55 protein-coding genes (1 of these 55 running past the window's edge) are annotated in these 57671 nt (G+C 40.7%); 33 read left to right on the plus strand and 22 right to left on the minus strand.

What is annotated here, in order from left to right:
* Positions 1-2205 precede the first annotated feature (2205 nt).
* On the plus strand, positions 2206-2436 hold the full coding sequence (locus Q4575_RS16205; RefSeq protein ID WP_303523522.1) for a hypothetical protein: 231 nt from the start codon (positions 2206-2208) through the stop codon (positions 2434-2436).
* On the opposite strand, the gene Q4575_RS16210 is transcribed toward Q4575_RS16205, so the two are convergent.
* Together Q4575_RS16210 and Q4575_RS16215 are read right to left on the minus strand one after the other, a co-directional pair.
* Positions 2391-3536, minus strand: coding sequence for an MFS transporter (locus tag Q4575_RS16210; RefSeq protein ID WP_303523564.1), 1146 nt, complete (start codon positions 3534-3536; stop codon positions 2391-2393). The two genes, Q4575_RS16205 and Q4575_RS16210, sit on opposite strands and share 46 nt — an antisense overlap.
* A gap of 158 nt (positions 3537-3694) precedes the next feature.
* Positions 3695-4618: a manganese-dependent inorganic pyrophosphatase gene (locus Q4575_RS16215; RefSeq protein WP_303523523.1), complete on the minus strand. Its 924-nt coding sequence runs from the start codon at positions 4616-4618 to the stop codon at positions 3695-3697.
* 179 nt (positions 4619-4797) lie between these two features.
* On the opposite strand from Q4575_RS16215, the gene Q4575_RS16220 reads away from it, so the two are divergent.
* The 3 genes from Q4575_RS16220 (at position 4798) to purU (ending at position 9179) form a co-directional block, all read left to right on the plus strand.
* On the plus strand, positions 4798-6150 hold the full coding sequence (locus tag Q4575_RS16220; protein ID WP_303523524.1) for a hypothetical protein: 1353 nt from the start codon (positions 4798-4800) through the stop codon (positions 6148-6150).
* Entirely contained in the window at positions 6147-8198 is a 2052-nt protein-coding gene (locus Q4575_RS16225) for a DUF3857 domain-containing protein (protein WP_303523525.1), read from the plus strand. The genes Q4575_RS16220 and Q4575_RS16225 overlap by 4 nt, the downstream gene beginning before the upstream one ends.
* A gap of 129 nt (positions 8199-8327) precedes the next feature.
* On the plus strand, positions 8328-9179 hold the full coding sequence (gene purU, locus Q4575_RS16230) for a formyltetrahydrofolate deformylase (RefSeq protein WP_303523526.1): 852 nt from the start codon (positions 8328-8330) through the stop codon (positions 9177-9179).
* A 57-nt stretch (positions 9180-9236) separates the two neighbouring features.
* Here purU and Q4575_RS16235 read toward each other — a convergent pair whose 3' ends face one another.
* Both Q4575_RS16235 and Q4575_RS16240 read right to left on the minus strand, forming a co-directional pair.
* A complete protein-coding gene (locus Q4575_RS16235) occupies positions 9237-9704 on the minus strand; it encodes a hotdog fold domain-containing protein (RefSeq protein ID WP_303523527.1) in 468 nt (155 codons plus the stop codon).
* A 218-nt stretch (positions 9705-9922) separates the two neighbouring features.
* Entirely contained in the window at positions 9923-10903 is a 981-nt protein-coding gene (locus Q4575_RS16240) for a class 1 fructose-bisphosphatase (RefSeq protein ID WP_215965220.1), read from the minus strand.
* A gap of 234 nt (positions 10904-11137) precedes the next feature.
* Between Q4575_RS16240 and Q4575_RS16245 the strand changes: the two genes are divergently transcribed.
* The 7 genes from Q4575_RS16245 to Q4575_RS16275 all read left to right on the plus strand — a co-directional run bounded on the left by Q4575_RS16245 (position 11138) and on the right by Q4575_RS16275 (position 20457).
* On the plus strand, positions 11138-13558 hold the full coding sequence (locus Q4575_RS16245) for a zinc-dependent metalloprotease (RefSeq protein WP_303523528.1): 2421 nt from the start codon (positions 11138-11140) through the stop codon (positions 13556-13558).
* A gap of 76 nt (positions 13559-13634) precedes the next feature.
* A complete protein-coding gene (mpl, locus tag Q4575_RS16250) occupies positions 13635-15011 on the plus strand; it encodes a UDP-N-acetylmuramate:L-alanyl-gamma-D-glutamyl-meso-diaminopimelate ligase (protein WP_303523529.1) in 1377 nt (458 codons plus the stop codon).
* Positions 15012-15027: 16 nt separating this feature from the next.
* The gene (locus Q4575_RS16255) at positions 15028-15672 is read left to right on the plus strand and encodes a flavin prenyltransferase UbiX (RefSeq protein ID WP_303523530.1); all 645 of its coding nucleotides are present in this window, start codon (positions 15028-15030) and stop codon (positions 15670-15672) included.
* 10 nt (positions 15673-15682) lie between these two features.
* Positions 15683-16633: an ABC transporter ATP-binding protein gene (locus Q4575_RS16260; protein ID WP_303523531.1), complete on the plus strand. Its 951-nt coding sequence runs from the start codon at positions 15683-15685 to the stop codon at positions 16631-16633.
* Entirely contained in the window at positions 16633-17400 is a 768-nt protein-coding gene (locus Q4575_RS16265; protein WP_215965500.1) for an ABC transporter permease, read from the plus strand. Before Q4575_RS16260 ends, Q4575_RS16265 begins: the two co-directional genes overlap by 1 nt.
* A gap of 221 nt (positions 17401-17621) precedes the next feature.
* The gene (locus Q4575_RS16270) at positions 17622-19244 is read left to right on the plus strand and encodes a methyl-accepting chemotaxis protein (protein WP_303523532.1); all 1623 of its coding nucleotides are present in this window, start codon (positions 17622-17624) and stop codon (positions 19242-19244) included.
* Between the two features lie 109 nt (positions 19245-19353).
* On the plus strand, positions 19354-20457 hold the full coding sequence (locus Q4575_RS16275; protein ID WP_303523533.1) for a phosphoribosylaminoimidazolesuccinocarboxamide synthase: 1104 nt from the start codon (positions 19354-19356) through the stop codon (positions 20455-20457).
* Positions 20458-20588: 131 nt separating this feature from the next.
* On the opposite strand, the gene Q4575_RS16280 is transcribed toward Q4575_RS16275, so the two are convergent.
* The 3 genes from Q4575_RS16280 to Q4575_RS16290 form a co-directional block, all read right to left on the minus strand.
* Entirely contained in the window at positions 20589-21206 is a 618-nt protein-coding gene (locus Q4575_RS16280; RefSeq protein ID WP_303523534.1) for a hypothetical protein, read from the minus strand.
* A 26-nt stretch (positions 21207-21232) separates the two neighbouring features.
* Complete coding sequence (locus Q4575_RS16285; protein ID WP_272181688.1) at positions 21233-22774, minus strand: diguanylate cyclase; 1542 nt, start codon at positions 22772-22774, stop codon at positions 21233-21235.
* 379 nt (positions 22775-23153) lie between these two features.
* Complete coding sequence (locus Q4575_RS16290) at positions 23154-23855, minus strand: SIMPL domain-containing protein (RefSeq protein ID WP_303523535.1); 702 nt, start codon at positions 23853-23855, stop codon at positions 23154-23156.
* A gap of 291 nt (positions 23856-24146) precedes the next feature.
* On the opposite strand from Q4575_RS16290, the gene Q4575_RS16295 reads away from it, so the two are divergent.
* The gene (locus Q4575_RS16295; RefSeq protein ID WP_215965210.1) at positions 24147-24665 is read left to right on the plus strand and encodes an NUDIX domain-containing protein; all 519 of its coding nucleotides are present in this window, start codon (positions 24147-24149) and stop codon (positions 24663-24665) included.
* Positions 24666-24728: 63 nt separating this feature from the next.
* Here the strand turns inward: Q4575_RS16295 and Q4575_RS16300 are convergent, their stop codons facing one another.
* From Q4575_RS16300 to zapE, 8 genes are all read right to left on the minus strand, one after another.
* The gene (locus Q4575_RS16300; protein WP_215965209.1) at positions 24729-25184 is read right to left on the minus strand and encodes a ClpXP protease specificity-enhancing factor; all 456 of its coding nucleotides are present in this window, start codon (positions 25182-25184) and stop codon (positions 24729-24731) included.
* A 15-nt stretch (positions 25185-25199) separates the two neighbouring features.
* The gene (gene sspA / locus Q4575_RS16305; protein ID WP_215965208.1) at positions 25200-25823 is read right to left on the minus strand and encodes a stringent starvation protein SspA; all 624 of its coding nucleotides are present in this window, start codon (positions 25821-25823) and stop codon (positions 25200-25202) included.
* A gap of 113 nt (positions 25824-25936) precedes the next feature.
* Positions 25937-26698: a cytochrome c1 gene (locus tag Q4575_RS16310; protein ID WP_215965207.1), complete on the minus strand. Its 762-nt coding sequence runs from the start codon at positions 26696-26698 to the stop codon at positions 25937-25939.
* Positions 26698-27966 carry a cytochrome bc complex cytochrome b subunit gene (locus Q4575_RS16315; protein ID WP_215965206.1) on the minus strand — a complete coding sequence of 423 codons (1269 nt, stop codon included), beginning with the start codon at positions 27964-27966 and terminating at the stop codon, positions 26698-26700. Before Q4575_RS16315 ends, Q4575_RS16310 begins: the two co-directional genes overlap by 1 nt.
* Positions 27966-28559, minus strand: coding sequence for a ubiquinol-cytochrome c reductase iron-sulfur subunit (gene petA, locus Q4575_RS16320; RefSeq protein ID WP_215961845.1), 594 nt, complete (start codon positions 28557-28559; stop codon positions 27966-27968). Before petA ends, Q4575_RS16315 begins: the two co-directional genes overlap by 1 nt.
* Positions 28560-29144: 585 nt before the next feature.
* The gene (gene rpsI, locus Q4575_RS16325; RefSeq protein WP_215965205.1) at positions 29145-29537 is read right to left on the minus strand and encodes a 30S ribosomal protein S9; all 393 of its coding nucleotides are present in this window, start codon (positions 29535-29537) and stop codon (positions 29145-29147) included.
* Positions 29538-29550: 13 nt separating this feature from the next.
* Positions 29551-29979 (minus strand): 50S ribosomal protein L13, encoded by a 429-nt coding sequence (rplM, locus tag Q4575_RS16330; protein WP_215965204.1) that lies wholly within the window; start codon positions 29977-29979, stop codon positions 29551-29553.
* Positions 29980-30241: 262 nt separating this feature from the next.
* Positions 30242-31336, minus strand: coding sequence for a cell division protein ZapE (gene zapE / locus Q4575_RS16335; protein WP_303523565.1), 1095 nt, complete (start codon positions 31334-31336; stop codon positions 30242-30244).
* A 147-nt stretch (positions 31337-31483) separates the two neighbouring features.
* Here zapE and Q4575_RS16340 point away from each other — a divergent pair, with 147 nt between their 5' ends.
* From Q4575_RS16340 to Q4575_RS16360, 5 genes are all read left to right on the plus strand, one after another.
* Complete coding sequence (locus Q4575_RS16340) at positions 31484-31915, plus strand: DUF1043 family protein (protein WP_215965203.1); 432 nt, start codon at positions 31484-31486, stop codon at positions 31913-31915.
* 99 nt (positions 31916-32014) lie between these two features.
* A complete protein-coding gene (locus Q4575_RS16345) occupies positions 32015-33397 on the plus strand; it encodes a DegQ family serine endoprotease (RefSeq protein WP_215965202.1) in 1383 nt (460 codons plus the stop codon).
* Between the two features lie 108 nt (positions 33398-33505).
* Complete coding sequence (locus Q4575_RS16350) at positions 33506-34582, plus strand: trypsin-like peptidase domain-containing protein (protein WP_303523536.1); 1077 nt, start codon at positions 33506-33508, stop codon at positions 34580-34582.
* Positions 34583-34699: 117 nt separating this feature from the next.
* A complete protein-coding gene (locus Q4575_RS16355) occupies positions 34700-36181 on the plus strand; it encodes a methyl-accepting chemotaxis protein (protein WP_303523537.1) in 1482 nt (493 codons plus the stop codon).
* A 2-nt stretch (positions 36182-36183) separates the two neighbouring features.
* A complete protein-coding gene (locus Q4575_RS16360; RefSeq protein WP_303523538.1) occupies positions 36184-36729 on the plus strand; it encodes a DUF6436 domain-containing protein in 546 nt (181 codons plus the stop codon).
* A 2-nt stretch (positions 36730-36731) separates the two neighbouring features.
* On the opposite strand, the gene murA is transcribed toward Q4575_RS16360, so the two are convergent.
* The 7 genes from murA to Q4575_RS16395 are packed head-to-tail and all read right to left on the minus strand — an operon-like array spanning position 36732 to position 41377.
* Entirely contained in the window at positions 36732-37994 is a 1263-nt protein-coding gene (gene murA / locus Q4575_RS16365) for a UDP-N-acetylglucosamine 1-carboxyvinyltransferase (protein ID WP_303523539.1), read from the minus strand.
* Positions 37995-38009: 15 nt separating this feature from the next.
* Complete coding sequence (locus tag Q4575_RS16370; protein ID WP_215965198.1) at positions 38010-38267, minus strand: BolA family protein; 258 nt, start codon at positions 38265-38267, stop codon at positions 38010-38012.
* A 27-nt stretch (positions 38268-38294) separates the two neighbouring features.
* On the minus strand, positions 38295-38588 hold the full coding sequence (locus Q4575_RS16375) for a lipid asymmetry maintenance protein MlaB (protein ID WP_215965197.1): 294 nt from the start codon (positions 38586-38588) through the stop codon (positions 38295-38297).
* A 3-nt stretch (positions 38589-38591) separates the two neighbouring features.
* Positions 38592-39257 (minus strand): phospholipid-binding protein MlaC, encoded by a 666-nt coding sequence (locus Q4575_RS16380; protein ID WP_215965196.1) that lies wholly within the window; start codon positions 39255-39257, stop codon positions 38592-38594.
* Positions 39250-39720 (minus strand): outer membrane lipid asymmetry maintenance protein MlaD, encoded by a 471-nt coding sequence (gene mlaD, locus Q4575_RS16385; protein ID WP_215965195.1) that lies wholly within the window; start codon positions 39718-39720, stop codon positions 39250-39252. Before mlaD ends, Q4575_RS16380 begins: the two co-directional genes overlap by 8 nt.
* Positions 39721-39735: 15 nt before the next feature.
* Complete coding sequence (gene mlaE, locus Q4575_RS16390; RefSeq protein WP_215965194.1) at positions 39736-40515, minus strand: lipid asymmetry maintenance ABC transporter permease subunit MlaE; 780 nt, start codon at positions 40513-40515, stop codon at positions 39736-39738.
* Position 40516: 1 nt separating this feature from the next.
* Positions 40517-41377, minus strand: coding sequence for an ATP-binding cassette domain-containing protein (locus Q4575_RS16395; RefSeq protein WP_303523540.1), 861 nt, complete (start codon positions 41375-41377; stop codon positions 40517-40519).
* 206 nt (positions 41378-41583) lie between these two features.
* On the opposite strand from Q4575_RS16395, the gene Q4575_RS16400 reads away from it, so the two are divergent.
* The 16 genes from Q4575_RS16400 to Q4575_RS16475 form a co-directional block, all read left to right on the plus strand.
* Positions 41584-42543 carry a calcium/sodium antiporter gene (locus Q4575_RS16400; RefSeq protein WP_303523541.1) on the plus strand — a complete coding sequence of 320 codons (960 nt, stop codon included), beginning with the start codon at positions 41584-41586 and terminating at the stop codon, positions 42541-42543.
* A 14-nt stretch (positions 42544-42557) separates the two neighbouring features.
* Positions 42558-43523 (plus strand): KpsF/GutQ family sugar-phosphate isomerase, encoded by a 966-nt coding sequence (locus tag Q4575_RS16405; RefSeq protein ID WP_303523542.1) that lies wholly within the window; start codon positions 42558-42560, stop codon positions 43521-43523.
* Positions 43524-44090: a 3-deoxy-manno-octulosonate-8-phosphatase KdsC gene (gene kdsC, locus Q4575_RS16410; RefSeq protein WP_215965190.1), complete on the plus strand. Its 567-nt coding sequence runs from the start codon at positions 43524-43526 to the stop codon at positions 44088-44090.
* Positions 44090-44641: an LPS export ABC transporter periplasmic protein LptC gene (gene lptC, locus Q4575_RS16415; protein WP_215965189.1), complete on the plus strand. Its 552-nt coding sequence runs from the start codon at positions 44090-44092 to the stop codon at positions 44639-44641. Before kdsC ends, lptC begins: the two co-directional genes overlap by 1 nt.
* A complete protein-coding gene (gene lptA / locus Q4575_RS16420) occupies positions 44641-45132 on the plus strand; it encodes a lipopolysaccharide transport periplasmic protein LptA (RefSeq protein WP_215965188.1) in 492 nt (163 codons plus the stop codon). The genes lptC and lptA overlap by 1 nt, the downstream gene beginning before the upstream one ends.
* 19 nt (positions 45133-45151) lie before the next feature.
* A complete protein-coding gene (gene lptB, locus Q4575_RS16425; protein WP_215965187.1) occupies positions 45152-45877 on the plus strand; it encodes an LPS export ABC transporter ATP-binding protein in 726 nt (241 codons plus the stop codon).
* A 43-nt stretch (positions 45878-45920) separates the two neighbouring features.
* Positions 45921-47411, plus strand: a complete 1491-nt coding sequence (locus tag Q4575_RS16430) for an RNA polymerase factor sigma-54 (RefSeq protein ID WP_215965186.1) — start codon at positions 45921-45923, stop codon at positions 47409-47411.
* A gap of 32 nt (positions 47412-47443) precedes the next feature.
* Complete coding sequence (gene hpf, locus Q4575_RS16435; RefSeq protein WP_215965185.1) at positions 47444-47731, plus strand: ribosome hibernation promoting factor; 288 nt, start codon at positions 47444-47446, stop codon at positions 47729-47731.
* An 88-nt stretch (positions 47732-47819) separates the two neighbouring features.
* Positions 47820-48269 (plus strand): PTS IIA-like nitrogen regulatory protein PtsN, encoded by a 450-nt coding sequence (ptsN, locus tag Q4575_RS16440; protein WP_215965184.1) that lies wholly within the window; start codon positions 47820-47822, stop codon positions 48267-48269.
* 1 nt (position 48270) lies between these two features.
* A complete protein-coding gene (gene rapZ / locus Q4575_RS16445) occupies positions 48271-49131 on the plus strand; it encodes an RNase adapter RapZ (RefSeq protein ID WP_215965183.1) in 861 nt (286 codons plus the stop codon).
* Positions 49132-49133: 2 nt separating this feature from the next.
* The gene (locus tag Q4575_RS16450; RefSeq protein ID WP_215965182.1) at positions 49134-49406 is read left to right on the plus strand and encodes an HPr family phosphocarrier protein; all 273 of its coding nucleotides are present in this window, start codon (positions 49134-49136) and stop codon (positions 49404-49406) included.
* 177 nt (positions 49407-49583) lie between these two features.
* Complete coding sequence (gene mgtE, locus Q4575_RS16455) at positions 49584-50939, plus strand: magnesium transporter (RefSeq protein ID WP_215965181.1); 1356 nt, start codon at positions 49584-49586, stop codon at positions 50937-50939.
* Positions 50940-50996: 57 nt separating this feature from the next.
* A complete protein-coding gene (locus Q4575_RS16460; protein ID WP_303523543.1) occupies positions 50997-51833 on the plus strand; it encodes a S1 RNA-binding domain-containing protein in 837 nt (278 codons plus the stop codon).
* A 173-nt stretch (positions 51834-52006) separates the two neighbouring features.
* The gene (locus Q4575_RS16465) at positions 52007-54859 is read left to right on the plus strand and encodes a pitrilysin family protein (protein ID WP_303523544.1); all 2853 of its coding nucleotides are present in this window, start codon (positions 52007-52009) and stop codon (positions 54857-54859) included.
* A 424-nt stretch (positions 54860-55283) separates the two neighbouring features.
* On the plus strand, positions 55284-57083 hold the full coding sequence (gene dctP, locus Q4575_RS16470) for a TRAP transporter substrate-binding protein DctP (RefSeq protein WP_303523545.1): 1800 nt from the start codon (positions 55284-55286) through the stop codon (positions 57081-57083).
* Between the two features lie 109 nt (positions 57084-57192).
* Positions 57193-57671, plus strand: partial view of a serine hydrolase gene (locus Q4575_RS16475; RefSeq protein WP_303523546.1) — the 5' portion only. Its footprint extends 895 nt past the window's final position; the window shows 479 of its 1374 coding nt (coding positions 1-479); its start codon is at positions 57193-57195; its stop codon lies beyond the right edge, outside the window.

A 57671-nucleotide genomic window follows, 5' to 3' on the forward strand; every position in this document is an offset into this window, starting at 1 on the left:
TAAGGGCTCACCCCTTCTGAAATATGCGGTGGAAAGTGAGTATTAATACTTGCTGTCCACCTCAGGGCGTGTTGTTATGTTTCAGATACCACAAACCAAAACGTATACTGAAAAATAGTACACAAAAGTATTGGTAAATGAATCAAGTACTTGTTGTTTGCCAAAGTAAAATATAAAAACTTATAGTTTAACCTTGGGGCATTAAGCGAGTAATACAAAGAAAGAACTGCAAATACATAATAAAAAAGTGCAACTATTATAGCTGAGGTGGTCCACCAAAAGCCCTTTAAAATGACTATTTCAACTCCCGCATTAAATACGAAAGGAAATGAACTGAAAATAAAAGCAATAGCTACTGAAATTGATAAACCTTTTTCGAACACAACCATTCCCGATTGAAACATAACAGTTTAATCAGAGGAAACTTTCCTCTTTTTAACAATATTTATATTTGTATCAAATTACACAAACCTTTGCTACAAACTAATTTTACAAGCAAGGGATGACGTTTTTTGTTCTGAAATTATGAGCCAATTTAGGGCGAATTATATGATTCCTCTGCACTCGGTTGGAGATCCCTAATATCGCCGTGGCTCTTTTGGGATGACGTTTTTTGTTCTGAAATTATGAGCTAATTTAGGGCGAATTATGAAATTCCTCTGCGCCCGGTTGGAGGTCCCAAATATCGCCGTGGCTCGACTCATATTACAAGCTAAGGGATGACGTTTTTTGTTCTGAAATTATGAGCTAATTTGGGGCGAATTATGTGATTCCTCAGCACTCGGTTGGAGATCCCTAATATCGCCGTGGCTCTTTTGGGATGACGATTTTTTCTGTTGATTTTGAATGACGGTATTTCTAAAAAAGCACGTTTTCACACCTAAAGTTCAGGCGACTTTTTCCTTCGTCTAAATCCCCCTTAGTTGAGATTTATATCTCGAAGTGAACGGCAGGGACGCCGTTGCAAGGAATGTGTATAGGGATGTACGTACATTCCGTCTTCGACGATAATATAAATCTTAAATAAGGATTAGGGATTTGGCCGAAAGCGGCCTTTTTGCCTACTTTTGGGGCTGTTGCAAAAAGTATGGTCGACGCAGTCGAAATAGCCGCCCGCAGGGCAAAGAAAGGCGTAGCCTGCAAGGCGAATTATGTGATTCCTCTGCACTCGGTTGGAGGTCCCTAATATCGCTAAGGCTCGACTCATATTACAAGCTAAGGGATGACGTTTTTTGTTCTGATTACTTTGAGCCAATTGAAAGGTGAATTATGAAATTCCTCTGCACTCGGTTGGAGGTCCCAAATATCGCTAAGGCTCTTTTAGGATGACGTTTTTTGTTCTGATTACTTTGAGCCAATTGAAAGTGAATAATGAACTTCCTCTGCACTCGGTTGGAGATCCCAAATATCGCTAAGGCTCTTTTAGGATGACGTTTTTTGTTCTGAAATTATGAGCTAATTTAGGGCGGATTATGAAATTCCTCTGCGCCCGGTTGGAGGTCCCAAATATCGCTAAGGCTCGACTCATATTACTAGCTAGGGGATGACGTTTTTTCTGTTGATTTTGAATGACGGTTTTTCTTTAAAACAACGTGTTATTACACATAAAGTTCAGGCGACTTTTTCCTTCGTCTAAATCCCCCTTAGTTGAGATTTATATCTCGAAGTGAACGGCATGGACGCCGTTGCAAGGAATGTGCATAGGGATGTACGTACATTCCGTCTTCGACGATAATATAAATCTTAAATAAGGATTAGGGATTTGGCCGAAAGCGGCCTTTTTGCCTACTTTTTTGGCTGTTGAAAAAAGTAAGGTCGACGCAGTCGAAATAGCCGCCCGCAGGGCAAAGAAAGGCGCAGCCTGCAAAGCGAATTATGTGATTCCTCTGCACTCGGTTGGAGTTCCCTAATATCGCTAAGGCTCGACTCATATTACAAGCTAGGGGATGACGTTTTTTGTTCTGATTACTTTGAGCCAATTGAAAGTGAATTATGAAATTCCTCTGCACTCGGTTGGAGATCCCTAATATCGCCGTGGCTCTTTTGGGATGACGGTTTTTCCTGGTTATTTGGGAGGACATTTGTCTTTAAAACAACGCGTTATTGCACATAAAGTTCAGGCGACTTTTTTCCTCCATTCAATATTCCTGAAATTAAATCAGTTTTCAAAAGTATGAGACAGGACGTCGAGTAAGGGATGTTTTCATGGACGAAATTACATCCCGTCTTTTAGACAAAACTGAATTTAATGTAAGCCAAGAATATTGGCTGGATGCGGCCTTTTTGCCTACTTTTTTGGCTGTTGAAAAAAGTAAGGTCGACGCAGTCGAAATAGCCGCCTGCAAGGCAAAGAAAGGCGCAGCCTGCAAAGCGAATTATGAGCCAATTTGTTATCCAGTAACAACAGCTGGCGTTGTAATAAAACGAGTCACATGAGTCTGCGTCGGTCTATCTGGAATAAAATAAGCACAAACTAAACTGCACACAGCAAAGCCAGTTCCGACCAGGAAAACCGACGTTGGGGAATGTAACCATAACAAACCTAACAAAGCAGGAATAACAACTGCAGCAATATGATTAATCGTAAAGCTAACAGACGCTGTTGCGGCGAGATCTTTCTGGTCGGCAATTTTTTGTAAGTAGGTTTTTATCGCAATCGCTAAGGCAAAAAACATATGGTCAATGACATACAAACCAGCGGCAATTTCTGAAGACTCAACAAAAGCGTAACCGGTAAAGACTAAAATAAGTCCCACATACTCCAAGGTTAACGCTTTACGTTCACCAATTTTACCAACAAGTTTGCCAATCTTAGATGCAAACAACAGGTTAAAAACGTAATTAATACCAAACAGAATACTAATCTCACCAACACTATAACCAAACTTGTCGACCATCATAAAACCGGCAAACACCATAAATATTTGACGTCGTGCACCGCTTAAAAACGTCAAGGCGTAATACAACCAGTAGGTTTTTCGCAATATAATTTTTTTGTGTTGAGCATGTGGTTGTTCAAAAGTTGGAAAGCGCATCAACAACCAAATAACAATACAAGCACCAATGACCCCGGCACTCAAATAGGTCGACTCATAACTAACGGAAAAGTACTCCATCGCCAACCAAATACCACCAAATGCAAGTAGCGACGCAAATGACTTCATAGCTAATGCTTTACCCATAAAATGGGCCGCTTGATCTTTTGGTAGCCACTGTAACGTTAAACTTTGTTGCGTGGTTTCATAATAGTGAAAGCCAATCGACATAACTAACGTGGTTAAATAGAGACCAATTTCTGACGGAAAGTATCCAGTAATCGCAACACCAAAAGACAATAAACCTAACGACAAAATGGCAAATTTTTGTTCTTTAATAAATAGCAAAACGTATATCGCGGTGAAGGCTAAAAACCCCGGGATCTCTCTAATTGACTGTAACATGCCAATTTCTGCTCCGGTAAAAGCCGCTTTTTCAACAACAAAGTTATTTAGCAGTGTGACCCAAACAGAAAAGACAAAGGGCATAACAAAAGCCATTGCCAACAAAAAGACATGCTGCTGTGGTAAAGCAGTAAAAGGATTAGATAATTTCAAAATTGTTTCCCCATGAGCCAAAATGTTGATCAAGAGTAGTTGCGCAAAATTTAAGAGAAAAAAGGCCGCTATTTAGCGGCCTTTTTAGCAGGATGTTGCGATTAAGCGCCGAACGTTTCCTGCAACGGTGGTACAACTTGTTTCTTACGGCTTAATACACCGTCAAGCCATACTTTATTGTCGACCAATTTAACGCCGTAGGCGGATTCAACAATGCTCGCATCGTCGCTAGACACCAAAACTTCTGAGCCTTCTTTCATAATGTCTGTTAATAACAACATTACAGTATGACGACCGCCCTCTTCTTTTAGTGCCGCAATATCGGCTTCTAAATCCGCTTTCATGTCATCGAAAATCGCTAAGTCGATAACTTCCAGCTGACCGATACCTATCAACTGTCCGTTCATTTTAAAGTCTTTAAAATCACGTAATACTAAGTCTCGAACTGGCGTTCCTTCAACCGCTGATTTTACTTTGAACATATCCATACCAACTTCTTTTGGATCATCAATTCCAGCAATTTCGGCGAGTGCTTCTACACATTTAATGTCAGCCGTTGTGCACGTTGGGGATTTAAAAATAACTGTGTCACTTAATATTGCACACATCATCGCACCCGCAATATCTTTAGGAATTTCAACATCATGGAAGTCATACATCATTTTGATGATGGTATTCGTACAACCTACTGGACGGATCCAACATTCTAATGGGGCATTTGTCGTGATATCGCCAAGTTTATGATGATCAATAATCCCTAGGATTGTTGCCTCGTCAATGTCATCTGGACCCTGTACGCGGTCTGAATGGTCGACTATGTATAAGCTCTCGCCCGCATACGATAATTTTAGTTCAGGCTGTTCAAAGCCAAATTTGTCCAATATGTATAGCGTCTCAGGTGACAACTCACCCAATCTCGCTGGTACAGTTGGTTCACCCAACGTTGTTTTCAAATAAGACAATGCAATTGCAGAGCAGATAGAGTCTGAATCTGGGATTTTATGACCCACAACATAATTTGGCATGATAAACCTTCACAAAAGTAGTTTTGATATTGGCGCGAATTATAACCAAATTAGCGCAAAATTCGAGTAATTAACCTAAAAATATAACGCCTTAGTTAAATCGATTCAGTCTAAGATTGAAGTATCCTGTCTACGCGGGTTAGTATGGGGGAATACTTATCACAAATTCAGGGAATGAAATGTTCAGAATTTTAGCCGCAATCGCGATTGTGCTAACCCTAGCGTCTTGTTCAGCAACGAAACAACAAACCGTTGCAAAAATTGACAAAAACCTAATTCAAACATTAACACCTCAGCAGTGGCGATTAGCTTTAGAGCAATTTAATCAACTCGGTTCCATCCAAGTTTATGGAAATTACCTCGATATTATCAGGTCGTTTGACACAGTTGAACGAAATCAAATCTGCCTCCCTGAGAACCAGTCCAGACTCATTGATGCAATTCGACTCAATCGCACAAGTTTAGTGGCGACGTTGTCGTTATACCGATGCGCACTAGAAACCAAAGAATCGGCTAAAGCGGAGCAGTTATTGACAAATGTGAAAGCAATTGCAACGCAGCTTATTGGTGAAAATAATGGTCAAACGCCGCGCCATGCGGTTAAAGTTCGCGAAATTGATGAAGCATATGTCATCCTTGATACCGCTGGATTTGACCTTTTAGGGTCAGAAATCATCTTAGGCGAGGTCGGCTTTATTTACAAAATGCACACCTTCGACCGCTTGACTCAAAAATTCAGATACCAGTATTTTGATAACTCTGAGTTTATGTATGCAATCCATAAAAGTGCTATTAGCCAGCCCGTCTCGCGTCAGATGTCGACCAATTTAGCGTTGCAAACCTATCGCGAACAAAGCCATGCGCCAATTGTGCTCCTTGATGTAAAAAAACTGCTAAATGCCAAAAAAGTAGACGAAGCACAAAATGTCATCGACACCCTTGGAAAACCAGAACATCTAAGGCAACTGATTGCGGTCGCTCGGGCAGACATTGCATTACAACAACACGATTTAAATGCACTTCAACAACTCATCGAACCGCTAGTCTCTTATTCTGAAAGTGGCTCGCTTGAAGCCCACTTAACGCTGATAGACACCTTACTTAGATACGGCGAGACAGAAGAAGAATTTAAGCAGGTTGACCTAAGCCTTGAACAAATCATCAAACTAAGTGATCAAAGCACTGCTTACCAGCTTGTTTTAGACAATATTCTAAGCCACCCTTCACCGACTCAGGCAGTTTCAGGATGGTGGCAAGCCACTCAAAACATCAATATTATTCAAGCGGTTGGAAAACATTACCAACCTCCAGTAGAAGCTAGACAGGCAATTCCAGATAACGAAATTGACCTACTCAAGTTTGCGTCGTCTAAAAACGACTTAAACGCCATGTTTATATTAGGCAAATATTTTATTCAAACGGCAGATACCTCAAAACAGAATGAGCTAAAAGGACAAGAATTAGTCCAAAAAAGCGCTAACTTGGGATTCGAACCTGCAAAACTTTTTATTACTGAGCACCATAAATTATGATTAAAACCTCGATAATTCGCATTTTGTTTGTTGTGTTAATGGCCAATAGCGGAATTGCATTTGCCTCAGATGAACCTCTCACCTCGGGTGGATTTCAATACTCAATTACGCCAATACCAGATTGGGTATTAGAGCAAGCTGTTCCAGAGCCACAAAAGGAGCTTTCTCAGGGCAGTCAATACTTACTAAGTGACGAGCAACTTAATGTCTCCGAGGGTCGATACGACAGCTTCTCGCGAGTCGCACAAAAAGTCACAACCGAACAAAGCCTTGAACAGGCGTCTAAACTTTCTATGCAGTTTAATCCTGAATTCCAGACATTTGCTTTGCATAAAATTTTAGTTAAACGTGGCGCAACCACACTGGATCTTACTCGCACCAGTAAAATCGAACTATTCCAACGCGAAGAACAAGTTAATAACAACATTTACGACGGCAAAGTCACTGTTTTTATTGTTATTCCCGACATCCGAGTGGGCGATATTGTTGAGTACGCATCTACAACCTACGGTAAAAACCCAGTTTTTGGTGACAATAATTTTGCTTCGTTTTCGCTGGGATGGGGCGTGGCTGTGCAATCGAGCTTTATGCGCTTAGTTACCGACCTTGACCGACCTTTAGAATATCGAGTCCACAAACATTCGGGCGAGCCTGTGGTTAACAAAACCGCAACAACCATTGAATATTCCTGGGCTCAAAAAGATAACCTCGCAATCTTAGATGAACAAGGTTATCCGGCAGGCTTTACCCCTTACCCATTTATCGAATTTAGTGAATTTAACAGTTGGCAGTCAGTTATCGACTGGGCTTTGATCCATTACAAACAGCAAAATTCAGCTTCAAAAATTCTGCAACAATATGTCAATGAATTAAAAGCGACATCCAAGGATAAATTTGAGTACATTGAAGCTGCAATAAAATTTGTCCAAAACGATGTCCGCTACTTCGGAATTGAAACCGGCCAGAACAGCCATATCCCATCGAAACCAGGTGAAGTGTTTGAGCGTCGTTATGGTGACTGTAAAGACAAAACCATGTTGCTAAATTACCTATTAACCGAACAGGGAATTGAAGCGTACCCAGCGCTGATTTCAATGCAATCACGGGGAACCATTGCCGATAACTTACCAAGTCCAGGACATTTTGATCATGTTATTTCTTATTTCATCGTTGATGGCAAAGAATACTGGATTGACGGCACAAGAACATTTCAATTAGGCAAGTTGGATAACATAGGTGTTTCTAGCTTTGAGCAAGCGTTGGTTATCAGGCCTAATCAAAAGTCGTTAACTGAATTAAAAACACAATTTAAACATCGTTCACAAACCCATGTGCATGAGACTTTTGCAGCTACAGGTGGTTATGAAGATGACGTCAATCTAACGATGTCGATTAAATTCCACAGCCACGAAGCAGAATACTTAAGAGGCGCGTTAGCCGCCCAATCAATTACAGAGTTCACCAAGCATTATCTGGATTTTTACAGTAAACACTTCCACGGGATCAGCGTCGTTGACGACATAAAAGTGGTAGATGACACAGTCAACAACATTGTCGAATTGACAGGTAAATTCAAAATAGCTGAATTTTGGCATATCGAAAATAATCGAGTTACCACGCCATTATACGGTGAGTTTCTGTCGAGTTATGCCCAGTTACCTAGTACCATTCAACGTAAATTTCCACTGGGTTTATACCATCATTCAGAAGTCTCACAACAAGTAGATATTATTTTTCCAGAAACGGTGGAATGGACATTTGAAAACAACCCACTGACTATCGAAAATGAATCTATCAAATACGTTAGAGACATCAGTTTTGAGAAAGAAAGGTTAACGGTTAAACATCATTATGAAACGAAACAAAAATCCATGCCACCAGCTTCGGTTGCAGGTTATGTTCGAGATATAAAAAAGATTAGAGACGCGATTTATTTGTCTGTTTATAACGGAAAAAATGCGAGTACATCGATACGTTCTGTATTACGAAACTTACTTAATCGTAAGCTGTCTGAGCAGGCAAGTTCAGAACAAAATAATCCCGAGTAACCCTCGGGAGCTAACACTGACCAAAACAGTTAAGTTAGTGCAAGGGATCTAGTATATGTCGATGCATTCTTAAAACATTGGCATATTGGGCGTTATCATAGATAAATTGGAAACAAGCAGTATTAAACTATGAACAAATTAACATTAACTATTTCATGCCCGGACCAAATTGGGCTCGTCGCTGCAGTAAGTAACTTTTTAGCGAAACACCAAATTTCGATTATCGAAGCAAATCACCATACTGATGGCGAAACAAAATGGTTTTTCATGCGTCACGAAATCATTTTTGATCCCACAGTCACGACTAAAGACAAGTTACAGAATGACTTCAATGCAATAGCGACTCAATACGATATGAACTGGACATTGGCCGACAATGCCGTAAAAAATCGAGTTGTGCTCATGGCCAGTAAAGAATCTCATTGCATCACTGATATCTTACATCGTTGGCATGAAAACGAATTAAACTGTGAAATTGTTGCGGTTATTGCTAATCATAAAGAAATGGAAAAATACGCTCAATGGTATCAACTTCCATTCCACCATATCGATTTTAAGGCCGACAAAACCTCTGCATTTAGTCAAATGGAACAGTTCGTCTCTGACTACGAAGCCGATACCATAGTGCTTGCTAGGTTTATGCAAATTTTACCAGACACCTTATGTCAAAAGTTTGCTCACCAAGTCATCAATATTCACCACAGCTTTTTGCCCTCGTTTGTAGGTGCAAAACCTTATCATCAAGCCTATGAACGTGGTGTAAAACTGATTGGAGCAACCTGCCATTATGTCACAGCAGACTTAGATGCAGGGCCTATCATTGAGCAGGAAATAAGTAGAATAAGCCACAGTGACTCAGTACAAGACATGGTGCGTAAAGGTAAAGAATGTGAAAAGCAGGCACTAGCACGCGGGCTTAGATACCACCTAGAGCACCGCGTAATGGTTAAAGGCAACAAGACTGTCGTTTTTGCTGATTAGTGCCTCGCTTTATAAAAACAGAGGCCTATTTAAAACCGATTAAATACCGAGCATTGGTTATTTTTTCGGTTTTTCAGATACCCATAAGTGGATAATCCCTTTAACAACCACAACATCATTTTCATCAAACGCTGTAACTTCAACTGGCAGGTCGCCAACTTGCCATTGATTATTCTCTAGTAAAGCGACGCAACGAATATCACTACCGGCCTTGGCGGTGTATTGTAAATCCATGCCTTTAGGTATCCATCGTAAATGGGTTGGTATTGATGCTTCCGCCATAAAACCCATTGCCATTTCAAGACCATTTGCTATAGCAATGACATGTACAGTGCCAATATGATTTTCGACCTTTCTGCGCTTTTTGATTAGGCAGTGACATTCGCCAGGAACCACTTTTGTGATCAAAGGAGACACGGTCTTAAAATACGGGGCTTTATTGCTAGCAAATAAACTAAACAATTTTTTACCAAAAGGTAATTTACCCATTTTGTTATACAAGGACAGCACATAGTTTTTAGACATTACCCTTCACCTATCAACAAGATTTAAATAATTAATATGTTCGAAAAATACCGCTCAGTTAGCACGGCATGACCGAATTACATTAGTGGGGCAAAGTAACACATCCGACCAGATGAAGTCCAAATATTATTGCTCATCTATACCAGAAACAAATATGCCAGAAACAAAAAAGCATCCAATTAAGGATGCTTTTAGGTCAATATTTGAAACCAAATCAATTAATAATTATGGTAGTCCAAACAGGTTAATACTTCCTGTTTTGAACCCAAAATAACCGGCACTCGCTGATGCAATTCAGTTGGCTGTATATCAAGAATATTCTGGCTACCGGTTGATATTAATCCACCAGCTTGTTCGATCAATAATCCCATCGGATTGGCTTCATACAAAAGGCGAAGCTTAAATGGCTTATCTACTTCGTCAGTGTGAGCCGGGTAAGTGAAGATCCCACCACGGCATAAAATGCGATGCACATCGCCAACCATACAAGCGACCCATCGCATGTTAAAGTTTTTACCACGAATGCCCTGCTTACCATCTAAAATGTCCCGAATATAGCGCTGCATCGGAATTTCCCATTTATGCTGATTTGAACTATTAATTGCAAATTCCTGAGTTTCTTCTTCAATGGTGACGGCTTCTTGTGTCAGCAAAAATGACCCATGGGTTTTATCCAAGGTATAAAACTTCACACCTTTGCCCGTTGTAAGTGCCAAAATAGTTGAAGGTCCATACATTACATAGCCCGCAGCGACTTGATTACGACCCGGTTGCAAAAAGTCTTGCTCGGTAATAGGTTCATCTGTCGGTTTGTCAGCTGGTACCGGCATAATAGAAAATATGGTGCCAGTAAGACTGTTTACGTCGATATTTGAGCTGCCGTCTAAGGGATCAAATGCAACTAAAAAACGACCACCGTGGATCCCTTCTACTACAAAGTCCTCTTCTTCAGAGGCTATGGCACGAACAAACCCAGATTCCAACAGCATGTCTTTTAATAATTGGTTGGACAATATGTCTAATTTTTTCTGCGTTTCGCCTTGAATATTTTCGTCTAGCGTTGAACCTAAAACACCTGCTAAGTCAGCTTGCCCTACGCGAAACGAAATATCTTTACACGCTGCTAAAATGGTTCTTATTAATGAAATTAAATCTAGCTCTACGCCGTCTTCTCTTAAAACTGGTGCTAATCTACGCATATAAGTTTTGCCCTTTTAATTCCCTCTGCCGACGCAGAGACTACTAATATTCCGCCAAATTTTCCGAACATGATACATCAAAATGGTCGACTTTGCAGGTCAAAAGTTGCCTAACATGAAAGTTTACCAACACGATTACATAAGCTTTTTACTAAAAACGATTGTCTGGTTATTCCAATCACTCCCAACATAATGCACACTAAACATTAACCGATAAAAGATGGAAGTTAGCAAATGCGATTTTGGAAACACGGGTTACGTTATTTAAGTATAGCCACTTTATTTTTAACCTTTCAGTTATTTGCTGCCGTCAGCTCAGTCGGCGAATTCACGCGCGATATGTTGCATATCGAAGGTTATTATGACTTCTACTATGACAAGGATAGCGGCAAAATATTTCTTAACGTTGACAAAGAAAATAAACCTTTCCTATTTCAAAGTTCTCTTCCAAGCGGTTTAGGCTCTAACGACATAGGTTTAGACCGCGGTCAATTAGGTCGTACTCGCTTGGTTCAATTTGAACGCCATGGTAATAAAGTATTATTGGTGCAACTAAATACCGACTACCGAGCGTCATCGACAAATCGTGCAGAACAAAAAAGCGTTGAAGAAGCATTTGCCACTTCAATCATTCAAGGATTTGAAATAAAGGCTAAGACTCGCGGTTCCATTCTTATTGAATACACCGATTTTCTTTTAAGCGATATCCACCAAGTTTCCGCGACACTAACCGCTACAGAGCAGGGGTCCTTCAGTGTTGATAAATCCAGAAGTGCCGTCGATTTTGGCAGCAGTAAAGCGTTCCCTAAAAATACCGAACTCGAAGCTATAATTACATTTGTGGGCAGCAAAGCTGGCAAATATGTGAAACAAATAGCACCAGATCCTTCAGCGCTCAGTGTTCACATGCGTCATTCTTTAATTGAATTGCCTGACGATAAATACAAACCACGTAAATTTCACCCATTCAGTGGTTTTTGGAGCGTATCCCATAAAGATTACTCAGCCTCACTAGACCAATCTATGGACGTTAAATATATCCCTCGACATCGATTACAAAAACGTTTCCCAAATAAGGCAAAGAGCCAGGCCATAAAACCAATTGTTTATTATCTTGATCCAGGTACGCCAGAACCTGTTAAAACGGCATTATTAGACGGTGCAAAATGGTGGAATAAAGCGTTCGAAAGCGCCGGATACATTGATGCTTTTCAAATAAAAATGTTACCGCCCCATGCCGATCCAATGGACGTCCGCTACAATACGATTCAGTGGGTTCATCGCGCTACGCGAGGCTGGAGTTATGGTGCATCGGTTATAGATCCCAGAACCGGAGAAATTATTAAAGGCCATGTGACATTAGGTTCACTACGTGTGCGCCAAGACTATCTCATCGCACAGGGACTTACGGCACCATTTACTTCAGACAAGCCCGACACAAACGCGATAAAAAGCATGGCTTTGGACCGTATCAGACAGCTTTCTGCGCACGAGATTGGCCATACGTTAGGTATAGCGCATAACTTTTCGGCGTCGGTTAATAAGCGCGCCTCTGTGATGGACTACCCACATCCAAATGCAGTACTTATTGACGGAAAAATAGACCTTTCGCAAGCCTATACCCATGGTGTCGGTGACTGGGATCACTATGTCATCAAGTATGGTTATTCCGAGTTTGGTAAGGATGGCAACGAAACCGAAGCTCTTGCAAAACTTGTCGAACAAGCAAAAAATGCCGGCTTACGCTATATGTCGGACCCTGATGCACGGGCGATGAGTAGTGCTAATCCAGATGGGCATTTATGGGATAATGGTCAAGATCCTGCAATTGAACTACAACGTATGCTAGAAATAAGAAAGGTTGCCCTAGCTCAGTTTGGCCTTAACAATTTAGCGGCAAACCAACCATTAAGTGATTTACAAGAAATTTTAGTCCCTATTTACTTATTTCATCGATTCCAAGTCACTGCTGCAGCAAAACTCATTGGCGGCGTGGACTATCATTACGAAATTAAAGGCGCTAAAAACCACGGCATCAGCAATGTTACGTCTTTACGTCAACGTTTTGCTTTAGAGCAGCTCATGGCCACGTTAACTTTTGATAATCTAACCATACCTAAAACAGCCTTAACCCTAATTACACCTAAAGCCTATGGCAGCTATAAGAATAGGGAAAGTGCGCCATCAAAAATGGGTTTAGTTTTTGATCCAATAACATTAGCAAGCGCCAACGCGCAACATACGCTGCAGGCCATATTAGACCCTGCTCGTCTAAACCGAATTGCGTTTCAACATAGCCAAGATCAAAGCAACTGGTCGCTCACCGAATACTTGCAAACGATTGTTGATAGCACAGTAAAAACACTGCCAACGGATAGTAGCCAAGCTCCCGTTTATCAGAGATTATCGGCATTAACGGTTGAAAATCTAATGACCTTATTAACCAATGAATCATCAAGTATTGAAATAAAAGCGGCAACGCTGAAAGTCATAAAAGGTATGTCAAATTGGTTATCCGTGTCGATTGTCGAGAAAACAGCTCACAGTGACACGACACTTTATTTGTTGCAGCACCACATTGACTGGTATTTAGAACACCGTAAATGGCAGCCGTTAATTAAAGCACCTAAGTTGCCGCCAGGTTCGCCAATTTAGAAAAAAATGTAAACCAAGGCGACGAACAAGTCGCCTTTTTGTTATCCTGTTACAAACTCCATCATGTAATAAAATCATGCATATACATATTCTCGGGATCTGCGGTACCTTCATGGGCGGAATCGCGGCTATTGCCAAAGAGCTAGGTCATAAAGTGACGGGCTCTGATCAAAATGTTTACCCACCCATGTCGACTCAATTAGAGCAATTAGGCATTGAACTAACCCAAGGTTGGGACACGAGCCAATTTGACCCTCAACCTGATGTTGTCGTAATCGGCAATGCCCTTTCGCGGGGCAATCCAGCTGTAGAATATATCCTTGATAGAAACATACCTTATACATCTGGTCCAGAGTGGCTAAAACACCACCTTCTTAAAGACCGTTGGGTTATCGCTTCGAGTGGAACGCATGGCAAGACCACAACTTCAAGCATGATTGCCTGGCTGTTAGAAGACGCAGGACTAGAACCTGGCTACCTCATTGGCGGGGTGCCTGGCAATTTTTCGGTTTCGGCCCGTGCCGGAAAGTCTCCATTTTTTGTTATTGAAGCCGATGAATACGATACTGCATTTTTTGATAAACGCTCTAAGTTTGTGCATTACTTACCACGTACGGTCACGATCAATAATTTAGAATTTGACCACGCTGATATTTTTCCAGACATAAGCGCTATCCAAACCCAGTTTCATCACTTGGTTCGGACTGTGCCTTCAACCGGTAAAATCATTGCACCAAAACATGTAAATGCGATAACCGAAACACTTCAACTCGGTTGCTGGAGCGATGTTGAATTAGTCGGTGATCATGCCGACTGGCAGGCAAAGCTTATGCCTAATAGTGAAGGCCGAACTGACGGCAGTCGATTTGACGTTTATTACCAACAAACATTGGTAGGTCAAGTGGCGTGGACATTAACGGGTCAACATAATGTCGACAACGGGTTAATGGCTTTGGCAGCGTCTCACCATGCTGGGCTGACAACAGCGCAAGCGATAGCTTCACTTTCGAACTTCATCAGCCCCAAACGACGCATGGAACTAATTTACAATCAGCACAACATTGAAGTTTATGACGACTTTGCCCACCACCCAACAGCAATCAATACCACTCTCGCTGGACTTCGCCAAAAAGTAGGGACACGCAGGATCATTGCCATCATAGAACCTCGTTCAAATACAATGAAAATGGGTGTGCATAAAGATACATTAGCGGATTCGTGGCAAAACGCAGATCAGGTTTTTCTGTTTCTCGAAAAAGATTTAGACTGGGCAGAACATTTGTCTAACTCGACAACACCAACCACTATCGAAACGTCAATATCAAGTTTAGTTGCACGTGTGATTGAAATTTGCCAACCAAATGACCATATAGTGGTGATGAGTAATGGTGGGTTTTCGGGTATTCACCAGCTAATTACAAATCAATTAAATACAAAATTTGCGTCAAACTAACGCCATGGAGAATGAGATGACACAGCCTTATTCCGGTCCGAGCTTATTTGCAGGTGAAGTGACTATTGGTGTAACTGGTGCATCTGGCGCACCTTATACTTTAGAGCTAATTAAACAGTTAGTTGCCGCCAATCATCAAATCTATTTGTTGTTTTCAAGTGCAGCAAAAGTGGTATTTAAAACTGAAGTTGAACTCGATATCCCCGCTCACCCTGAAAAGGCTAGCCAATGGTGCGAAAACTACTTCAACAGTGCCACTGGGCAAATTTGTGTGTTGGGAAAAGATCAGTGGTTTTCTCCCCCAGCCTCGGGTTCGGCTGCACCTAAAAATATGATCGTAGTCCCGTGCTCCACCGGTACTTTATCGGCCATTGCCAATGGCACCAGTGACAATTTACTTGAGCGAGCGGCAGATGTGGTTATAAAAGAACGTGGTAACCTTATTTTGGTCCCCCGTGAAACACCTTTTTCCGCTATCCATTTAGAAAATATGTTAAAGCTTTCAAGGTTGGGGGTCACTATAATGCCCGCAGCACCTGGGTTTTATCATCAGCCAAAATCCATTGACGATTTAGTGCAATTTATGGTCGCCAGAATGTTAGACCACCTCCGAATTGAACAAACTTTAGTCCCACGTTGGGGCTATACAAATAAAAAGTAAACTTAACGATATGAAAGCCTTAGAAATAACAGATTTAAAAAAGACCTATCGTTCTAAAAATCGTACGGTAGAAGCACTTAAAGGGGTTACTTTTAGTGTTGAACAGGGTGACTTTTTTGCCCTGTTAGGCCCAAATGGTGCAGGAAAGTCCACCACAATTGGCGTTATTAGTTCACTTGTGAATAAATCATCGGGTTCAGTAAAGGTGTTTGGATACGACATCGATACCGAGCTTGAAGATGCAAAAGCGCAAATCGGCTTAGTTCCACAGGAATTTAACTTCAATCAGTTTGAAACCGTTTTACAAATTGTATTAAACCAAGCTGGATATTATGGTGTTGAGCGCGGCGAAGCGCATATTCGAGCAGAGAAATACCTCAAACAGATTGATTTGTGGGAAAAACGCAACGACGCTGCACGTTCACTTTCTGGCGGAATGAAACGCAGACTAATGATTGCACGTGCCTTAATGCACGAACCTAAACTGTTAATTTTAGATGAGCCAACCGCAGGTGTAGACATTGAGATCCGCCGCAGTATGTGGGAATTTCTAAATAAAATTAATAAAGAAGGCATCACGATAATATTGACAACGCATTACCTCGAAGAGGCAGAAATGCTGTGTCGTAACATTGCGATTATCGATAAAGGTGAGATTGGTGAAAACACCGATATGAAGAGTTTGCTGTCAAAACTCAATATTGAAACTTTCATTTTAGATACGGTTGAATTTAGCCAAGCGCCAGAGTTAACCGATTTTACTTACTCTATTATCGACGACCACACAATTGAAGTGTCGGTGGAAAAACAAAAGGGCCTTAACGACGTATTCACTCAATTAACCAATCAGAATATCCAAGTATTGAGTATGCGCAATAAGTCCAATCGACTTGAAGAATTATTTGTCAAACTTGTAGAAGACGGCAAACAACAAAAAGCGAACAAAGGAGACAAATCATGATTGGCAAATATTCAGTCGCGCTTAATGCCGTCTTAATTAAAGAATGCACACGATTTCTCCGTATTTGGGTTCAAACCTTAGTCCCACCAGCGATAACTATGACACTCTATTTTGTCATCTTCGGTAGCCTAATAGGCGAGCGCATTGGCCAAATGGGCGGGTTTGATTACATGGCCTTTATAGTGCCAGGCTTGATCATGATGTCTGTAATTACAAATTCCTATTCAAACGTAGCGAGCTCATTTTTTAGTGCCAAGTTTCAACGAAACATTGAAGAGTTGCTCGTTGCACCTGTGCCTAATTACATTATTGTTTTAGGCTATATTGGTGGTGGTATGTTACGTGGTTTGTTAGTGGGCATTATCGTAACGCTCGTTGCGACATTTTTTGTTGATATTCATATTCATAGCTACTTTGTATTAATCTCAACAGTACTGCTCACGGCGATGGTTTTTGCGTTGGCGGGGTTAATTAACGCCATCTTTGCCAATACATTTGATGACATATCAATCATACCAACATTTGTGCTTACCCCTCTAACGTATCTCGGTGGTGTCTTCTATAGCCTGACTTTATTACCTGAAGTTTGGCAAACCGTGTCAAAGATTAATCCAATCGTATATATGGTTAATGCCTTTCGTTATGGTTTTTTGGGCGTAACTGACGTCAATTTAACATTCGCATTTGCAATGATCATTGGCTTTGCTGTGATATTTTTCACCATCGCAATGATGTTAATAAATCGTGGTATTGGTATTCGTTCGTAACAAAAATTTAAAATCGAGGTAAAAATCCTATTTTTACCTCGATTCATCCCATCTGCACTTTACACTCCCCTTTATTCAACTATAACTATATGTTGTTAACTAATTTTTTTGATTATTATGAAGTAGGCTGTTTTTTAATGCATAGTTAATAATTAGACTAAAGAAATGACCACTTGGGTCGATAAAAAACAACGCCTCCGGATATTAAAGGGTTTGATCACGTGGACAATTTTAAAAATCTAAGTGTCTTTATTAAAATAAATGTCATTACAGTTATTGCACTTGTAGCGCTAATTGTGGTTATCGTCTTAAATGCAACTGCCATCAGTGCCAATAATAAAAACTTAGATGAACTAAAAAACAGCCGATATGAAATAGCCCAGTTATCTACCGCTAACTCTTTTATTATCAACAAAATAGATGAAACCTACACCCAGGCAGTTACGTTTGGTGATGAAGACTTAATTAATAGCGCAGAAGCACAATACGAGCGCTTATTAAAAAACATCGACTCTATTCAACGTCTCGAGCAGGCCGCGGAGCGCGCCAAACTCAACGAATTTAAATCAACACTAAAAGACTACAATGAGATTGCCAAAGTCATCGTCAAAAGCTTTATTGCAGGTGACGTCGATTTTGCGGTGGTTCAAGAAAAAGCTAAAGTTAAGTCGGACCTTTTTGAACAACTGACAAGCAATTTAGAGCAATACAAAAAACAGTCTGACAATAAATATTCACAGTTGGCCGAAGATTCCAAAACCCGATCAGAAAACGCCATTTTCACCAGTGTTCTCGTATCTGTTGTTCTCGTGTTTATCATTGTTGGATTAGGCATTGTCATCGGTAAAGGCATTAAACAAACCGCATCAGTAGCAGCGGAAACCTTACGCGAGTTAGCCGATGGTGACGGTGATTTAAAGTCCACGTTAGTTGTTGAAAGCAATGACGAAATTGGCCAAATGTCGCGCAACTTTAATCGTTTCATGGCGGTATTAAGAGGGTCTATTAGTGACGTTATGTCGGTGGTTCAACCATTATTGGACAACTCCACTCGATTAATCCAACGAATGGAAGTTGCAGAATCGGCCATGCATAAACAAGGCGAAGACTCGACTCATGTTAAACAATCCATGACTGAAATGAGCCAAAGTGTTGCTGAAATAACAAATTCGGCTAATGAAGCGGCAACCGCGACTACTAACGCAGAACAAGAAGCAATTCAAAGCCTTGAAATTTTGAATCAAACTATGGCCGTGTCGCAAGCGCTCAATAACGAAATTAAAGTGGCGTCTACCGTCATTCATAAACTGGCTCAAGATACGCAGAACGTAAACAAAATCTTAGATGTAATCACTTCTATCGCTGAACAAACAAACTTATTGGCGTTAAACGCCGCTATTGAAGCTGCCCGTGCAGGCGAACAAGGCCGTGGTTTTGCCGTGGTTGCTGATGAAGTAAGAGAATTAGCAAGTCGTACATCTAAATCGACTACGGAAATTAGAGAATTGCTTAATGCCCTAACAGAGGCAGCAAGTGCGTCGGTTGAATCAATGGAAAGTGCCAGTACGCAAGCACAAAGAAATGAAGAATTTGCAGCACAGACCGGTGAATCAGTTAATAAAATTGCGACGCATATTCAAACGATTAATCAGCTCAATACCCAAATTGCCACCGCAACCGAGCAGCAAACTATGGTCGCGCAAACCGTTACCCAAAACGTTGACGACATGAACCATTCAATCGGTGATTCATTAGAAGCCCTAGACGACATTCGTGACGTTTCTAAGAGTCTGCATACTCTGTCTGACGACCTACTTGAAGCGGCATCTAAGTTTAAATTGTAAAATTAACACTAAGTTCGACAAAAAGACTGCATTGTAGTCTTTTTGTTGTTCGCTGCATTTGCTAAAATTCGCGCAAAATCGACTCTTCGTTACCACCTTAGGATCCCAAATGAGCTTAGCCAGTTCCGTTTTAGCAGTTAATAATGATCTTCCAATAAAAACCGACCTGCCTGTGCATAGCGGAAAAGTACGTTCCGTCTATTGGCTTACCGAGCAAGACAGCAAACGACTGATTGCAGAAAAAGGCTATGACGTTCAATCTGACGCTCCTTTGGCCATTATGGTTATCAGTGACCGCATCTCGGCATTTGATTGCATCTGGCACGGTGAAGGAGGGATCAAAGGTGTTCCAGGGAAAGGCGCTGCACTAAATGCCGTTTCTAATCACTGGTTCCGATTATTTAAAGAACAGGGATTAGCTGATAGCCACATTTTGGATATCCCCCATCCATTTGTCTGGATAGTGCAAAAAGCAAAACCTGTCATGATTGAAGCCATTGCCCGTCAATATATAACAGGCTCGATGTGGCGCAGTTATGAAAAAGGTGAACGCGAATTTTGTGGCATCGCCTTGCCTGACAATTTACAACAAGATCAAAAGTTACCTGAAATATTAATTACGCCGTCTACAAAAGGTATTCTAAAAGGGATCCCTAATGTGCCTGAAGCCGATGACGTAAATATTCGACGTCAGGATATTTTAGAAAACTACGAAGCTTTTAACTTCTTAAAAGAATCAGATGTCGCTCGCTATGAAGTGTTACTAAAGGAAGGGTTCAACCTTATAAGCGACGCTCTGGAGCAAATTGACCAAGTATTTGTCGATACTAAATTTGAATTTGGCTATGTCAAAGACGCATCAGGTAACGATAAGTTGATCTATATGGATGAAGTCGGAACCCCAGACTCATCGCGTATTTGGGATGGACCAAGTTACCGTGATGGTAAAGTTGTAGAAAACTCTAAAGAAGGTTTTAGACAGACCTTGTTAAACTATTTTCCAGATCCAGATATCTTACTCAATAAAAACCGTATGCCTGAACGCGAAGCATTAGCACGAGACAATGATTTACCAAAAGACGTTATCATGGCAATTTCAGAAACCTATCGCAATATTGCAGAAAAAATAACTGGTGAGAAAATCGTTTTATCTGCGGATCCAAAACAAGAAATCATCGACGTATTACGCGAGAAATTTGATTTAATTAAATAGGTTATAAGTACGTAAATACAATAAACCCGCTGACTTGAGCGGGTTTTTATTTACCTATTTTGTTCTATCTTTGGTGACGACTTTATCCAAAAAGGTAGCCTACTTTCAAATGCACAATAAAGCACCAGCCCTTATTGCACTTTACTACAGCCTAATACCAATTTCATTACACCACCAAATGCCAAGCCAGCAAGGAGCCAAATACCCACTTGCACGGCAATACCTGTCGAGGTCAATTCACCACTAACGATCTTTGGTACAGCGGTAAAACAAAACATTAATGCGCCATAAATAAGACCCATTTTCAGCCAAGGCGTTTGTTTTGCTGTTGGAAGTTCAGCTTCGGGACTATTTAGTAACTCTGCCTTTTTAAACTTCAACCACTTTGTTTTTAACGGTTTACGAAACCAACCCCAAATCGGAAAGGTAATAGCCAATAGAACCAAGCTTGTAAAGTTCCAAAGGCATGGAATGACGTTTTCACATGTAGGGCACATAAACCCAAACCAGTTTTTATAGGCGCCTCGTTTAGCCCATAACAAGCCATTGTGAATCGTATTGCAGTGTGGACAGGGAATATATTGCCGCTCCATTAACGGGGCGTCGCTGGTTTTATCAATTAAGGTTATCTTAGGAATTCGTTGTCCTAGGATAAGCTCATTAAAAGCTAGCCCAGGGTTTACTACCCAGTGTATTAACATTGGGTGAGGTAACTTCCAAATTTTGTATTTCTCTTTGTCAAATTCCATTACAGAGCTCTCGTATTTCAAAACAATTATTTCGTGGTCGTTGATAAATCACTATGACTACCATCGACATAGGTAGAGCAATTTTTACCATTCCGTTTCGAAGTATACAAGCCATCATCTGCGCGTTTTGTTAACGTATTTATCGTATCGTTTTGATCCGCTAGTGTTATGCCTAAACTGATGGTTAGACTGAGGTATTGTTCAAATGTAGAATTTTCAATCATAATTCTTATTTTCTCAGCTACATGCATCAAACCATCTCGGTCAATGTTGTCACAAATCACAATAAACTCTTCGCCGCCCCAACGCCCGAGCAAATCATTTGTTCGGATTTGCAGTTGAATCGCTTCACACATTTGTATTAATACCTGATCGCCAACGTTATGCCCAAACTTGTCGTTTACAAGTTTGAAATTATCCAGATCGATTAATATCACCCCAAAATGTAGGTTGGTGCGAGCCATACGTGAAAATTCACGATTAATAAACTCTGTGATGAGATGCCGATTTGCGACGCCGGTTAAGTTATCCGTTCGGTATAATTTTTCTAGCTCCTTCATTTTTTCAAAAATGACTTCTTTGGCATTTTGATTTTCATAGGTCACTACCGCTAGACCAAAAATGGAGCATGAAAAAATAGCAACAAACCACTGCAATTGAATAAGAGACAGGTTGCTGTCCCCCACGGCAAAAGGGCCTAAATTTTGTGATGTTGCAGTAACCGCGATTGCTAACACAATCAGTTGAATTGTAAAAAGTATGCGCTGCCCATAATGCACCATAGTAACTAACAGCATCGGCAACATAATAGTGCTCAAGAACATCAATTCAATAGGCATAATTATTAAGTCAAAAATAGCTGCTGTCGCTAAACTAGCGGGCAACGCAATAATAAAGAACACCAAAGCGCTATGGTTATGATGAATCTGTTCAGGATTAAACCAAGAGATCAATAATGGCGTAAATACCAATACGCCAACAGCATCACCAACCCACCAAGTAAAAAACATATTGATCAAATCTTTATAACCAATAAAATCAAAAACAGATAGCCCCAATACGCCAAACAAAGCGCTAATTAGGGGCCCTAATATGACCCCGACAGCGACAAAAATGGCAAAATGTAGTTTGCGATGCAATGGGTTATTTGTTTTGGTTAAATGATAAATAAGTGCGGCAGATCCAATGATGCTAAAAACATCACCTATGCCATTAAAAACCCCAGCTATCAAAGAATCAATTAATGCAGTTGAGCTCGAATAGGTCCAAATATTGTTAAATAATACGCCGACAAAAACCCCCGGCCAAACACGGACACCATACTTTAAGGCTAATGCAAACAAGACTCCAGAAGGGATCCAAATAGGACTGACATGGCTAGGTGCAATCGCAAAGCTTTGACTAAATCTCGCGAGCAATATGTATACGACTGTAAAAATTACAATATCTTTTAAGCGGATGTCGTAAAGCGCTTGAACATTAAATAAGTGGTCGCAGGCGACACGTTCTTTAATTCGAATATGACTTTCTATATCTCGTTCAGTGGATGTAACAGTCTTCCACTCCATTAGACAACCCTCTTATTATTATTGGTGAGGTTGTAGTCACAATTAGTGCTTACTAAGAACATATCAAAAAAACAATGGACTGATCTTCTATATGTCGCTGTGTACTGGCGCTCTATTCGCTTTACTTCATCGCTTTTCGCTGCTGCCAATAGGAGTTCGCCATCTAAAAACACTTAATAACTAGCTTCCTTTGACGTGAATAACATCGGAAATGCATAGTTTCGCTAAATGTCGGTACATTAAAAAGAAAGTATAGTCTGTATTTCTTAGTTCGCAGAAAAAATTCCAAACCATCCAAAATACAGCATGAAAATCGAGTAACGACTTACACTCCTCTGTCGGATATCAAAAAGTTAACCGGCTAATCCGTAACAAAAAACTAAGGATTTATACGATAGATAACCTCAATAGACTTAGTTACTGTAATCGTTTCAGGCGGGTTGATTGACAAGTTCTCTCTCATCGAAGAATTTTGTCTAACACCGAATGCTTGATAACTTCGCCCCTGCTCTCTAACCGAATAAACAGAGCCAATGGTAGCGCCAACTCCCAATGCGAGGTTTTCTGCGCGTTGTTTGGCATCTTTACCGGCTAATACTGACAACTTTTGCTCTATTTCTTTTCGGCTTTGTAAGTCAAACGTAACGTTAATGCCTTCAACTCCGTTGAGGACTAACAGTTTATTCACCAGTTTTTCTGATGCCAATAGATCAAATATCACAACATTAAAATTTTGGTTCATCTCGTAGCCCAAAATCTGAAGTTCGTTTTGAGACTCTCTATGGCGAAAACGCTTTGCTTTTTTTGTTATATCAAACGAATTAACATGTTTAGGGTCGATACCCAATTCCGTAATAATCTTGTTCACATGATTAGAAATATAGACGATTTTTTTAACGGCATCTTCTGACTCTTCTGCGAACGTAACTATCCGAAAACTGACCTCTGACTTATCTGGCGGTATTTCATATTCAGCATGACCAACCACACTCAAAAACGGAAAGCTGGGTTGTCCCTCTGCAATAAGAACAAAAGGCGATAAAAAAACGGCAAAAAATAAAATTAACGGGATGAATCTCATGAAATATCCTTGTTCAATAGTTAGTGATTCGACAACGGCAATTTGTATAAGTTCACTAAGAATAAAGCAAGTTTTACACTTAAAAACTGTACTTTTTAGGTAACTATCACTTGATTACAACTCGATTTCCGTTGCAATTGGGCTTATTTTACCATTGCCCTAAATGACAACTGCAAAGCTAATATCGCAATAAATTTACTTGTCGAAAGCACTACTTAGCTTGTTTTTGTTGGTGTCTGGCGACGCACTCGTGTTAGGGTCAGTATTCTCTGAGTCTCAAATATCTTAATTATGAATTTTAAAAATTGCCCTTATTGCCAAAGTCATCATTTTGAAATGCCTGACAATCGATTCTTTAAGTGTCTTGATTGCCACCAGACCTACTTTCATAACGCGGCTAGTGCCGTAGCGGGTATTATTCATGTCGGGGATGAAATTTTAATAAACGTACGAAAAAAAGAACCCGCCGCAGGCTGCCTAGATTTAGTTGGGGGATTTACCGACTTTGACGAAACACTTGAGCAAGCCCTCACACGAGAAACAATAGAAGAGCTAGGTATTCGGATTACTAATTGGAAATATCTCTGCTCAGGCTCAAACACGTACCTTTACGATTCAATTACGTATCACACTGTCGACACCACTTTTTATGCCGTACTAGATGCTAAGCCAGACATTACTATCCAACATGATGAGTTAATTGCAGCAAAATGGATAAAAATAAGCGAGATAAACTTTAGTCAATTTGGATTTGACTCATTAAAAGCTGCTCTGCAACTTTATGTCACTAAATTAGCAGGCAATGTCTAAATCGCAAACTAGTGTTTTGGCATAAAAAAACCGCCATGAAGGCGGTTTTTACTTTGAAGTTTTTTACTTCTTAACTAAAGACAAATGACTTACTTTAGGTTTCTGTTTTTTGGGCTCATCAGCTGCTTTTCCAGCAGATTCAACCTCAGTAACAGCACTTGGAGTCGTTAATGGATCACCATCTAAATCTTGCTCTAGATCATCTGGTAAATCTTCTGGCGGGAACATAGTTCCGGCACCATTTTCTTTAGCGTAGATAGCACTTATGGCATACATAGGGATATAAACGTCATGCGGCACACCACCAAATCGAGCAGAAAAGGTTAATTGTGTTTTATCCATATTTAACGCGTTGACAGCACCAGGACTCACGTTTAATACCACCTGTCCGTCTTTGACGGTTTGAGGCGGTACACTTACATGCGGTAAATCGGCTTCCACAACAATATACGGTGTACAGTCGTTGTCTAAAATCCAATCATAAAACGCCCTCAACAAATAAGGGCGATTTGACGTCAAATTATCCATCTTGACTTAGTACGTCGCGCGAATATCTTTTTCAACATCTGTTAAAGATGCTTGGAAAGATTCACGTTCAAATACACGTAGCATATACGTTTTAACTTCTTTAGACGCAATGCCTTCAAGCTCGATGCCCCAAGAAGGCAAACGCCATAATAATGGTGCTAAATAGCAATCGATAAGACTGAATTCTTCACTCATGAAATATGGCTGTTCTGCAAAAATTGGCGCGATTGCTAAAATGCTCTCTTTCAATTCTTGACGAGCTGAATCATCACCAGCTTCAATTTTACGCGTTAACGAATACCAATCTTGCTCAATTCTATCCATCATCAACCGACAACGACCACGGGCAACCGGATAAACAGGCATCAGTGGTGGATGAGGGAAACGTTCGTCAAGATATTCGTTAATGATATTTGCTCTGTATAGGCCTAGTTCTCTATCAATTAGAGTTGGAACATTACCATACGGATTAACTTCATATAAATCTTCAGGCATGTTGTCAGGCGTTACATAATGAATATCAACGTTGACACCTTTTTCTGCTAGCACTATGCGGACCTGGTGGCTATACATATCGTTAGCACCAGAAAATAAGGTCATTACTGCTCTTTTGTTTGCAGACACTGCCATTTAAATCTCCATAAATTTAGGGCTTTCGCCACTTAAATTAAATTACGCAAAAAGGGGTTAAACACCCCTTTTTATACTTTAGAATAGTTAACTACTTGAATATTAAAGTATTACTATTTTTTAATATCTCTCCAGTACTCTTTCTTCAAGAGCACTGCAAATACGAAGAATATGAAACTATATAACATGGCTTTCCAGCCCATGCTTTCACGTTCTAAAATCATTGGTTCACCTATGTAAACCATGAAATTTGTTAAATCTCGAACGACAACGTCATATTCATCTTCACTTAGCTCACCAGAACCATCAACAACAATTTGCTCTCCAAGGGAGATACGTTTCATTTCACCGTCGATTAAACGTTCTTCAAAAACTTCTTGTTTTGTAGGAACGCCCTGTAGTTCTTGCAATACATGTGGCATACCAACATCTTTAAATACTGTGTTGTTCACGTTAAATGGACGTGAAGGGTCAACATAGAAAGATTTTAGGTAGCTGTAAATCCAATCTGGACCACGCAAACGTGCTTCCAAAGTTAAATCAGGAGGTGTAGCACCAAACCACTTTTTGGCGTCATCCGCTGGCATCGCATTTTTAATGTGCTCACCAATCTTTGTGCCTTTAGTAAAAACTAAATGCTCTAAACCAAGATCAAGTGGAATACCTAAGTCGTTAAACGTACGTTCGTAACGTTGGTATTGCATTTGGTGACAGCCTAAACAGTAGTTCATGAACGTTTTAGCACCATTTTGAAGAGATGCCTTATCTGTTAAATCAATATCTACTGTATACGGTAAATGACCACCACCTGCTGAAAATGCAGACGTTGAAACTAAACCAACTAACAATCCAAGAGTCTTAATAAACTTTTTCATTATTTTGTGATCCTTTCAGGCAATGGTTTAGTCTTTTCGTTTTTACTGTACAACCATAACGCCACGAAGAACATAAAGTAGGCTATGGTGAATAGTTTCGCCATGGTTTCTTTAAACGGTGTCGCTGGGGTCGCCCCGAGATAACCTAAAACAATAAATACCATTGCAAAAATAATTAGGTTCACTTTGTGTAAACCACAACGGTAACGCCATGAGCGAACTTTACCGCGATCGATCCAAGGAATTAACGCTAACAAGATAATTGAAGCAAACATTGTAACCATGCCACCGAATGGATCTGGAACAGCCTTCAATATCGCGTAGAACGGAGTGAAATACCAAACCGGGAATACGTGCTCTGGTGTTTTAAGATTGTTAGCCGGTTCAAAGTTAGGGTGTTCAATAAACTTACCGTAAAAATCTGGATTGAAGAACATGATGTAGGTGAATATAAACAAGAATACACCAAACGCCATCAAGTCTTTCAACACCATATGCGGGAAGAATGGAACAACATCGTCGAGTAAATCTTTTTTCGACGTGTAATATTCATGGAATTCGAATTTTGTTTTGTCTTCGTCAGCTACGGTTCCTTTAGGACGTTTAACATCGACACCATCAGGGTTGTTTGAACCCACTTCGTGTAATGCAACGATATGAAGGAAAACCAAAATAACGATAACTAAAGGCAATGCAATAACATGTAGAGCAAAGAAACGGTTTAATGTCGCGCCCGATACGACGTAGTCACCACGGATCCATAACGCAAGGTCTTCACCAATGACTGGGATAGTACCAAATAGTCCGATGATTACCTGAGCACCCCAATAAGACATCTGACCCCAAGGAAGTAGGTATCCCATAAAGGCTTCAGCCATAAGTGCAAGGTAGATGAACATACCAAACAACCACAATAACTCACGTGGTTTTTGATAAGAGCCATACATTAAGCCACGGAACATGTGCAGATAAACCACTACGAAAAACGCCGATGCGCCAGTAGAGTGCATATAACGAATAACCCAACCATATTCAACATCACGCATGATGTATTCAACAGAGGCGAATGCGCCCGCTGCAGATGGTTCGTAACTCATTGTTAACCAGATACCAGTAACCAATTGGTTTACCAAAACGATAGTCGCTAAAAAACCGAATACGTACCAAAAGTTCATGTTTTTAGGCGCAGGATATTTTGACATGTGCATTTCATATGTACGTGTCATTGGGATGCGAGCATCAATCCATTCAACTAAATTTTTAAACATTATGCAGCTCCTCCATCTTCACCGATCAAGATCGTTGTATCGTTGACAAAGTAGTGAGGCGGAACTTGTAGATTTGCCCCCGCTGGTACACCGCTAAATACACGTCCAGCCATGTCAAATTTTGAACCATGACAAGGGCAATAAAATCCAGAGTCTTGGCCTTCAACAATTTCCTGATAACCATCAGACAGATAACTTGGTGAGCAACCTAGGTGAGTACAGATACCAACTGCAACAAAGATTTCTTCTTTTTTAGAACGATACGCATTTCTGGCATATTCTGGTTGCTGGTCTGCTGTCGAATTAGCATCTTTTAGATTGTCTTCTGAAATGCTAGAAATTTGCTCTAACATTTTAGGGGTTCGATAAACGATCCAAACTGGCTTGCTTCGCCATTCAACGCGGATCAATTGACCCGGCTCTATTTTGGTAATATCTACTTCCACTGGAGCACCGGCTGATTTAGCTCGAGTACTCGGGTTCCAAGAAGCAATAAAAGGCACTGCCGCAGCTACCACACCAGCTCCACCTACAACTGAGGTGGCGGCGGTAAGGAAACGACGACGACTATTGTCTACGGGCGCATTGCTCATCCAATTTTTCTCCGCGATTAGGATTAAAAAGCGTCTAAGAGTCAACTAATTGTAGCTGGTTCTTAAAATTCTTGTAATTTCTACGATTCTACCGAAAAAGCCCTATGTAAAACAAGGCAATATACAAAGATAGGTTAGAAAAATTCAAATACTTAATGATTATGCCATTAACGGCTACATTTTAACCAGTTAGTTAAGTCGAGATCTGTCTATTTTCCTAACGTTTTGCTCTTTGTTGAGTCACTGAACACTTTTGACTTCATCAAAAAACTTGGCGGCTAGTAACCAAACAGCCTCAAAATTTCATTTGTACGACTATGGCGGAGTTTTTACGTACCACCAAACGGGTCATTATTTTATGCGCTAAAAATGCACAACTTAAATATTTATCCCATAATTCGAAACACAAAAAGTGCAGACGGGTGACACACGTTCGGGTTTAAATACTGGCATAAAAACGTTAATCAAATGACTTATGAACACCCTCTTTGGCCATCCATGCCCACCGGGTGTTGCCCCATCCTTGGGGCAAAAAAAAAGTCTGCGAGAGCAGACTTTTTTGATTTGATAAACGTAATATAAATATTAACGTTTTGAGAACTGTGGACGCTTACGTGCTTTATGTAGACCCACTTTCTTACGTTCAACTTTACGAGCGTCACGAGTAACGTAACCTGCTTGACGTAATGAAGGACGTAAAGACTCATCAAATTCGATAAGTGCGCGAGTGATACCGTGACGAATTGCACCAGCTTGACCTGTAGTACCGCCACCTTTAACTGTAACGTATAGGTCAAATTTACCTAATGTTTCAGTTAATTCTAATGGTTGACGAACAACCATACGACCCGTTTCACGACTAAAGAAATCTTCGATAGTGCGCTTGTTAATTAAGATGTTGCCTGTACCTGGACGAAGAAATACGCGAGCTGTTGAGCTCTTACGACGACCTGTTCCATAGTATTGAGTATTAGCCATTGGTATATGCTCCTTAAATATCTAAAACTTGTGGTTGCTGTGCAGCATGAGAATGTTCAGCGCCAGCATACACTTTAAGTTTACGGAACATTGCACGGCCAAGAGGACCACGAGGCAACATGCCTTTAACTGCTTTTTCGATGATCATTTCAGGCTTTTTAGCTTGTAAGTCATCAAAATTGATATCTTTAATACCACCTGGGTAACCAGAGTGAGAGTAGTAAATCTTACCTTGGCCTTTGTTGCCAGTAACAGTTACTTTCTCTGCATTAACAACGATGATGTAATCACCAGTGTCCATGTGCGGAGTGTACTCAGGCTTATGCTTGCCACGTAAACGTAGAGCAATTTCTGTTGCGATACGACCAAGGGTTTTGCCCTCAGCATCGACAACATACCAATCACGAGTGATGGTAGATGGTGTTGCAGTAAAGGTTTTCATTATCTAGAACCTAATAAATTAAAGTTTTAAGCCAGTAAGTTGCTGTCATTTGACAACAAAATACCCCATTTCATTTGCACCCCTTCGAGTGCGTAACCTAATGCCGGCTAAAGCAATAAGGTTAGTAACGGTGGGTAGGCGCGGGATTATACAGATTTACAAAGAAAGATCACCTAAAAAATGAACAAAATTATGTAAATCTAAGCAATAAGTCTATTTTTGTTAAAACACGCTGCTTTAAACCAAACCTACTTTAACTCACCTAAGGAATATGCGGTTCGGCCAGATACTCGTGGCTTTGCATTTCCTGCAGTCGACTGATGCACCGTCTGAACTCAAAACCTAATGTACCTGTGGTATAAAGTCGATCCAAAGGGACTGCCGCTGAAATGATCAACTTTACTTTGCGCTCGTAAAATTCATCAACCATAGCAATAAATCGACGAGCAGCATCATCATTGTTCTGCCCCATTTCTTTTACATTTGAAAGTAGAACAGAATGGTATATTCGACTGATCTCCATGTAGTCTAGCTGCGAACGCGCTGTTTCACATAGTGCGCCAAAGTCAAACCACACTACCCCGTCTGCCACTTCACGCGTTTGAATTTTACGACTTTCAATTTCTATCATGAAATTCTGCTTGCCCACTTCAGGAGCAAGTTGCTTGAAATACTTATGTAGGTTGCTATCTGCCTGTGCATCGAGTGGTGAGTGAAAAATTTCAGCTTTTTTTAATGTTCTCAAACGATAATCAACGCCAGAGTCGACATTAACCACATCGCAATGTTGCTTTAATAAGGCAATCGCTGGTAAAAATCGAGCGCGCTGTAGCCCGTTTTTGTATAAATCGTCCGGCACTATGTTTGAAGTCGTTACAAATACAACATTTAGCTTAAACAGCTCTTCTAATAATGTTCCTAAAATCATTGCGTCAGTTATATCGGAAACATAAAACTCGTCAAAACAAATAATCTGTGTTTTTTCGGCGAAGCGTTTCGCCACAATTTTTAACGGGTCACTAACGCCTTTTAACGAATTTAACTCATCATGAACTTTGTGCATAAAGCGGTGAAAATGAATGCGTAGTTTTTTTTCAATTGGCAAACATTCATAAAAGGTATCGACCAAATACGTTTTACCGCGTCCAACACCGCCCCAAAAATAAATCCCCTGAGCCGTTTGGGGCTTAGACTTATTACCAAACAATTTTGAAAAAAAGCTCGGCTTTTCAGTTTGTTGATTTAGCACTAAATCATCATATAAACGTTGTAAGTTTTTAACGGCATTTTCTTGTGCAGCATCATGCTGGAAATCGTTACGTTGCAAATCAGTCTGATATTGTTGCCAAGGAGTCATTTCAGTGGTCGGATTCGACATAATATTAAGTTCTACGCTTTAAATTTTTAATTTTGACTATATAAAGAAAATAGTAACATGGCATAGGCGTTCTGAGACATAATCAATTATGATAAAAGACGTAAATTTATTATTTAGGAAGTAGTTATGGAAATTTTGACTGGTATTTTATTATTTCTGTTGGGCTTGATTGCCGGCATCGGAATTATGTTACTTAGAGGCAAGTGGGATTCAGGGGTCCAACAAACACAAACTGCATTAAACCAGTGCCAACAAGATCAAGCGCAACTAAAGCAAGATTGGCAAGATCAACTTGCCCAGTTTCGTTCAGTTGCAACTAACTTAGACGAAATGTCGCGCCACATTAATAGCAATATCCAAGAAGCTGAAAGTCTGCTTAATAAAGCACCTAAAACACCTTCATTCCCATTCTTTTCTAAAGAGGCGACTGAAATATTGCAAAGTGCAGATTCGAAAAAACGCGAAAAAACAATGCTTTCAGATCAACCATTGGATTATTCATCTACAAAATCAGGTGTATTTGAAGGCGAAAATTTAAACAAAAAACAAAGTGTGTAACACAGACTTTGATTTTAAAAAGTAACATTATGTTTCAACAGTGAACTTAGCCAAGCTAATCCTGTCTGTTTCAGTGATTCTATTTAAGGAGTACGGAAAATGTCAGTTTCGGTAAAAACTAAAATCATTAAACTAACCACGATTTCAGCAATTGTATTATCAAGTCTCAGTATGAGCCTTCCTGCACACGCAGCGTTTCCATTTTCATCATTCAAAGACGAAGTCCCTTCTTTGGCTCCTATGGTGGAAAGGGTAACGCCTGCCGTTGTCAACATTTCGGTTAAGGGCAGTAAAGAAGTCAAAGCTGGAATGGACCCATTTCAATATTTCTTTGGTCAACGACGAGGTCAATCGCAAGTTCAAGAAAAACCATTTCAAGGTTTAGGTTCTGGTGTGGTTATCGACAAAGATAAGGGTTACATCGTTACCAACTTCCATGTAATAAATGACGCCGATGAAATATTAGTCACCCTAAAGGATGGCCGCAAATTCAAAGCAAAAAAATTGGGCGGAGATGAACAAAGCGACATCGCCGTGTTAAAAATTGAACCCGACAATTTAACAGAAATGGAACTAGCCGATTCAGATAAAATTCGAGTTGGGGACTTTGTTGTTGCCATTGGTAATCCATTTGGTTTAGGTCAAACCGTTACATCCGGTATTGTCAGTGCAAAAGGACGCACAGGGTTAAACACGAGTAACGGCGGTTATGAAGACTTTATTCAAACTGACGCCGCTATAAATTCAGGAAATTCTGGTGGTGCGTTGGTCAATCTTAACGGTGAGTTAGTCGGTATTAATACGGCGATTATTGCCCCGGGCGGCGGTAACGTTGGGATAGGTTTTGCTATACCTTCAGTAATGATGAATAACTTGATTGAACAAATCATCGAATTTGGTGAAGTCAAACGCGGCGTTTTAGGTATCCAAGGCGCTAACATGGATTCAGATATCGCCGCCGCATTTGGCCTAAAACTAGCGCAAGGTGCGTTTGTACAACAAGTTATGCCAGACTCCTCTGCAGAAAAAGGCGGGCTTAAATCAGGTGACGTTATCACTCATGTTGACGGCGTGAAAATACGTTCATTTACTGAATTAAGAAGTAAAGTCGCAACTAAAGGCGCAGGCACAAAAGTTGAATTACAAGTATTACGCGACGGCGATGAAGTTGATGTCAACGTTGTATTAGGTGCAGCTGACCAACCTGTGGTTACTGCGGAAAATATTCACCCATCATTAAAAGGTGCAAAACTAGCTGCGGGCGAGACAAAACGAGGCGAAGCTGGTGTCGTTGTTTCTGAAGTTGCAGAACGTTCACCCGCCGCTATGGTAGGGCTTGAAGATGGCGATGTCATAGTTGCAGTTAATAATAAACGAGTAATATCCGTTACCGAACTAAGAGAATCACTGGAAAATTCCGGCGGCGTTATGGCGCTTAATGTATCTCGCGGTGGCAGTTCATTATTCATACTCATTCGATAACTCGCTTTTTACTCAAGAACGGCCTACAATATCCAACATTGTAGGCCGTTCTCATTGGCCCAACAGTGACAACTTTATAGATAATTTACAGTAAGTTAAGGACAGCCAGTGTTGCAGAAGTTCCGTTATATTTTTAATGCGATTGCTTATGGTTTGGCAGCTGCGTTGGTTGTCATCACAATAAACCCACAACTGCGTTCAAATCTTGGTATTACCCAGTTTACTGACAAAGTCATTAATCAGGAGGCCATGTCATTTGCCAACGCAGTTAAATTGGCAGCGCCTGCAGTTGTTAATATCTATTCTATTGTTGTTAATCACAGTAACTTTAATCAAACGCAGGCAATTAACGATCTTGGTTCAGGTGTCATTATGGCGTCGAATGGGCACATTCTCACCAACTACCATGTTGTTGATAGCGCCGAGATTATCTACATCGATTTACAGGATGGACGACGTTTTAGTGCCGAAGTTATTGGTTTGGACGAAGTCACCGACCTGGCATTATTAAAAATTGACGCCACCAACTTACCTACTATCCCACAAGATCCAGACCTAGAAGCGCAGGTAGGCGATATTGTTCTAGCCATCGGTAACCCATTAAATTATGGCCAAACGATTACTCAGGGCATTATCAGTGCCTCTGGCAAACGCGGCCTAACGCCAGGCCCAAGCCATGGCGATTTGATTCAGATGGATGCAGCTATAAATGTAGGTAATTCAGGCGGTGCCTTAGTAAATTCGAAGGGAATGTTGGTCGGCATCAATACTGCGTCTGCACAATCAGACCGGACTGGTATTCAAGGGATATTTTTTGCTATTCCTTACAAACAAGCAAAAAATATTATGGATAAACTGCTCGCCGATGGTGAAGTTAAGCGGGGTTATTTAGGACTCAGTGGTACGGCAATAAACCAAATGGGGGCACCGGTAAGAAGCAGTGTTGAGTCCATCGCTGGTATCCAGATCACAAGTGTTGATCCCCTCGGTCCGGCGTGGGCTTCAGGTTTAAAAGCAAATGACGTACTGTTGTCGGTTAACGGCAAACAACTTATCAGTTTAAGTGAACTCTTGTCATTTGTTGAAAACGTCGAGCCCGGTAGCATCATAACTTTTAAACTGTTCCGAAATGGCAATTTATTAAATAAGGACGTTGAAGTCGGAAGACTTGAAACCAGTCGATAACGGATTACCCTGCGACCAACTGCAAAACTGCAAAACTGCATGCAATGACTAAATTTGTATTTGCCATTTAAAATACTACGCTTAACACAAGCAGTAGATTTTAAATTCGGAGTGGTTATGCAGTATCCGTGGTTAAGAAAAGCCAATAAGACATTTATTTATGTCATAATCTCACAGTTAGTTTTTGGCCTAGTTATTGGGCTCTTTAATGATAGCTTTACACAGGCACTTATTATCGGCGGGATAATAGCCGCATTCCCATTATTGCTGTTAACCCAAAAACCTTATGAAACAATCACGCGTCATTGTGTCGCAATTGCAATTCAATTAGCAACCGCCCTGCATATCCATTTAGCGCAGGGTTTAACCGAAATTCATTTTGAGATATTTTCGTTGCTTGCCATTTTGATATTTTATCGAGATTGGAAAGTTATCCTCACGAGTGTTTTGGTCGTTGCAGTCCACCATGTCCTATTCTTTATTTTGCAACTACAGAACATGCCTGTTTATGTATTTGAAGCCGGTCATCTTGCGGTTTACATATTAGTTATTCATGCATTATTTGCCGTGATTGAAGGTTGTATCCTAATGTATATTGCAAAAGACAGCCACGACGAAGGGGTGGCCGCTTATGCTGTTCAAAATTCGATTCATCAGATTTTGGCTCATTCTGGGAAATTTGACCTGACGGTGCCAATTCCTAACCAGTTGCCTGCATTAAACGAATATAATCGACTGATCATGTCCTTTAAATCTTTAATTGAACAAACGAAAAACACCGCAAATACAGCGTTAACCGCAACTCAACAAGCGGTAGATACCTCTACAGAAATGATGGCCTACTCAGAGCAAGGCACAGGTCAAGTTGAATCGATAGCTCGTTCTGTGGAAAATATGGCGATGGCAAATTCTGACATTTCAAATCGCGCCAAGGATGTAAGTGATAGTGCAAAATCAGCTCAGGGCTCAACTTTAGAGATCCAAGAAACCATAACGCACTCTCACCAAACCATTAGGCAATTGAAAGAGATCATTTCATCTACCGCTGGCACAATTGAAAACTTATCATCAAAATGCAACCGAATCACCGAAGTTATGACATCAATAACCGCGATATCTGATCAAACAAACCTGCTCGCGTTAAATGCCGCCATTGAATCAGCCAGAGCGGGTGAGCATGGACGCGGCTTTGCCGTAGTGGCCGATGAAGTGCGTCAACTGGCTACAAAAACTCGTGAAAATGCTCAGGGGATTAGTGAAATAGTACAAACCTTGATAGAGGATGCCAGCCTATCGGTAACGCAAATGGGCAACTGTATTTCCCAAGTTGACCAAGCTGTGGAACAGTCTGAGCGAATGTCAGATACTGCAAATAAAGTCGTTTCTAGTATCAAATTAGTTGCAGATAACATTACGTCAGTAGCTGACGCAACGGTTCATCAATCCGACGTATCCGATGCGATTTCTAGCGCAACACAAGAGATGCAAAATCTATCTTCCATTTTAGATCAAAACATTTCTTTGACGCAGCAAGAGATGCAGAATTTGCAGTTGCATATTGGTGAACTCAACGACGAATTACAAAAATTCGAAGTGTAACAATGAAGTCGACAAGGTGGTATTGGGCCGTCGCAATGGCAATTTGGGCAAGTGTCGTCATTATCTTGCTCTACCTGACGACCATTAAAACGTTAACAGAGTTTGATCCTAAGCAACAATTGGTAACGCAGGCTGCATCGAGTTCATTTGATCAAGATTTCAAAGCGAGAATGCAGCAATATGCACCTCAGCTAAATAATACCGTAGTGCATTTTAGCCAATCACAGTGCAACTGTAATAAGGCGGCAGAGGAGCACATAAATAGTGTTAAGTTGCTTGCCCAGGAACACTTGATGTCTAATATCGTTATCAACGAAGATTCAAAAGACATGCTAGCTTTAATCCCATCCACACCTGCAGTTGCTGTTTTTGATCAAGACGGTGAGTTACGGTATTTAGGGCCTTATTCTGCTGGATACAGCTGTACTATTGGAAATGGAATCGTGGAGTCATTTATTTCTAATATGGGGAAATCTGTTGCAGTAGGCGCTGCGGTTATTTCGCAAACAAAAGGCTGCTACTGTGCAGTAACAGCCTTAAAATCTTAAAACTAAGGTTGGTCTACACGTTCAATCAGAGCGCCCAACGCGATCAGTTTCTTTTCAATTTTTTCGTAACCACGGTCGATATGAAACACTTCGTCAAGTTGTGTTGTACCTTTCGCTACAAGGCCTGCAATAACAAGACTAGCTGATGCTCTCAAGTCAGTAGACACAACCTGTGCACCCGTTAGCTTATCACTACCAGTACAAATAGCAGTGTTGCCTTCAAGTTGGATCTCAGCGCCCATTCTGCGTAGTTCAGGGACGTGCATGAAACGATTTTCAAAAATCGTTTCAGTAATAGTTCCTACCCCTTTTGCAACTACATTTAAAATTGTAAATTGGGCCTGCATATCCGTTGGGAAACCAGGATGCGCTAGTGTTTTGATATTCACTGACTTAAGTTGACGATTGCGCATATCAAGCCGAATAGAATCATCATCCCATTCAACAATCGCGTTTGCGTCACGCAACTTTTCGATAACAGGTTCAATCAAACGGTAATCTGTATTTCGACAAACAATGTCGCCGCCTGTTACCGCAGCTGCCACTAAAAACGTGCCAGTTTCGATACGGTCAGGTAACACAGTGTGTTCACAACCCACTAATGTATCAACACCTTCAATTTCGATGTTGTTACTACCAGCACCTGTGATCTTGGCACCCATTTTATTTAAACATACGGCAAGGTCGACAATTTCAGGCTCACGCGCAGCGTTTTCAAGAATTGTGGTACCTTCGGCTAAAACAGCGGCCATCATCAAGTTTTCAGTTGCACCAACACTTATCGTGCTCATGTAAATCCGATTACCCTTGAGGCGACCATCAACTTTCGCCTTAACCATACCAGCTTCAACTGTAATTTCAGCACCGAGCTTCTTTAACCCTTCGATATGCAAATCAACAGGTCTCGCCCCAATTGCACAACCGCCTGGTAACGATACTTCAGCATGGCCAAATCGCGCTAAAAGCGGGCCCAATACCAAGATTGAAGCACGCATCATATTGACGAGATCATATGGGGCATTTGTTGAATAAATCGGACCAGCATCAATGGTGACAGTATTACCCACTTGCTTTGTTTTGGTCCCGAGCTGTTCTAACAATTGGCGGGTGATAACAATGTCCCGCAAATCGGGAACGTTATGAAACACACACGGATGTTCATTCAAAATAGAACTGATTAATATAGGCAGTGCGGCGTTTTTAGCACCGGAAATGGTCACTTCGCCACTAAGGGCTGGACCACCGGTAATTAGCAATTTTTCCATAGGAACAACTTGTAGTTAGGAAAGGAGTTGAAGTTTTTTGTCTTTTTCCCACGCCGCAGGGGTGTAGGTTTTAATGCTAACTGCATGCATGCTGCCGTCAGAAATATTTGCCAACAAAGGTTTATAAACTAATTGTTGTTGCTTCACTCGAGACAAACCGTCAAAACAGGCGCCTACAGCAGTGATATGAAAATGTGAACCGTCTGATTTAACAATAACTTCACTTAAATCAAGTTGTTCATTTAAAAGGGTTTTGATTTGGTTTAAATCCATAATACGCTCAAAATTGGAACTGAATTTTTAATTGCGATGTAATGGCAGTAACTCTAACACGTTGCTTATATTCGCTAAAGCAATTAATTGTTCAGAACCGCCGCAAATCGTAACAAGCTTGTGTAATTTTTGATAATGATCGACAACCTTTAACAGGTACGCGACACCTGCGGTGTCGATGTTGATCACTTTTTCAAGGTCTATTTCGACCCGATCATCGAACGCTAAAAACTCGTAAAGTGCATCATCAGATAAATTAAATCGATCTAATTCACCGTCAATTATTAACTTATTCTTATCGCGTTTAACATTAACTGACATGGGTTAACCTAGGTCTTTTGTGACGATTGGCTTAGCGGCTTTCTCTAATAAAAACTGAGTAACAGACTCTATGCCTTGTTGGCGGATTAGCCCCTGCAACTCCTGCGTTTTACTATTTAACACGCTGATGCCCTGTGCAACCATGTCGTATGCGGCCCATTCACCTTGCTTGTTTTTACGCAATACAAATGAAATTGGAATATCTGGACGACCTTCATCTAACACACGAACTTTAACTTGCACGCGTTTACCAGTAACCGGTGTAGAAGGTTCAAATATAACTTGCTGGTCTTTATATAAAGTCAAAATACCAGCGTAAGTCGCGATTAAATAAGAACGAAAAGCTTCATAGAACTCTTCTCTTTGTTCTTTAGTGGTCTGGCGATAATAAGGACCCAAAACTTTTGCCGCTGCAAATTTGTGATTAATCGTTGGAGCTAATTGCTCTGCAACAACACCACGTAGAACTTCTGGGTCTAGCTGAATTTGTTCTTGTTCACGTGCAATACGTCTAAATAAACGGTCAGCGACAACGCGCACTAATCCAAATGGATCAGATTTATCTACGTTTGATAAATCAGTAATGTTTTCAGTTTTTACCGGTGCTGAATAAACTGGGGCTGCAAGCCCTACGACCAATAAAAGCGATAAAGAAAAATGTTTAATCATGATTACCCTGGCTAAATAAAAATTGCCCAATTAACTCTTCAAGTACTAAGGCTGACTTCGTATCTTCAATAAAGCCACCCTCACCTAATATTTCAACGGTTTCGTCGATAAACCCAGGTTCCAATCCTAAATACTGTTCACCGAGTAAACCAGAAGTCAGAATGGACAACGAACTTGTGTCTGGGAAGTTGTTGTATCGTGAATCAATTGCAAGTTTTGCGATTGGTGCATAATCAACAGGATCAAGTGTGATTTCTTCAACTCGACCAATAACAACACCACCAACTTTAACCGCGCTACGCACTTTTAAACCGCCAATATTGTCAAATTTTGCATAAAGATTATATGTCTGACCCGACCCTGTAACCCCTGCGCTGGCCACATTTAAAGCCAAGAAAATCAAAGCTGCAATACCCAACGCGACAAAAAAACCAACCATTATTTCAAACTTTCGAGATGTCATTTAAATTACCAACTTTTAATTTCCAAACATAAGGGCTGTAAGAACAAAGTCCAACCCCAATACTGCCAACGACGCTTGCACAACAGTTTGTGTTGTCGCCTGGCTAATTCCTTCCGACGTCGGAACTGCATCATAACCTCTAAATAATGCAATCCAAGTCACTACAAACGCAAAAACAATACTTTTAATAACACCGTTTAAGATGTCATCTGTGAAATCAACGCTAGCTTGCATAATGGACCAGAAGCTCCCCTGATCAACACCAAGCCACTCGACACCAACTATGTGGCCACCAAGAATACCTACCGACGAAAACATGATTGCCAACAAAGGCATACTAATCACACCAGCCCAAAATCGCGGAGCGACTATTCGGCGAAGTGGATCAACCGCCATCATTTCTAACGACGTTAACTGCTCTGTTGCTTTCATCAAGCCAATTTCAGCTGTTAATGCCGAACCTGCACGGCCAGCAAACAGCAATGCGGTAACAACCGGCCCTAATTCTCTTAATAGTGCCAATGACACCATAGGACCTAAGCTATCCTCAGCGCCGTAATCAATTAACACAGTATAGCCTTGTAAGGCGAGTACCATACCGATAAATAAACCTGACACTAAAATAAGCACAAGTGACTGAACGCCAACCACATGTATTTGCTTAATTAGCAGTGGAAACGCTTTTTTGAAATTTGGTTTACCACCAAATAAAGCACCAAATAAAAGATACGTCGCCCGACCAATTGCCGCGAAACTACTTAACGTACCCTTACCTAAATTTTGCAACCAATCCATCTTAATCCTGCATTAAATCTTGCTTGATAGGCTGAGCGTTGTAATGAAATGGCACCGGACCATCTGACTCACCCCTTAAAAATTGCTGGACCAAAGGTGACTCACTCGCCAATAGTTGCTCTTTAGTTCCATGCCCAATAACTCTTTTATCGGCAACGATATAAATATAATCAGCAATACTCATCACTTCTGTTACATCATGAGATACCACAATGCTTGATAAGTTCAATGACTGGTTTAAATCTCTTATTAAACGAACCAATACGCCCATAGATATTGGGTCTTGTCCTACAAATGGTTCGTCGTACATTATCAATTCTGGATCCAGAGCAATTGAACGTGCCAAGGCAGCTCGTCTTGCCATACCTCCGGATAACTCATTTGGCATCAAGCTGTGAGCACCACGCAAACCAACGGCCTCAAGTTTCATTAAAACCATAGTTCGGATGATCTCTTCCGGTAACTTAGTGTGTTCTCGAATTGGAAACGCCACATTATCAAAGACCGTCATTTCTGTGAATAACGCTCCACTTTGAAATAACATGCTCATTGTCTCACGAACTTTATATAATTCCGAACGACTCAAAGAAGGGATATTGTGGCCATTAACAAGAATTTCACCCGAATCAGGATATAATTGACCGCCAATCAAACGCAGCAAGGTTGTTTTGCCTATACCACTCGGTCCCATTATTGCGGTCACTTTACCTTTAGGAAAGATCATAGACATGTTGTCGTAGATCAATCTGTCGCCTCTAGAAAACGTCACGTTTTTTAGTTCAACATGTGGTGATTTCAACCAATCTGAGGGTTGTTCACTGTTTTCTAATTGAGAGGTCAATCGCAACTCCGATTCTGACATTAATAGTGGCTCCATATGATGTACATTGTATGAGTTAAATAGCGATTATGCTACGTCTAAAACGTTAAAAAATGTAACGTAGCTATATTGACGAAAAATCACGCAAAAAGTTTCCTAAATGCGTTAAATCAACGATAATTCTTTGCTTTATAATTCTACAACCGCCACAATATCAGGCAACTATGTTTATCGATATGACTTAATTTATGTTATCTGCCTCAATAATTTTAATTCTTTCCTTTGCGGTACTCGTGTGGAGCGCCGACAAATTTGTATATGGAGCTTCTGGATTAGCCAGAAATCTGGGCGTTTCTCCAATGATCATCGGCTTAACTATAGTTGCAATGGGCTCATCTGCACCTGAAATAATGGTATCAGCCAATGCGGCATTAAATGGTGCGACGGATACCTCCGTCGGTAATGCACTTGGTTCTAACATTACAAACATACTTTTAGTGCTTGGCATTACAACGATGGTTCGCCCACTGACAGTATCTTCTACCACCTTATATCGTGAAATGCCGATTCTATTAGGATTCACATTACTCGCTTGGTATATCTTATCTGATAATGTTTTAAGCTTTAACGAAGGAATCGGCCTGTTGGTTGGCTTTTTTATGTTTATTGGCTTTCTCATTTTTTTGGCTAACCACACTAAGAACCCTAACGACCCTTTACTTGCCGATAACGACGACGAAATCCCGTCAGATCTACCAACCTTATATGCCGTGTTATGGGTCATCGCCGGGTTAATCATGTTGCCACTTAGCTCCCACTTTTTAGTCGACTCTGCAGTGATCATCGCTCAATTCTTTGGCATTAGCGACCTTGTTATTGGATTAACAATTATCGCGATTGGAACCAGTTTGCCAGAGCTTGCGGCAAGTGTAGCCGGCGTATTAAAAGGCGAAGATGACATGGCAATTGGTAATGTCATCGGCTCAAACATATTTAATATCCTAGCCGTATTATCGGTTGGTGCCCTTATTCATCCGAGTGAAATAGACCCGAACGCCGCATCCCGTGATATTTTTGTCATGATCGGAGCAACAGTCGCTCTACTGTTTATGGCAATGAACTTTAAAGGCACTCGCAGAATTAATCGCGTTGAAGGCGGTTTACTGTTAGTAGGGTTCGTTGCATACCAAATTGTCTTATTTAGTTAATTTAAGTCGTTATTATGAATTCGTTAATACAATCAGGTTTACAAGTTATTGCGATTGAAAAGGCCGCTATTGAGCAACTTTCCGATTCCATAGACATCAATTTTGCAAATGCATGCGAACTAATGTTGGCGTGTAAAGGGCGAATTATTGTTACTGGAATGGGCAAGTCAGGTCATATAGCCAACAAAATAGCGGCGACATTAGCTAGCACAGGGACACCAGCTTTTTATGTTCACCCCGGTGAAGCAAGTCATGGCGACTTAGGTATGTTTACCGACGCCGATATAGTGTTAGCGTTATCAAACAGTGGTGAAACAGCCGAAGTCATTTCGTTATTACCGGTGTTAAAACGCATTGGCTGTGCAATTGTCTCTATGACTGGAAAACCAAGCTCAACACTAGCCGTTAATTCCGATGTGCACCTTTATGCAGGCGTTAAACAAGAAGCCTGCCCACTCGGACTTGCACCAACAGCATCGACAACAGCGAGTTTAGTTCTTGGCGATGCATTGGCCGTGTCAATGTTAGAAGAACGTGGGTTTACCGCGGAAGACTTTGCCCTTAGTCACCCCGGCGGAGCACTTGGCCGTAAGTTATTACTCACTAATAAAGATGTAATGCATACTGAAAAACGGATCCCGTTGGTCACTGACCAAGCGACATTAAAACAAGCGATCATCGAAATGTCAGCCAAAGGACTTGGTATGACGGGGATCACCAATGACCAGGGACAATTAGCGGGTATTTTTACCGACGGAGACTTGCGTCGTTGTCTAGATCAAGACAAGCTCGACATGTCCGCCGGTATAGTTAACTATATGACTCGTAACTCAATTTGCAGCGCCGCAAATATCCTTGCCGCTGAAACTTTGCATATTATGGAAGAAAAAAAGATAAACAGTCTTTTTATAATCGATGATAATAACTTCCCAGTGGGCGCGATAAATATGCACGACTTATTAAAAGCAGGGGTACTTTAAATGCGCAGATATGAAACTTGGTATCAGGCAATACCAAATGATGTTGTCGCTCGCGCGCAGCAAATCAAATTATTAATATGCGATATCGACGGCGTTTTTTCAGACGGAACCGTAATCCTAGCCAACAGTGGTGAAGAATTAAAAGGCTTTAATACCAAAGATGGTTATGGCATTCGTTCTTTAATAGATGCAGGTGTTGAAGTCGCGGTAATCACGGGACGCAAATCAACAATTGTGCAAACTCGCATGAGCAGTTTAGGTGTAAAACATATTTACCAAGGTATGGACCAAAAACTAGAAGGTTACGAGCAACTAAAATCAGACTTAAACTTAACCGACGAACAAATCGCATACATTGGTGATGATTTTCCAGATGCTCCGGTAATGTTAAAAGTTGGCCTTGCAACCGCTACAGGCGACGCGCACCCATATATCAAAAGCATTGCTCATTTAGTAACGACATTAAATGGTGGACGAGGTTCTGTAAGAGAATTAACCGACCTACTGATCATGGCGAACTATGGTGAAGAGTACATTACCGAGAATATCACCGGAGCAAGTCTATAATGTTAGCCCGTGGCGTTGTTGTTATATTGTTTTTGGGGATCGTTGCCGTTTTATGGCAGCCCAATTTCGCGCCACAATCGCAAATGCCTTTTGACTTTGAAGAAGAACTGATCCCGGAATTTACCGCTAAATTGCTGCATCAAGAGTTGTTTGACTCTAATGGTGAACTGCAGCAAGAAGTGTTTTCACAAAAAATGGAGCACTTTTCAGAGTTGTCCCTAACTCATTTTATTTCACCTGAATTTATAATTTACCAAGATAAAAAACCATTTTGGCGACTCTCCGCACAAATTGGCGACATGCAAGAAGGTATATTAACCTTAGATAAAAATGTCATCATGGTACAACTTGGCGAAAAGTCATTGATCCAAACCATAACAACAAATTTTTTAGAAATTAACTTAGACTCTAACTTGGTAACAACAGACAATCCGATTACGATTACGGGTGATAAATTGACAATTGTTGGGCAAGGTTTGGTTGCAAATTTAACTGAAGGCACGGTGACACTAACTCATCATGTGGAAACGCTGATTAAAGGTAACAAGTAATGACATTCAAGCGACACGCGTATATCGCCACAATATTGGTTGCTCTATTTAGTATGGCCGTTTCGGCAAACAGCGAAGATTTGAAAATAAAATCGGACAATCAAGATCTTAATTACAACAACAATACGATGTATTTTAAAGGTAATGTTGTTGTTTCTCAGGGGCCTATATCAATTAAAGCGGATGAGCTATTTGTCGACACCCAGGACGGCACCGGTGAAAAATTAATTGCCAAAGGCAGTCCGGCTTTATTTACTCAAATCGACGAAGAAAACGGTAACTTAACCGCAAAAGCAAACGAGATTGAATACTTTGTTACAACTCAAACCCTTAAATTAAGTGGCGACGCAAAGTTTAAACAAGGTGGCTCTGAAGTACAAAGTGGCTCGATCGAATTTGACCTTGCTAAAAAGCGCGTAAAAGCGGATGGCGATGCCTCAACGGGTGGTCGAGTTACCACTACGATAAAAACAAAAAAGAAAAACGGCTAACGACGGAATTAATAACTCGATGACTAAATTAATCGCAACACATCTCGCCAAGTCGTATAACAAAAGGCAAGTTGTAAAAGACGTCAGTATTTCAGTAAATGCCGGTGAAGTCGTCGGACTACTTGGGCCAAATGGTGCCGGTAAAACGACAACTTTTTATATGATAGTTGGATTGGTTCCTAACGACAAAGGTAGCATTACACTTAATGATATTGACTTAAGTCACGAACCAATGCATGTTCGTGCTCGTCATGGAATAGGCTATTTACCACAGGAATCTTCGATATTTAGAAAACTTACTGTTTCCCAAAATATCATGGCCGTGTTACAAATGAGAAAGGACATCAATGCCAACCAAAAAGCCGATTTGTTAGATGATCTTATTGGTGAATTTCATATAGAACACATTCGCGATAGTTTAGGTATGGCATTGTCAGGTGGTGAGCGTAGGCGAGTAGAAATTGCAAGAGCGCTGGCTGCGGATCCTAAAATTATATTACTTGACGAACCATTTGCTGGGGTCGACCCTATATCAGTAATTGATATTAAAAAGATTATCCAACAACTCGTCGCAAAAGGGATCGGTGTTTTAATTACCGACCATAATGTACGTGAAACGCTTGATGTATGTGAAAAAGCCTATATCGTGAGTCATGGTGAATTAATCGCAGAAGGTACACCAGAAGAAGTCCTTGCTAGCGAAATCGTGAAAAAAGTTTACTTAGGTGACCAGTTCACTTTGTAATTTAGTGTATAACCATTAATTAGTATAATCTGATTGGAATTAGATGAGACCTTCACTTCAATTAAAAATGGGTCAGCAATTAACAATGACCCCACAATTGCAACAAGCCATAAGGTTGTTGCAGTTATCCTCATTAGAACTCCACCAAGAAATTCAAGAAGCCTTGGATAGCAATCCTCTATTGGACGCAGAAGACGAAAGTTTAAATCACGAAAAAAGCGAACAATCGATAGAAGATGTATTGGGTGAAACGGAAGGTCAAAACAAAACGACCGACGACGATACCGACTGGGCGCAGGAAGAAATAAATACCACTGAAGCACTTCAAACCGAAACCATCAGTGAAGAGATGTCTACGGACACAACATGGGATGACTACATGAGCGCCGCCCCTGCGAGCTCTGGCCCAGCATATGAAGGCGAAGACACAGTCTATCAAGGTGAAACCACTGACAATATTCAAGACCACCTCCGCTGGCAGTTAAACCTTTCTACGTTTACCGAACAAGATCTTGCAATCGCGACCGCCATTATTGACGGCGTCGACGAAAAAGGCTTTTTACGCCTCACCGCTGAGGACATCGTAGAAGCCATTGACATCGAAGATGTGGAAATAGAAGAAGTTGAAGCGGTACTTAAACGTATTCAACTATTCGACCCCGTAGGCGTCGCCTGCAGAGGGTTACAAGAATGCTTGTCGGTGCAATTGAAACAATTTTCAAATGACACGCCATGGAAATTTGAGGCCATAGACGTTATCGACAATTACATCGATTTACTGGCCAATCGTGATTACCGGACTTTACTTAGAAAAACCAAGTTAAAAGAACCCGATCTGAAAGATATTCTAGAACTCATCCAACAACTTAATCCAAATCCTGCAAGTGTCGTTATCAAAGATGAAATCGACTACGTCATTCCCGATGTAACGGTCGTTAAGAAAAAAGGTCGTTGGTTAGTAGAGCTAAATCCAAATTCCATGCCTAAACTAAAAATAAACGAACAATATGCATCGTTGTCAAAAACCTCAAAAAATACCAGTGACACGCAATTTGTACGTTCCCATTTACAAGAAGCTAAATGGTTTATCAAAAGTTTAGAAAGTCGTAACGATACGCTGCTAAAAGTATCAAACTGTATCGTGCAGCAACAGCAGGGATTTTTTGAATATGGCCCAGAAGCCATGAAACCAATGGTTTTGAACGATGTCGCAGAAATGGTCGACATGCATGAATCAACAATTTCTCGTGTGACGACTCAAAAATATATGCACACACCTAGAGGAATTTTTGAACTTAAGTACTTCTTTTCGAGTCATGTAAGTACAGAGAACGGTGGTGAATGTTCTTCCACTGCGATTAGAGCTTTAATCAGAAAGTTAGTTGCGGCGGAAAATCAGGCTAAACCTCTCAGTGATAGTAAAATTGCAGAGATCCTGGCTGACCAAGGTATTCAGGTTGCCAGACGGACTATTGCAAAATACCGGGAATCATTAAATATTCCCCCTTCAAACCAACGAAAACGACTGGTGTAAACACCTCTCTATATCAACAGAAGGAATTTTTTATGCAAATTAATTTAACTTGTCGTCATATAGATTTAACAGAGTCATTAAAAGAATACGTAGATAACAAATTTGCTAAATTAGAGCGTCACTTTGACCATATCAATAATGTCCATGTGATTTTAGACGTTGAAAAACTGAGTCAAATAGCTGAAGCAACCTTACATGTAAACGGTGGTGAATTGTTCGCCACTTCTGAACATAACGATATGTATGCCGCGATTGATAGTTTAATAGATAAGCTAGATCGACAGGTAATAAAACATAAAGAGAAATTGACCCGTCACTGATGGGTTTAAACTAAATAAACGTGACGCTAGGGACGGCGTCACAAACAACACCTTTTGGCGTAAGCAAAAGGTAGGCAGTTAACCAAACATGAATTTAAAATTATTACTTCAACCAGATTGCACCAAAGTTATTGCTGATTGTAAAAGCAAGAAAAAAATACTTGAACATATAGCTGAAATTGCGAGTGCGCAGCTGCCAAATTTATCTAGCATAGATATTTTAGAGAGCTTGATGAACAGAGAAAAGTTGGGCAGCACTGGTATAGGTAACGGAATTGCGATACCACATGGCCGAATAAAAAATTCGAGTAAAGCCGTAGCAGTTCTCTTAGTTACCCACAAAGGAGTGAATTACGATGCGATTGATAAACGACCTGTAGATATATTTTTTGCCCTGTTAGTACCAGAAGATCAATGCGACACTCATCTGGCAACATTGGCATCGATAGCAAAAACCTTTGACAACAAAGATGTTTTACGCAAAATTCGTAGAGCAGAAACAGATTTGGATTTATACAACATAATAGAAGCCGCCTAAAATGCATATTTTTATTGTTAGTGGCCGTTCAGGCTCAGGGAAGACCGTCGTACTGCGAGTGTTAGAAGACCTTGGTTATTACTGTGTAGACAACCTACCAGTAAATCTATTGCCAGCTCTATCGCACAGTCTCAGTCAAAATTATGAACAAGTTGCCGTTAGCATTGATGTTCGGAATATTCCAGAATCCGAGCAAGAGCTAGTCGAAAACCTCGATTTTTTACCTAAAAACGTTAATACAACGGTTTTGTATATTGACGCTAAAGACGAGGTTTTGATCCGTCGTTATAGCGAAACTCGTCGCTTGCACCCATTATCAAAAAAAGAGTCTGGCCTACCTGAGGCAATTCAAGAAGAACGCAAGCTCCTTGATTCTATTGCGACTCGTGCCGATTTGTTTATCGACACGTCAGATTTAAACGTTCACCAACTAACCGAAATGGTGCGCGAAAAAATTCTTGGTAAATCGGAAAAAAACCTCGTAATAACGTTTGAATCTTTCGGTTTCAAATATGGTGTACCAAACGATATCGACTTTGTATTTGATGCACGTTTTTTACCAAATCCACATTGGGAACCTGCTCTGCGGCCTTTAACCGGCCTAGATTTACCCGTAATAGAATTTTTAGAAGCCGAGCCATTGGTTAATAAATTTGTATTCCAAATTAATAACTTTATGTCGACGTGGCTGCCACATTTGGAACGAAACAACCGCAGTTATTTAACCATTGCCATTGGCTGTACTGGCGGAAAACATCGCTCGGTTTACATCGCCGAGGCACTTGCAAACTTATATCGCTCACGTGAAAATGACGTTAAAACGCGCCATCGTGAGATAAGTCGTTATTTGAAGAGTGAATAAACATGGAAATTAGTCGTACCGTTACCATAGAAAACAAACTTGGGTTGCACGCCCGTGCGGCCACCAAACTAGCGCAATTAGCTCAGGGATTTGAAGCAACGGTAACTATTCAACAAGCAGACAAAAAAGCCAATGCCGATAGTGTGATGGCATTGTTGATGTTGGCCAGTAACCAAGGTAAAGATGTGACCGTAATCGCGACGGGTAACGAAGCAAAAGTCGCTGTTGACGCTATCTGCGAGCTCATTAGCAATAAATTTGATGAAGACGAATAATTAGTATTTTGATTGTTTTAACTTAAATAAAAACAATCAGTTGCTATTAAAAAATGTCATTTTGAGTTAATATTGGCGGCGAGACCACACTTAGGTTTACGTTTCCTTTATATATTGGGCCAGCGATTGGCAATATATCCTTTATAGAAAGTAACTTCATCACACACTAAGGGTTTTATGGCAGAGCTTTTAGAGCAAGAATACAACATCCCTATCGAAGAACTTAATACTGCACTTAGCGGCGGTATGTTTGTGCACGTTAGAAACATGTTGGATTCGATGCCTACTTCAGATATCGCTCTGTTACTGCATTCCTCACCACCAAAATCTCGAACCGTAATTTGGCAATTAATCGACTCCAGTATCCAAGGTGAAGTTCTCGAAGAACTGTCTGAAGATGTGCGTAACCCTATCTTACGTAGCATGACCCCAGAAAAAGTCGCTGAAGCTGCCGGTAACTTAGACGACGACGACTTTGCCGAAGTTTTACGTGGTATGCCAGATACGATTTATCGTAAAGTATTAAAAAGTATGGACAAGCGAGACCGCAAACGCGCAGAGCGTGTGTTGTCCTACGAAGAAGATACCGCCGGTGCATTGATGAACACCGACACAATAACTGTACGTCCGGACGTAACGGTGGACGTCATTTTGCGGTATCTGAGATTAAAAGGCGCTTTACCTGAAGCCACCGATTATTTGTATGTCGTGGACAAAGACGAAAAATTTATTGGTGAAGTCTCCCTCGCGGCCTTGTTAACCAGCCAACCGGTTAGCCTAATTTCTGAAGTAATGGAAACCGATTTCGAAGTCATTCCTGCAACGATGGAAGAAACGGAAGTCGCGTCTTTGTTTGAACGGTACGACTGGATTTCAGCTCCGGTTATTGACGAAAATGGTTTATTGCTTGGACGTATAACCATCGATGACATCGTCGACGTAATCCGCGAAAATGCCGCGCACTCGATGCTAAGCATGGCGGGTCTCGACGACGAGGCGGATACCTTTGCGCCAATCGTAAAAAGTACCCAACGACGTTCTTTGTGGTTGGGCGTGAACCTGTTTACCGCGTTATTAGCCGCATTTGTCTCCAGCCTGTTTGAATCGACCCTCGACGAATTAGCGTTCCTAGCGGTTTTAAATACCATTGTCCCGAGTATGGGTGGCGTCGCGGGTAGTCAAACACTAACTCTCGTTATTCGCGGGATGGCCGTAGGTCATGTTACACAAGCTAACCAACGATGGTTAATGGGCAAAGAGCTCGCTATCGGTTTCTATAATGGTCTAATTTGGGCTGTGTTGATTGCTGGTGTAGTTGCACTTTGGAAACAAGATTTAATGTTAGGCGCAGTTATTGCTTTTGCAATGATGATGAACCTAATCGCAGCCGGACTTTCTGGCGTATTTATCCCCCTAATGCTAAAACGCATGAACATTGATCCAGCGCTTGCCGGCAGTGTAATATTAACCACAGTTACCGACATAGTCGGCATCTTTACCTTTTTAGGTACAGCCACTTGGTTACTGATCTAACTCAATACGCTATACTCTTGCCGAATACCCTATTTTCTTTATATTGGACTGACTTAAATGATACAACTTGGCCGCTTTAATACGCTCACTGTAGTAAAACATGTTGAATTTGGCGCGTTTCTCGACGGTGGAGAAGCCGGCGAAATATTACTCCCACGTCGTGAAGTTGATGACTCAGTGCAAGTTGACGAAGAGATCAGTGTATTTATTTACCTAGATTCCAAAGACCGACCAATCGCGACATTTAGAAAGCCTAAAATACAAGTTGGCGGATTTGCCTATTTAAAAGTTGTCGACGTTAATCGCGTTGGTGCGTTTTTAGATTGGGGCTTAGAAAAAGATTTGATGGTGCCATTTGCAGAGCAAAATACGCCAATGGAAGTGGGCCAATCATATATCGTCACTATGTATATCGATTCACTCGACTTACGCCCTACCGCGTCTTCTAAAATAGACAAATTTTTAGTTGAAGAAAATAACAAGACATTTAAAACAAACGAACAAGTTGAACTGCTTATTGCGTCGAATACAGATTTGGGCTTAAAGGCGATTATCAACCAGAGCCATTGGGGTCTAATTTTTAAAGACGACATATCAAAACGATTATCCTACGGTGACACCGTGTCGGGATTTGTAAAACAGATCCGTGGCGATGACAAAATTAATATCGCGCTGGAAAAAACCACTGAAATTCGTGACCGTCAGAGCCAACAAATCATCGACTTTTTAGTTAAAGAAGGTGGATTTGCCGGCGTTCACGACAAGTCAGATCCGAATTTAATTAGAAAATTATTTGGCATGAGCAAAAGCGCATTCAAAAAAGCCATTGGTGGACTGTATAAAAAAGGTGACATAGTCATCGAATCAACCGGTATCCGACTGATTGAAAAGTAGGCTACACAAGGCCTAGAACAGATCCTGGGGTTGTTACAACTTTTTACATTTAAACAAGTATTAAGCCGTTAAGTACAGGTGACAAGAGTAACGCCATTACGTTATTCTTGTTGGCTGAAACTATGTGCATAATATTGCATGTAAAAATTTGTGTTCAACAAAGGATTTTCAAAATGAAAAAGTGGACTCTACCGGTAATTACCCTTGCCGTATTAACTGGTTGTAATTTGGTTTCACCATTTGGTGACGCTGACAAACAACAAGTCATCGCTGGTATCCCGGTTATCGAAGAAGTAACTGCGGAGCCTGGCAAAACAGTTATCCCTTATAAAAAACTCCAATTGGAAAACGGCCTAACGGTTATTTTGCATAAAGATACTTCCGATCCACTTGTTCATGTAGACGTCACTTATCATGTTGGTTCTGGCCGTGAAGAAATTGGTAAATCTGGTTTCGCACACTTTTTTGAGCACATGATGTTCCAAGGCTCAGAAAACGTGGCTGACGAGCAACATTTCAAAATAATCACAGAAGCTGGCGGTACTTTAAACGGTACAACCAACTCAGACCGTACAAACTACTTTGAAACCGTACCGGCTAACCAACTAGAAAAAATGTTATGGTTAGAATCAGACCGCATGGGTTACTTGTTAGATGCGGTAACTCAAGAAAAATTTGAAGTTCAACGCGAAACCGTTAAAAACGAACGTGGTCAGCGTGTCGACAATCGCCCTTATGGCCGCTTGTACGAAACAGTATCAGCAGCGCTTTACCCAGAAGGACATCCATATTCTTGGCCTGTAATTGGTTATATGGAAGACTTAAACCGCGTTAACGTTAATGACTTAAAAGCCTTTTTCCTTCGTTGGTACGGCCCAAACAACGCGACATTAACGATTGGTGGTGACTTTGATGAAGTAGAAACATTATCACTTATCAAAAAATACTTCGGCTCTATTCCTCGCGGCCCTGAAGTTAACATGCCAGAAAAAACCATGGTGACACTTGACGAAGATCGTTATATCTCTATGGAAGACAACGTACATTTGCCACTGATATACATGGCATTCCCAACAGTAAGTAATCGTCACCCTGACGAAGCACCACTGGATATCTTATCTGAAATTTTAGGTGGCGGAAAAACCTCTATCCTTTATAAAAACTTGGTTAAAAACCAATTTGCAGTACAGGCATCTGTCGGTCACCCGTGTTCAGAGCTTGCTTGTATGTTTAATATGTACGCTTTGCCAAACCCAGCGGCAGGCAAGTCACTTGCGGAACTAGAACAAATCATTCGAGATGCGTTAGTTGAGTTTGAACAACGTGGCGTACAAGAAGATGATTTGATTAAAGCCAAAGCACAAATGGAAGCGTCATTTGTATTTGGATTACAAAGTGTGTCAGGTAAAGTGAGCCAGCTCGCGGCCAATGAAACATTTACTGGTAACCCAAATTATATTGAGCAAGATATCGCTCGTTATGCCAATGTCACTAAAGAAGACATCATGCGTGTATTTAAACAATACATTAAAGGCAAAAATTCAGTTGTAATGAGCATAGTACCTAAAGGTCAATTACAAGCCATTGCCCACGAAGATACTTACACCATTCCAAAAAGAACGATTGGTGAAAAATCTAATACTAGCGCAGATGACTTAGAATTACGCGTAGCGACGTCAAGTTTTGACCGCAGTGTGATGCCTCAAGCGGGTGCAAACAAGGCCGTGAATGTTCCGCAAATGTGGCAAAACAAATTAGATAACGGTATTACCGTATTAGGCGCTCAAAGCACTGAAACACCAACTACTGCGATTCTAATCAAAGTTCCTGCAGGTAATTACTTTGAGACAAAAGACAAAGCAGGCATGGCGTCAGTTCTTGCTGCAATGTTAAATGAGTCGACAACGACACGTTCTGCTGAAGATATGAGTAAAGCGCTAGAAAAACTTGGCAGTAACGTCAGTATTTCTGCTGATGATCACTACCTTAATATCAATATCAATGCGTTAACAAAACATCTTGATGCGACACTTGCATTAGCAAACGAAAAATTAGTCGCTCCAGCGTTTGATGCAAATGAATTTGCTCGCGTTAAAAATAATGCAATTCAAGGCATTAAAAACAGCCAAAAGGATGCGGGTTATTTAGCATCTACTGCGTATCGTAAATTAATGTTTGGTGATTCATTAGCAGGAATGCCTCAAGGTGGAACTGAAGCAACTGTCATGCAATTGACTTTAGCTGACGTAAAAGCGTTTTATCAAACTCATGTAAAACCAGCTGATGCACAACTTATTGTTGTTTCTGACTTGCCACAAACAACCGTTCAGAAGTCATTGGATTCGCTAAATAACTGGCAAGGTAAAGGCCCTAAATTATCAATTGAAATCCCTAATAGCTCTCACAAAACAGGTGTGGTCTATTTAGTCAATAAAGATCAAGCAGCGCAATCTGCGATCAGAATTGGTAAGCGCGGGATAAGTCGCGATATTGTTGGTGAGTTTTACAAATCTTACCTAATGAACTTCCCTCTTGGTGGCGCATTTAACAGCCGAATCAACTTAAACTTACGTGAAGACAAAGGTTATACCTACGGCGCACGTTCGTACTTTTGGGGTGACAAGCTATCAGGTGGTTACACTGCCAGTGCCGAAGTCCGTGCCGATGCAACTGACAAATCAATTGTCGAATTTGTTAACGAAATCAAAAGCTACCATAAAGATGGTATAACGGATGCAGAACTTGATTTCATGCGTAAAGCAATCAATCAGCGAGATGCATTAAAATATGAAACGCCAGGCGCCAAATTAGGTTTCCTTGCACAGATACTTGAGCACGATTTAACACCTGACTTTGTTAATGTCAGAAACGATATAGTTGCCAATATCAGCAAAAAAGAAATCAACGCTTTAGCGAAAAAACATCTCAACATCGACGAAATGTTGATGGTTGTTGTTGGTGATGCAAAAGTGTTAAAACCACAGCTAGAAGCTTTAAACTACAAAGTTATAGACTTCAAACTATAAAAAATAGCCTGCCATACCGGCGTCGAGCAGTGCCCTGTACTGCTCGGCTTAAAAAGGCATAACAACCTGATTGTTAAACAATAAAAGCCCGCTTGTTATATTAATAAGCGGGCTTTTTGTTGCGAAAATCTAAACAAAATTACATGTTCACGAAAAACACCGAAATACATTTTGAAAAATCGCGCGATTAATCAAACCCAACGTCGGTGCTAGGCACGAAATTCCTATTCAAAAAAGCGACAGTCACTTGATTTCTTATGAGTCGATTGCCACTAGTTGAAAGTCGGTTTATTACCAATAATAATCAGCGTAGATTTGAATTAAATAAACTTCAAAAGTAGCCGTTTATAAGCGCCAAATTAGCTTTTTTATATAAACTAAAACTGTTACTGTGAAGATTAAAATTCTATTAGAGATTGTTTTTATGACAATTGATGCAATTAAGAAACTGTTTTTAACATGTTTATTAACTGCTGCTTTTTGCATGCATTTTGTCGTCAAGGCAGAGCCCAAAATCAAACTAGGTGTGACTGAAAGATGTCCTTACGTTTGTGCTGAAAATTCAGCAAATCAAGGTGTTCTAGTTGATATAATAAAACGCATCTTTGAGAAGAAAGGGGTGACCGTTGAAATTCAATTCTTCCCTCTAAATCGCGCAATGCGAATGCTTGAAAATAATGTTATCGATGGGGTTGTCGGTATTTTACAGCGTAATGCTCTGCAACTCGTTTACCCTGCGAAGAGCATTGGACAAGTGCAGTATGTCATGTACACCTCTGGCAATAGTGACTGGCTATATACTGGCTTAAATTCTCTAAAAGGCAAAATACTTGGCGTTGAGGCCGGTAAGTCTTACGGCATTTTTGACAGTTACATACAGCGCCATACCAAAGACAACCGCGTCATTTACCAAAATTATGGCAATAATTCGACAGCAAACCTGCTAAAACTATTAGAAAATCAGTACATCGATATTCTGTTCGAAGATAAAAACGTACTGGATTTTCATTTAAAAAGAAAAAAAAATAAAAAGCTAATAGAAGGCGGTGTCATTCCTCCAGATCATTTATATGTCGGCTTCTCTCCAAATAATCAACAAGCTAACACATACGCTGAAATAGTGACGATGGGCATTACCGAAATGCGCCAATCGGGAGAGCTTGCTAAGGTCATGGCCAATTACGGTCTGACGGACTGGGAAAACCAAGTTGCAATTGAACGCGACCCGTTTGCTGGAAATTATGTCGAACGATTAGAAACTAATTTCAACTTTAAATCAGGCGGCAAAAAAATTGAATCTGCAACACTAATATTCGAAGGCTCAACAGCTAAATATGGCGGATATTGGCAATATGCTGCAAAATTCAAAGAGTCTTTAGAACGACTTTCCGTCGGGCAGTTAAAGGTAAACCTAAAATTTGGCGTGACCACCGAGCATGACATCGTAATGAATATTGCCGAAGGTAAAAGTCACATGGGAATGGTAGCGACAAATAATTTGTCACCTTTTGCACCATCGTTAGGCTTTCTCTCGTTGCCGTACATGTTTCCCAATGAGGATAGTATTAAAAAGTTGTTTAACGATCCTTTGATGAAAAAAATTGCCGACCGTACTGGATTAGAGTCAAATGTGAGGCCACTTAGTTTCTTTATCGGCGGTTACCGCCTATTGGCAAATAGCGCAAAGCCCGTAAGGACCACTGCGGATTTGCAGGGGCTAAGGATCCGAGTTCCGCGCAACCAATTAATGGTCGAAGCATTTCGTTCCTGGGGCATCGAACCGGTGCCATTGCCTTGGACAGGTATTTGGCCAGCCTTAGAGTCAGGGGTTATTCAAGGTCAGGAAAACCCAATCAATATTATTTTTGATGGTGTCAATAAAACAGAAGAAGTATGGGATGTATTAAAATACATTACTAACATCCATTACTTTATGTTTACCGCGCCCCATATGATGTCAGAGTCATTTTATCGTCAACTAACACCACATAGTCAGATGCTTGTTCAACAAGCCGCTAGAGAGGCTGAGGTGTATAGTTGGAGTTTGGTAAAAAAAGAAGATGATAAAATGACACAATTTGCCAAAACCAAGGGCATGATATTTGTTGACCCTTTAAATGAAGTAGGCGATTGGCAGGCAAAAGCGCGTTCGATTTGGCCTGAATTTTATTTCAGAGTGGGCGGTAAAGAACTCATTGACGAGGTATTGGATGTTATCAAATAGCATCAAATAGCTAAGATGATAAAATTTGAGTTTATTACGGTATTTCTGGACGCGAAACTCATTAAATATATACAGGCCCCATGGCAGATAAAAACATTAAGGAAATAAAATGCCAAAATTGACTAAATTAGTTGCCCTAACTAGCTCATTATTACTCTGCTCTTCCCTCTTATCAGCAGCAAATATTGATACCAAACTTATTGAGCAACACTTACAAACACGGGTATCTGAAGGTTCGGTTGGCGTCGGACTCGTCGTTGCTGTCGTAGACGGTAAACAAGACAAAATCATTGCTGTGGGTAAAGCCAATAAAACAAACAGCATGGCACTAAATAAATCGAGTTTGTTTGAAATTGGCTCGATCAGTAAGACGTTTACCGGACTTTTATTGGCAGACATGGTGATTAAAGGTGAATTAAATCTTGACGATCCTGTGTCTAAATATTTACCCAAGGGGGTATCTATGCCGACCCGCAACGATAAGCAGATCACCCTATTGCATTTAGCAACACATACCTCCGGTTTACCGCGTCTACCTACGGATTTCAAACCTAAAGATATGACAAATCCATACGCAGATTACTCGGT

The organism is Psychrosphaera sp. 1_MG-2023, from assembly GCF_030548245.1.
Lineage (GTDB): Bacteria > Pseudomonadota > Gammaproteobacteria > Enterobacterales > Alteromonadaceae > Psychrosphaera > Psychrosphaera algicola.

Coding starts and splice junctions, on each gene's coding strand:
- sspA (WP_215965208.1), bottom strand. CDS start 25,823: ATGGCAGTGTCTGCAAACAAAAGAGCAGTAATGACCTTATTTTCTGGT.
- Q4575_RS16375 (WP_215965197.1), bottom strand. CDS start 38,588: ATGTCAGTTAATGTTAAACGCGATAAGAATAAGTTAATAATTGACGGT.
- ptsN (WP_215965184.1), top strand. CDS start 47,820: ATGAATTTAAAATTATTACTTCAACCAGATTGCACCAAAGTTATTGCT.
- Q4575_RS16460 (WP_303523543.1), top strand. CDS start 50,997: ATGATACAACTTGGCCGCTTTAATACGCTCACTGTAGTAAAACATGTT.
- Q4575_RS16465 (WP_303523544.1), top strand. CDS start 52,007: ATGAAAAAGTGGACTCTACCGGTAATTACCCTTGCCGTATTAACTGGT.
- rapZ (WP_215965183.1), top strand. CDS start 48,271: ATGCATATTTTTATTGTTAGTGGCCGTTCAGGCTCAGGGAAGACCGTC.
- Q4575_RS16345 (WP_215965202.1), top strand. CDS start 32,015: ATGTCAGTTTCGGTAAAAACTAAAATCATTAAACTAACCACGATTTCA.
- mpl (WP_303523529.1), top strand. CDS start 13,635: ATGCATATACATATTCTCGGGATCTGCGGTACCTTCATGGGCGGAATC.
- Q4575_RS16395 (WP_303523540.1), bottom strand. CDS start 41,377: ATGTCAGAATCGGAGTTGCGATTGACCTCTCAATTAGAAAACAGTGAA.
- Q4575_RS16210 (WP_303523564.1), bottom strand. CDS start 3,536: ATGGCTTTTGTTATGCCCTTTGTCTTTTCTGTTTGGGTCACACTGCTA.
- Q4575_RS16225 (WP_303523525.1), top strand. CDS start 6,147: ATGATTAAAACCTCGATAATTCGCATTTTGTTTGTTGTGTTAATGGCC.
- purU (WP_303523526.1), top strand. CDS start 8,328: ATGAACAAATTAACATTAACTATTTCATGCCCGGACCAAATTGGGCTC.
- Q4575_RS16240 (WP_215965220.1), bottom strand. CDS start 10,903: ATGCGTAGATTAGCACCAGTTTTAAGAGAAGACGGCGTAGAGCTAGAT.
- Q4575_RS16380 (WP_215965196.1), bottom strand. CDS start 39,257: ATGATTAAACATTTTTCTTTATCGCTTTTATTGGTCGTAGGGCTTGCA.
- Q4575_RS16295 (WP_215965210.1), top strand. CDS start 24,147: ATGAATTTTAAAAATTGCCCTTATTGCCAAAGTCATCATTTTGAAATG.
- Q4575_RS16220 (WP_303523524.1), top strand. CDS start 4,798: ATGTTCAGAATTTTAGCCGCAATCGCGATTGTGCTAACCCTAGCGTCT.
- Q4575_RS16405 (WP_303523542.1), top strand. CDS start 42,558: ATGAATTCGTTAATACAATCAGGTTTACAAGTTATTGCGATTGAAAAG.
- mlaD (WP_215965195.1), bottom strand. CDS start 39,720: ATGACATCTCGAAAGTTTGAAATAATGGTTGGTTTTTTTGTCGCGTTG.
- hpf (WP_215965185.1), top strand. CDS start 47,444: ATGCAAATTAATTTAACTTGTCGTCATATAGATTTAACAGAGTCATTA.
- kdsC (WP_215965190.1), top strand. CDS start 43,524: ATGCGCAGATATGAAACTTGGTATCAGGCAATACCAAATGATGTTGTC.
- rpsI (WP_215965205.1), bottom strand. CDS start 29,537: ATGGCTAATACTCAATACTATGGAACAGGTCGTCGTAAGAGCTCAACA.
- Q4575_RS16370 (WP_215965198.1), bottom strand. CDS start 38,267: ATGGATTTAAACCAAATCAAAACCCTTTTAAATGAACAACTTGATTTA.
- lptB (WP_215965187.1), top strand. CDS start 45,152: ATGACTAAATTAATCGCAACACATCTCGCCAAGTCGTATAACAAAAGG.
- petA (WP_215961845.1), bottom strand. CDS start 28,559: ATGAGCAATGCGCCCGTAGACAATAGTCGTCGTCGTTTCCTTACCGCC.
- Q4575_RS16310 (WP_215965207.1), bottom strand. CDS start 26,698: ATGAAAAAGTTTATTAAGACTCTTGGATTGTTAGTTGGTTTAGTTTCA.
- murA (WP_303523539.1), bottom strand. CDS start 37,994: ATGGAAAAATTGCTAATTACCGGTGGTCCAGCCCTTAGTGGCGAAGTG.
- Q4575_RS16285 (WP_272181688.1), bottom strand. CDS start 22,774: ATGGAGTGGAAGACTGTTACATCCACTGAACGAGATATAGAAAGTCAT.
- lptA (WP_215965188.1), top strand. CDS start 44,641: ATGACATTCAAGCGACACGCGTATATCGCCACAATATTGGTTGCTCTA.
- Q4575_RS16360 (WP_303523538.1), top strand. CDS start 36,184: ATGAAGTCGACAAGGTGGTATTGGGCCGTCGCAATGGCAATTTGGGCA.
- Q4575_RS16215 (WP_303523523.1), bottom strand. CDS start 4,618: ATGCCAAATTATGTTGTGGGTCATAAAATCCCAGATTCAGACTCTATC.
- Q4575_RS16290 (WP_303523535.1), bottom strand. CDS start 23,855: ATGAGATTCATCCCGTTAATTTTATTTTTTGCCGTTTTTTTATCGCCT.
- Q4575_RS16280 (WP_303523534.1), bottom strand. CDS start 21,206: ATGGAATTTGACAAAGAGAAATACAAAATTTGGAAGTTACCTCACCCA.
- mgtE (WP_215965181.1), top strand. CDS start 49,584: ATGGCAGAGCTTTTAGAGCAAGAATACAACATCCCTATCGAAGAACTT.
- Q4575_RS16355 (WP_303523537.1), top strand. CDS start 34,700: ATGCAGTATCCGTGGTTAAGAAAAGCCAATAAGACATTTATTTATGTC.
- rplM (WP_215965204.1), bottom strand. CDS start 29,979: ATGAAAACCTTTACTGCAACACCATCTACCATCACTCGTGATTGGTAT.
- Q4575_RS16245 (WP_303523528.1), top strand. CDS start 11,138: ATGCGATTTTGGAAACACGGGTTACGTTATTTAAGTATAGCCACTTTA.
- Q4575_RS16315 (WP_215965206.1), bottom strand. CDS start 27,966: ATGTTTAAAAATTTAGTTGAATGGATTGATGCTCGCATCCCAATGACA.
- Q4575_RS16255 (WP_303523530.1), top strand. CDS start 15,028: ATGACACAGCCTTATTCCGGTCCGAGCTTATTTGCAGGTGAAGTGACT.
- Q4575_RS16235 (WP_303523527.1), bottom strand. CDS start 9,704: ATGTCTAAAAACTATGTGCTGTCCTTGTATAACAAAATGGGTAAATTA.
- Q4575_RS16260 (WP_303523531.1), top strand. CDS start 15,683: ATGAAAGCCTTAGAAATAACAGATTTAAAAAAGACCTATCGTTCTAAA.
- dctP (WP_303523545.1), top strand. CDS start 55,284: ATGACAATTGATGCAATTAAGAAACTGTTTTTAACATGTTTATTAACT.
- Q4575_RS16205 (WP_303523522.1), top strand. CDS start 2,206: ATGGACGAAATTACATCCCGTCTTTTAGACAAAACTGAATTTAATGTA.
- zapE (WP_303523565.1), bottom strand. CDS start 31,336: ATGACTCCTTGGCAACAATATCAGACTGATTTGCAACGTAACGATTTC.
- lptC (WP_215965189.1), top strand. CDS start 44,090: ATGTTAGCCCGTGGCGTTGTTGTTATATTGTTTTTGGGGATCGTTGCC.
- mlaE (WP_215965194.1), bottom strand. CDS start 40,515: ATGGATTGGTTGCAAAATTTAGGTAAGGGTACGTTAAGTAGTTTCGCG.
- Q4575_RS16450 (WP_215965182.1), top strand. CDS start 49,134: ATGGAAATTAGTCGTACCGTTACCATAGAAAACAAACTTGGGTTGCAC.
- Q4575_RS16275 (WP_303523533.1), top strand. CDS start 19,354: ATGAGCTTAGCCAGTTCCGTTTTAGCAGTTAATAATGATCTTCCAATA.
- Q4575_RS16340 (WP_215965203.1), top strand. CDS start 31,484: ATGGAAATTTTGACTGGTATTTTATTATTTCTGTTGGGCTTGATTGCC.
- Q4575_RS16400 (WP_303523541.1), top strand. CDS start 41,584: ATGTTATCTGCCTCAATAATTTTAATTCTTTCCTTTGCGGTACTCGTG.
- Q4575_RS16430 (WP_215965186.1), top strand. CDS start 45,921: ATGAGACCTTCACTTCAATTAAAAATGGGTCAGCAATTAACAATGACC.